Raw genomic sequence first — 53,669 nt, forward strand, 5'->3', positions numbered from 1 at the left:
CTGGCACGCGAAGCGGCCAGCGGTTTGTAAGCGTTTGTTAATATGGAAACATTTGACACGCATCTCAGCTACATTGCCTGAATGACACATCAACGGCGCACACCCACCGCTTTCCTGCTCACCGCTGCGCTGCATCTGGCGCTGTTGCTGGCTTTGCTGTCGCCGCAGCACCGGCCAGCCCCGCCGCAGCGGGACGGCGCCGCCATCCAGTGGCTGCTGCCTGCTCCGGCACTCACAGCGCGGCAGCAGCCCCGGCAGGCCAGCGCCGCGCCTGCGGTGCGCGCGCAGCGCCCGGCTCTCCCGCAGCAGACCGCAGCGCGCGAAACAAAACCGGACCCGGACCAGCCCGCCGCACCGGCGCCCGAGGCGGCTGCCGCGCCAGCCGCCACGACAGCCACGGCGCAGGCCGCACGGCAGGCGGACGACTTATTCGCGGCCAACGCGCCGCCCGCCGCTGCCGGCGTGGCGCAGTTGATGCTCAAATCAGGATATGGGGCGGGCGCGGTGGACCGCGACCTGCGCGGCGGCAAGGCGGCCCCGCTGGCTGCCGGCGGCGGCGCGCTGCAGGCGAAAATCGAGGAAGCCTTCAGCAAGGCGGTGGCGCGCAAATGGCACGATCCGGCCACGATACAGGAAATCTCCACGCCGTCCGACCGCGTGCGGGTCTACAAAATGACGACGGGCAGCGGCACGGTCTGCATCTCGATACCGGACCCCAGCATGGAGAAGACCTACAAATACACCATCACCAACTGCCCGCGCGAGGACCGGCGGGGCACGGTCAGCCCCGCCGTCGCCAAGCCGCAGCGTACTCAGCCGTAGTCGGCTTCCAGCTCGGAACCGGCGTAGTTTTCCAGTTCGGCGAACAGGGTCTTCATGGCCGTGCGGCCGGGGATGTGCTGCAGCACCGTGCAGCTGGCGCGGTACACCGAGATGCGGTCCAGCAGCACCGGGTGGTGCTGCACCGGCACCTTGGCCACCAGCGCAGCCCAGCCCGCCTCGAAGTCCGGCTTGGCTTTGCGCACCGCCTTCACGAAGCGCTCGAACTCCTTCTGGCCGGTGCGCGCGACGATGCGGCCGCCGCCCTCCACCGCGAAGATGATGGCCAGCGCGATCACACCCTCGGCGTTCAAGTCGGTGTCCGTCACCGGGCCGGCGTCGTGGTGGCGGCGCAGCCAGCCCGCCAGGCGCACGATGGCCTGCACTTCCTTGCGCTGCTTGAGCAGCACATGGTAGCGCTCATGGCCGTTCCAGTTCTGGTTCGGATCGGCCAGGCACAGGTCCACGAACAGGTCGCGCAGGCGGCGCTGCGTGTAGACCGGGTCCTGGTCGTATTCGCCCACCAGCGAGTCCTCCGGCATGGCGGCCAGTTCCTTGACGTGGCGGAAGCCGGCCTGGAAGGCCGCCTCGGCGCCGTTGTCGACCAAGAAATCCAGCGCCGCTTCGTCGCTGTCCACGCCCAGCACCAGTTCCAGCCCCAGCGACACCCCGCCCACCGCCAGCTGCAGCGCGCGGGCGATGCCGTCGGCGGTGCGGTCGTTGGTGAACTTTTCAGCCACCATGGCGGTGATGCCGGTCAGCTCGTCGGCCAGGATCACGGCCGCGTCCGGGCGGTCGTCGCCCGGCAGCAGCTGGATGGCGCGCACCAGGCGCGGCAGGCTTTCCTTGACTAATGCCGGCAGCATCAGGAGAAGATCCCCGTGCCCATGGAGCGGCGGGTGCTGGCCGCTTTCGGCGCGCTGCGGGTGCTCGGCACTTGCTTGCGCAGGCGGTACAGCAGTTCCTTGGTGCTGCGCTGCAGGAACTTCGGTTCCTCGTCCGGGTCGTCGCTGAACTCGGCGTCGGCCAGGTCGGCGCTGTGGCGGAAGTCCGGGAACAGCTCGAACAGCGCGCGGTCCCAGCCGTCTTCGCTGGCTTGCGCCAGCGCCACGGCCAGCGGCACGATGTCGTTGTCGGCCGAGGTCAGGCCGCTCACGTAGGGGCCTTTCGAGATGATCTCGCCGGCCACTTCCAGGATCTCCTTGGGCGCCATCGAGAACAGCACGGCGAAGGCGGTGCAGCCGTGGTCGGTGGCCGACGCGGCTTGCAGCAGTTCCTGGCGGCGCGCCTCGTCCTCGGTGGAGAACACCACGCCGTGGATGTGGGCGAACAGCTGCTCGGCCAGGCGTTCCGGGTCGTCCTCGATCAGGTCGTCCGGGAAGGTGGCGGCGAAGAAGGCCAGGCTGTCGGCCCAGGCCTTGGGCGGCACCAGCAGCGTCGCCAGCGACATCTTGCCGCCGTCAAAGCCGGCCAGGTGCAGCGCGGTCACTTGCGGCGGGATGCTGCTCAGCACTTCGGCCACCGCGTAGTCGCCGAACTGGTCGGCCGCTTCGGCGAAGGCCTGCTCGGCATGGCCCAGCGAGCCGGCCAGCACCAGCTCGGTTACTTGCTTGCTCAGGGCGGGAAGATTTGCATCGGACATTAGCGGTCTCCTTCCTGGTCGAACATCTGCGCGAAATCGTCGGTCGCTTCGCCGGCTTCATCGTAGCCGTCTTCGTCGTCGCCGTCATCGTTGGCGGCCAGCTGGTCGAGCGAGGTGTCTTCCTCGTCCCACAGGCGCGGGTGCTTGTGCAGGCAGGCCGTGATAATGGCCTGGCGGCCGATTTCCGGGAAATTCTGCTCGATCGCGGCCAGCATCTTCGCCGGTTCGCCTTCCGGGCACTCGGCCAGCGCGAACACGCGCGCCGGGTCGCCGTCGTCGTATTCCTGGGCTTCGGCCAGCACCGCCTTGGGGTTGGCGAACTTGATCACATCCACCAGCGCGAAAGCCATCATGTTCACGTCTTCGATGCCGCCGCCGCTGGCGTATTCCGACATCAGCGCGTCAACCATCATTTTGTAGTTCTTGCGGTCCGGCGGGTCGCCCAGGATGCCTTCGATCTGGCCTTCCAGTTCGCGCGACTGGTAGGCGAATTCGTGGTGTACTTTTCTCATTGTTTACTCTTTTCCAATTACTCTGCGGGCAGGGTCACGCCGTGCAGGCCGAACACGGAACGCCACAGCTGGTAGGCTTCGGCTTCCGGGTCGATGATGATGCGGTGGTTGACGCTCTGGTTGTATTCTTCGCGTTTGACCGGGTCCGACAGGATCTCGTAGGCCTTGGTGATGGCCTTGAAGCGCACTTCCGCACCGGGGGCGGAGTTGCGGTCCGGGTGGTAGCGCATGGCCAGCGACCGGTAAACCTTCTTGATTTCCTCGTCAGAGGCATTAGGCGCCACACCCAGCACGTTGTATAAATTTTCCATTTGGGAAACTCCGTAAGGGTTGTATGCCAAGCTGTAAAGACGAATTATCCTATAGAAAAGCGTTCGCCGTCCCGCTGCGCCGCTGGTGTACGGTAAAATGCCTGGGATCTGTCCCCTTTTCCCTGCCGCTTACATGAGCAACGACAAAAAAAATACCGCCCCTGCCGCACCGGCGCTGCCGTCCAATTTTCTGCGCGCCATCATCGAGTCCGACCTCGCCTCCGGCGCGCACGCGCGTGAAGGCCTGCCCAGCGTGATCACCCGCTTCCCGCCGGAGCCGAACGGCTACCTGCACGTGGGCCACGCCAAGTCGATCTGCCTGAACTTCGGCCTGGCGCGCGACTACAATGGCCGCTGCCACCTGCGTTTCGACGACACCAATCCTGAGAAAGAAGAACAGGAATACGTCGACACCATCAAGGACAGCGTGCAGTGGCTCGGGTTCAGCTGGGACTGGCAAGGCCCGTCCGGCGTGGAGCACCATCTGCACCACGCGTCCGACTACTTCGACCAGCTCTACACCATGGCCGAATACCTGATCGAGCAGGGCTACGCCTACGTGGACAGCCAGAGCGCCGACGACATGGCGGCCAACCGCGGCAACTTCAGCACGCCGGGCAAGAACTCGCCCTTCCGCGACCGTCCGCGCGCCGAGTCGCTGCAGATGTTCCGCGACATGAAGGCCGGCAAATACGCGAACGGCGAGCACATCCTGCGCGCCAAGATCAGCGAAGACGCGATGTCCTCGCCGAACATGAATATGCGCGATCCGGCCATCTACCGCATCCGCCATGAACACCACGTGCGCACCGGCGACGCCTGGTGCATCTACCCGATGTACGACTACACGCACCCGATTTCGGACGCGCTGGAAAACATCACGCACTCGGTCTGCACGCTGGAGTTCCAGGACCACCGTCCCTTCTACGACTGGCTGCTGGCCACGCTGTCGGCCGGCGGCTTCTTCAAGATGCCGGTGCCGAAACAGTACGAATTCTCGCGCCTGAACCTGACCTATGTGATCACCTCCAAGCGCAAGCTGCGCCAGCTGGTGGACGAAAAAGTGGTGACCGGCTGGGACGATCCGCGCATGCCCACCATCGTCGGCCTGCGCCGCCGCGGCTACACGCCGGAAGCCATCCAGCTGTTCTGCGAGCGCATCGGCGTGACCAAGTCGGACGGCTGGATCGACATGAGCACGCTGGAAGGCTGCCTGCGCGAAGACCTGGACCCGAAAGCGCCGCGCGCCACCGCCGTGCTGCGCCCGCTCAAGCTCATCGTTGAAAACTATCCTGAAGGCCAGAGCGAAGAGTGCACCTCGCCGGTCCACCCGCACCATCCGGAAATGGGCTTGCGCACCTTCCCGTTCACGCGCGAGCTGTGGATCGAAGAGGAAGACTTTATGGAAGCGCCGAGCAAGGGCTACTTCCGCTACTACCCGCCGGTCGGCGACCAGCCCGGCTCGCGCGTGCGCCTGCGCCACGGCTTCGTGACCGAGTGCACCGGCTACGACAAGGACGAGAACGGCAAAGTAACCGCCGTGCGCGTGAAATACTTTGAAGACAGCAAATCCGGCACCCCGGGTTCGGACACCTACAAGGTCAAGGGCAATATCCATTGGGTTTCCGCCGCCACCGCGCTGGAGGCCGAAGTGCGCCTGTACGACCGCCTGTTCACCGACCCGCAGCCGGACGCCGGCGGCAAGGACTTCCTGGCCGCGCTGAACCCGAACGCGCTGGAAACCGTCACCGCCTACCTGGAACCGGGCATGCGCGACGCCGCCGCCGACCAGCGCTTCCAGTTCGAACGCCACGGCTACTTTGTCGCGGACAGAGTCGACAGCCTGCCCGGCAAACCGGTGTTCAACCGCATTGTGACGCTGAAAGACAGCTGGTCTGCAAAATAGATACCAACTGCATACCTGTTTAGATTAAACCGCCTTCGGGCGGTTTTTTTTTGTGCGTTGCGCAACAGCGCGGCCCAATTGCAAGAAAAGATACTTGACGGAATCAATTAGCAATCTATATATTAAATTAACTTTTTACAAAGCAACATCGGGAACATGCGCGCCTTCATCGCAAGAAAAAAATTGTTCTCCCCCAGCCAGCCATTGTGGTGGACAGGGCTGCTGCTGTCCCTGGGCGTGGGCGCGGTGCTGCACGGCTTCACGTCCAACTCGCTGCAAGCCGAAGCGAGCGAGCGCTTCCGCACGCAGGCGCGCAGCAGCCAATTTAACATTGCCACCGCCATCAAAGCCTATACCGACGTGCTGCGCGGCACGGCCAGCTACTTCCAGGCGGTCGACAGCATTACACGCGACAATTTCCACCGCTACGTGCAGGGCCTGGACCTGGGCCACAACTTCCCCGCCATCGTCAGCATCAATTTCGCCCAGCATGTGCCGGCCAGCCAGCGCGCCGCGTTCGAGCAGTATGTGCGCCGCACCTCGCGTCCCGGCCTGGACGGCTACCCGGAGCTGGCGCTCAAGCCCACCACCAGCCAGGCCGACGCGGCCATCCTGTCGCTGATCGAGCCCATCGCCGGCCTGGAGGCCAAGTTCGGCGTCGATATCGCGGCGCGGCCCGCCGTGGCCGAGTCGCTGGCGCAGTCGCGCGATACCGGCATGCTGAGCGCGTCGGGCCTGCCCATCGGTTTCGACAGCCTGCCCAACCGCCAGGCGCTGGCCATGCGGCTGCCGGTGTACCGCCCCGACCTGCCGATCAACACGGTCGCGGAGCGGCGCGCCGCCTACCTCGGTTCGGTGGGCATAGGCTTCAGCGTGCACCGGCTGGTGTCCGAGGCGCTGGCGGAGATCCCGGTGCGCAACGCGCGCCTGACGCTGCGCGACGTCAGCGAAGGCAGTCCCACCGCCGCCACGCTGCTGTACGACAGCGCCGACGCAGGCGCCGCCGGCAGCGGCAGCGAACGCATGATCACCTGCGTACTGCCGATCGACTTCAACGGCCGCCAATGGGAGGCCACCTTCACTGCGCCCATGAGTTCGCTGTACTCGCGGGTGGACGCCCTGCTGCCGTGGCTGGCGCTGCTGACCGGTTTCGCCGGCACCATGCTGATGTACGCGCTGTTCCACACGCTGTCCTCGTCGCGCCTGCGCGCCATCCGCATGGCCAAGGACATGACGCGCGAGCTGCGCGAAAGCCAGGCCAAGCTGCAGCTGTCGCACCACAAGCTGCGCCGCCTGGCCGCGCACGCCGAGCAGATCAAGGAGGAGGAGCGCAAGCGCATCGCGCGCGAGATCCATGACGACCTGGGCCAGAACCTGCTGGCGCTGCGCATCGAGGCGGACGTGCTGACCACCCGCACCAGCCACCGCCATTCGCGCCTGCACGAGCGCGCGCGCTGCACGCTGGCGCAGATCGACCACACCATCAAGAGCGTGCGCCAGATCATCAACGACCTGCGGCCCAATGTGCTGGACCTGGGCCTGAGCGCCGCCGTCGAGTGGCAGATCGACCAGTTCCGACAGCGCAGCGGCATCGTGTGCGAGCTGATCGAACACGGTGCCGACATAGACCACGGCATCGACGACAAATGCGCGATCGCCTATTTCCGCATCTTGCAAGAGTCCCTCAGCAACATCCTGCAGCACGCCAACGCCAGCATGGTCAGGGTGGAGCTGCGGCGCCAGGACGGCGTGCTCAGCATGAGCATCAGCGACAACGGCGTAGGGCTGCACGACCGCAGCCGCAACAAGTTCGGCTCCTTCGGCCTGGTCGGCATCGAAGAGCGCGTCAGCATCCTCGGCGGCAGTTGCAGCATAGGCGGCAGTCCCAACGCCGGCACCACCATCCTCATTACCGTCCCCGTCCCCCACATCACGTCCCCTTACCCGCACCGCCTCGGCGCCGTCTGAGCTGCGTCTAGGACAATTCTGTTGCGATTAGGAATTTACTGACGATAGCTTGCGATTTATCAAGAATGGGCCGGGGCAACTGGTCAAAAATCGTTCCTGCAGCACCCCATCCATCACGTTGAAAGGAACGAGCACATGAATGCGAACGACGACCTCAAGGCTATCGCGGCACTGGATCTGGAACCGATCAAGGTCAAACTGATGCACCAGGAATCCGGCGAAGGCTGGACGCTGGAACGTGCCAATGCCATCGAATTCGAATACCGGCGCTTCCTGATCCTGATGAAAAAATTCCCACAGGAACAAACCGCACCGCTGGTGGACGTCGACACCTTCTGGCACTACCACATCCTCGATACCATGAAATACGCGGCCGACTGCGAAGCGGTGTTCGGCTACTTCCTGCACCACTTCCCCTATATCGGCCTGCGCGGCGAAGACGACGTGGAAGCCCACCACCGCGTGGGCGAGCGCATGAAGGAACTGTACGAAGCCACCTTCGGCGAGGCCTATGTGCACGGCGCGGCCAACCAGGCGGCGTTTTCGGGCGTGGCAAGCCAGGCCGCCTTCTCCGGCGCCGCCGCCAAGACGGCATTCTCGGGCGTGGCCACCAAGACCGCGTTCTCGGGCGTAGCCACCAAGGCAGCCTTCTCCGGCGTGGCCGCGAATACCGCATTTTCCGGCGCGGCCGCCAAGGCCGGGTTCTACAAGGAACGTCCGCGCCTGCCCGCCAGCGCCTGATTTACTAGTAAATTGATAGTGTCGCGGGGACAGCACAGTCCCCGCGCACGATAGAAAAACATCACTTGCATTCAGCAATAGCTTGCCTATACTAGGATTCGTTGATCTGCATCAACACTCGTTCCCAGCTCCGAACGATCCTGCACCGGCCGCTTCGGCCCAAACCACCGCGTGCCCCCCCCTACCCATTCGTCACTCAGTAAAGGATGTCACTCATGATTTCTGCTGAACGCTTCCAAGCCATTGCCGACCTCGATCTGGAACCGATCAAAGTCAAACTGATGCATGAAGAATCCGGCGAGGGCTGGTCGCTGCAAAAAGCCAACGCCGTCGAATTCGAATACCGCCGCTTCCTGTACCTGATGAAGACCTTCCCGCAGGAACAGACCGCGCCGCTGATGGACGTGGACACCTTCTGGCACTACCACATCCTGGACACGATGAAATACGCGACGGACTGCCAGGCCGTGTTCGGCTACTTCCTGCACCACTTCCCCTACATCGGCCTGCGCGGCGAAGACGACGTGGAAGCCCACCACCGGGTGGGCGAGCGCATGAAGGAACTGTACGAAGCCACCTTCGGCGAGGATTACGTGCGCGCCGAAACCGCCTACTCCGGTGCGACTGCGGTAGCCTACTCGGGCGCAACCCAGCAAGCCAAAACCGCCTACTCCGGCGCCACGGCGGTGGCCTATTCGGGCGCCACGGCGCAGCCAGCGAAGACCGCCTACTCCGGCGCGACGGTCGCCTACTCCGGCGCCACCACCCAGCAGGCCAAGACAGCCTACTCGGGCGCCACGGTCGCCTATTCCGGCGCAACCACCCAGCAGGCCAAGACCGCCTACTCGGGCGCCACCGTCGCCTATTCCGGCGCCACGGTAGCCTACTCCGGCGCGGTCCAGAAGCAAGCCCAGCCGGCCGCATCGTCCAGCGAAATGTACTCGGTGCGCCCGCGCATCACGCCGGCAGCGTAATTCCGGCGCAGTAATGAAAATGGCCCCCGCCTGTTGCCAGGCGGGGGCCATTGCATTTTTGCGTGCCGCTTATCAGGCAGCCATCATCTCGCGCAGTTCACGAATGCTGAAATCGCTGATTTCATGCATGCGGATCAGGATGGTGGCGCCGATAGGCAGCGTGTTGTGGCGGATTTTGCTGATTACGGGCGGGGCCACTTCCAGGGCGCGCGACAGCGCCGCATCGTTCTTGAGCTGCAATTTTTCAATAATTGCGTCGAGGACCCGGTTCGGGTTGTAAGTTGCCGAAGCAGTAATTTCTTTAAGAGACGTCATCGGATTCGTTCAGGTTCGGGTCGTCTTCTTGGAAAAAAAACGACACATTGACAAAATATTTACCGGAAAAGTACGGGATGGACACTAGCCTACATAGGTCACTTGCTATGTTTTATAGCATCTAGGCCGTATGATACACGCTTTTATTGCCCAAAGGCCAATCCAGCACGAAAAAAGTGAGAATTAGAGAGAATCTTTCCCTGCTTACTGTGCTAGAAAATGTTAAACGTACTTTTCGGGGCAGACATAGTCAATGAGCAACCCTGTACCCGGCGGCCAGGAACAGCCACTCCACGGTCAGCAAGGCGCTGAGCTGGGCGATATTTCCGGGGAGCACAAAGGTGAACTGCGGGGAAGGAAAAACCGGACAGAGCGTGAGGCTGGCGCCGCCATCGAGATCATTGCCGTATTGCCAACACCACCCCAGCTGCCTGCGGATTTCGTCCGGCGCCGGCGGCGGCCGCTGGGCCTGGCAACGCTGCATCATATAAGCGCGGACTTGTTCTTTGCTGGGGTGCGGGACGGGCTGCATGGCGTCTCCTGCCAAACTCTTATCTATTTATTATCTGCCTATTTGCTTACAACTGCCTTTCAGTTGGCGCCAGCTGTTGTAAGCAGTCCACAACCCGTTCATAGCGCAAACGAACGCCCAGCTCGCTTTTCAGGCGCGCATTGCGCATGCGGCGCGACTCGGACATGAAGGACAGCAAGGCCGGCGTGACCACCGCCGCCAGCTCGGCGCGCGGCAGACGCGGCGGGCGCGGCAGGCGGAAGGCGTCCGCCACGGCGTCGAAATAGGCCGCCATTTTCATGTCGCTGTCGTCCACCGCGTGGTAGACCCGGTTCGGCGCGCCCCGGAACAGCGTGCGCGCGATGATGCGCGCCAGGTCGTCCGCGTGGATATGGTTGGTGTACACGTCGTCCTGCTCGGTCAGCGCCGGCGTGCCCAGCTCCAAGCGCTTGAGCGGCAGCCGGTCGGCCGCGTAAATGCCGGGCACGCGCAGGATGGACAAGGTGGCGCCGCTGCGCAGCGCCCAGCGCCGCAGCACCCGCTCCGCGTCCACCCGGCGCCGCGCGCGCGCATTGTGCGGCGCCACCGGACGGCTTTCGTCGAACCAGGCGCCGCCGCAATCGCCGTAAACACCGGTGGTGCTAATGTAAACCACGCGTCCGGCCTCGGGTAAAATGGCGGTCACATTGCGGCTGCGGCTGTCGCGCAGGCCCTCGGCGGGCGGCGGCGCCAGGTGCACGACGTAGTCCGCCAGCCCCTTCAGGCGGCGCAGGCTGGCCGGGTTATCCAGGTCGGCCACCACCGGCACGGCGCCGGCGGCGCGCAGCTCGGCGCGCCGCGACGGCTGGCTGGTGACGGCGAAGATGCGGAACTGCGCGCGCAGCAAGGGCAGCAGGCGCAGGCCGACGTCGCCGCAGCCCAGCACCAGCAAGCGCGGCCGGGCAATTTTTTTAGCGTTTGAGATTTTCATTTAAGGATTGTATGACTTTCCAGATTACTGTTCAGCCCAGCGGCCACCAATTCTCCTGCGACGAGGACGAAACCGTCCTGGCGGCGGCCATGCGCGCCGGCGTGGGGCTGCCGTATGGCTGCAAGAATGGCGCATGCAGCTCGTGCAAGGGCAAGGTCATCTCCGGCAGCGTGACGCACAAGGCGCACCAGGCGCGCGCGCTCACGCCGGAAGAGGAAGCGGCCGGCATGTCGCTGTTCTGCTGCGCCACGCCGCACGCCGATCTGGTGATCGAAGCGCGCGAAGTGGCGGGCAGCGGCGACTATCCGGTCAAGAAGATGCCGTCGCGCGTGTCCACCATAGAGAAAGTGGCGCCGGACGTGGTGGTGATCTCGCTGCAGCTGCCGGCCAATGAAACGCTGCAGTACCGCGCCGGCCAGTATATCGAGTTCCTGCTGCGCGACGGCAAGCGCCGCAGCTACAGCATGGCCACCGCGCCGGACAACGGCCCCATCACGCTGCACATCCGCCATATGCCGGGCGGCCTGTTCACCGACCAAGTGTTCTCCACCATGAAGGAGCGCGACATCCTGCGCTTCGAAGGCCCGCTGGGCACCTTCTTCGTGCGCGAGGACACGGACAAGCCCATGGTGCTGCTGGCCTCGGGCACCGGCTTCGCGCCGATCAAGGCCATCGTCGAGCACCTGGTGCAAACCGGCTCGCAGCGCGCCATGACCTTGTACTGGGGCGGCCGCCGCCCGCAGGACCTGTATATGGACGCGCTGTGCCGCGAGTGGGCCGCCAAGCTGCCCAACTTCAAGTACGTGCCGGTGGTGTCGAACGCCGAGGCGGAGGACAACTGGAGCGGCCGCACCGGCTTCGTGCACCAGGCCGTGATGGCCGACCTGCCCGACATGTCCGCCTACCAGGTCTATTCCTGCGGCGCGCCCATCATGGTGGAAACCGCCAAGGCCGACTTCGTGGCCAAGTGCGCGCTGCCGGAAGAGGAGTTCTACGCCGACGCCTTCACCACCGAGGCCGACCTGGCCGCGTTCTGACGCAGCGGGCCGGGCCGCCGGCAAGCGCAGTTGTCTGACATCAGGCACAATGACGGGCTACGCCAGCCTGTCATTGTTCCTATGTCCTCCTCCGCCAACGGTTTCTCCGTCCTCAAGCACCGCAATTTCGCTTTCTATCTCGCCGCGCGCGTGCTTGGCACGGTCGCCGTGCAGATGCAGCACGTGGCCATAGGCTGGCATGTGTATGCGCTGACCGGCAACCTGTACGACCTGGGCCTGATCGGCCTGGCGCAATTCGCGCCCTTCCTGCTGCTGATCCTGCCCGCCGGCCACGTGGCCGACCGCTACAACCGCCGCAACATCATTGCCTTCTGCCTGGGCGCGCAGCTGCTGTGCGGCCTGCTGCTGCTGGGCTTCACGCTGACCGGGCTGAGCATCGTCTGGCCGGTGTTCCTCATCCTCACGCTGTTCGGCAGCGCGCGCGCCTTCATGATGCCGGCCACCCAGGCCGTGCTGGTGAACATGGTGCCGGCCGAAGACTTCAGCAAGGCCGTCGCGCTCAGCTCGTCCACCTTCCACATCGCCGTCATCGTCGGCCCCTCGCTGGGCGGCCTGCTGTACTACTACGGCGCCACCACGGTGTTCCTGGCCGCGTCCGCGCTGCTGGTGGTCTCGGTGCTGCTGATGTGCATGACCAAGGCCGCGCCCCAGGTGGTGAGCAAGGCGCCGGCCAGCTGGCACAGCGTGCTCGAAGGCCTGCGCTTTGTGCTGTCGCGCCCGGTGGTGCTGGGGGCGATGTCGCTGGACCTGTTCGCGGTGCTGTTCGGCGGCGCCACTGCCCTGCTGCCGGCGCTGGCGGCGGACGTGCTGCACGTCGGCCCGAGCGGCCTGGGCCTGCTGCGCACCGCGCCCGGCGCCGGCGCCGCGCTGTGCTCGGTGGCGCTGGCCTTCTTCCCCATCACGCGCCGCGTCGGCCTGTGGATGTTCGGCGGCGTGGCCCTGTTCGGCGCCGCCACCGTGGTGCTGGGCTCGACCGCCAGCTTCGCGCTGGCGCTGCTGGCCCTGCTGCTCATGGGCGCGGGCGACATGATCAGCGTCTACGTGCGCCACCTGCTGGTGCAGTACGAAACCCCGGACGAGATCCGCGGCCGCGTCAGCGCCGTCAACTCGGTCTTCATCGGCGCGTCCAACGAGCTGGGCGAATTCGAATCCGGCGTGACGGCCGGCTGGCTGGGCCTGACCCGCGCGGTGGTGTTCGGCGGCGCCGCCACGCTGGCCGTCACCGGGCTGTGGAGCGTGCTGTTCCCGGTGCTGTCGCGCATGGACCGTTTCCCGCACGACGAACGCGAGGCGCAAGCCAAGGCGGCTTGATATGATGTCCGGATGAAAATATTCCCGGACCTGATACACCGCCGCCCCCACCTCGCCCTCGCCATTGCGCTGGGCGCGCTGAGCGCTCCCCTGCTGCCCGAGAGCTGGCGCCTGCTCACCCGCCTGCTGGCCTGCTGGGACGTGGCGGTGTGGGCCTACCTGGTCACCATGGGCTGGATGATGATGCGGGCCGACCACCGCAAGGTCAAGCGCGTGGCCGCCGCCGAGGACGAGCGTGGGCCGATGATACTGGCCGTGCTGTGCGTGGCCTCGCTGATGAGCCTGATGGCCATAGGCTCCGAGCTGGCCGAGCTGCACGGCCAGCAGCTGCGCGGCCATGTGCTCGAATATGCGCTGGTGGGGCTGACCCTGATCGGCTCCTGGTTCCTGGTCGGCACGCTGTTCTGCTTCCACTACGCCCACTTGTACTACCAGACCACGCCCAACGCCCGCCCGCTGGAGTTTCCCGGTCCGCAGCACGAGCCCGACTACTGGGACTTCCTGTACTTCTCCTTCACCATCGCGGTGGCCGCCCAGACCTCGGACGTCAGCATCCGCAGCGCGGGGCTACGCAAGCTGGCGCTGGGCCAGTCGGTGCTGAGCTTCTTCTTCAACCTCTTCATATTGGGGCTGTCCGTCAATATTGCAGCGGGGCTATTGAACAATTAAAAATAAAGTTGTGCCGGGCGGCAATCGACTGGCGGCCCCCGCCAAAAGGAGTAAGATGGCCTTGCGTACCCCTTACCGGGCATGCTTTGATGAACAAACGGGAGCAGTCTATGCAGATCAATGTCAACACCGATAAAACCATCGAACGTCATGCTTCCCTGGATGACCATGTACAAACCGTCGTCACCGCAGCCATCGGCCGCTTTGCCGAACACATCACCCGCGTCGAAGTCCACCTGAGCGACAACAACAGCCAGAAATCAGCGGACGGCGACAATCGTTGCCTAATGGAAGCGCGCGTTACCGGCTACCAGCCCATCGCCGTCAGCGACCACGCCGCCACGCTGCACCAGGCCATCAGCGGCTCCGCCGATAAACTCAAACGCGCCATCGACAGCGCGCTGGGCCGCCTGAACGACAAGCGCCACGTGCCGCTGTCGCAAAGCTCGCTCGCCGCCGCCGAAGCGGCCGACGAAGAAACCAGCGAATAATCTCCCGCCACAGGACGCCGGCCGGCAGCGGCGGCCCGGGCCCAGCGCCCGGGTTCAGCCGCCGGCCAGCCGGCGCAGGTAGCCCAGCCCTTGCAGCGCGCGGCTGCCGTACCACGACATCATCTCCCCATCCACCAGCTGCACCGGCTTGCCGATCTGGCGCTCCAGCGCGTCCACGTGTTCCTCCGTGAAACGGTAGGGCTCGGACGACAGCAGCACCTGGTCGATTTGCGCCAGCAGTTCCGGCGTCCAGTCGAAGCGCGGATAGCGCTCGCTGCCCAGCTGCGGCACGCGCCAGCCTATCTCGGCCAGCATGCGCGCGATATAGGTGTCGCTGGAAACACTCATCCACGGATCCTGCCAGATGCAGTACAGCACGGTTTGCGGCGGCATCGGGCTGGCCTGCCGCATGGCCTGCAAGGCGGCATACTCGGCCTCGAACGCGGCGCACCATGCCTCGGCCTTGTCCTGCGCGCAGAAAATGCCGCCCATCAGCCGCGCCAGCGCCAGGTTGTCGCGCGGCGCCAGCGGATGCGTCACCACCACGTGCGGCACGAACTCGGCCAGCGCGTCGGCCGTGGGCTTTTCGTTCTCGTCGATATTGACGATGACGTGGGTGGGCGCCAGCGTGCGGATCTTGTTCAGATTCACGTCCTTGGTGCCGCCCACCTTGGCAATTGTGCGCACGGTCCCGGCCGGGTGGATGCAAAATCCGGTACGGCCCACCAGTTGTCCGGCCAGCCCCAGATCGCACAGCAGCTCGGTAATGGACGGCACCAGGCAGACGATGCGGGCGTTGGGGTCGGCGGGATGTATCTGTCCCAGGGCGTCGGTAAAGTGCATTTTTTCACGGTGGCGGGTGGTTCGTCGCAGTATTGAAACACAGGCCGCCGCGCAGTGTTGGCGGACACGCCGTTGCGCTATGATTTGCCTCACAGTATCCAATATTCTTTCCCCGGACTCTATCTTGAAGCAGATCACCACCTTTGCCGCGTCGGCCTACCGGATCGACGACTTGCAGCTGTTCCGCGATTCGGACGCCGCGCTGGCCGCGCGTTCGCTGGCGCATTGCCCGGTGGTGCAGCTGCAGCAGGGCGAATCGGTGACCGACACCAGCCGCGCGCGGCTGTACATTGTGCTCAGCGGTGCGCTGTCCGTCACCGCCGACACCCGCACCGGCATGGCCGACGGCACCGTGAGCAAGGTGCTGCCGGGCGAAAGCGTGGGCGAGCAGTCGGTGCTGGACGAGGAAGCCAATCTGTCGCTGATGACGGCGCTCGAGACCAGCGAGCTGCTGGTGGTGGAAGCGGAAATCGTGTGGCGCCTGATCGACGAATCGAACGGCGTGGCGCGCAACCTGCTGCGACTGCTGTCCTTCCGCATCCGCGCGGCCAACGCGCAGCTGCGCCGGCGCCAGAAGCTGGGCGAGTTCTACCGCCAGATGTCGATGATAGACGGCCTGACCGGGCTGTACAACCGCGCCTGGCTGAACGATCTGCTGCCGGAGATGGTGGCCAGCGCGCACGGCGGCGGCAAGCCGCTGTCGCTCATCATGATAGACCTGGACCACTTCAAGAACTTCAACGACAGCCACGGCCACCTGGCGGGCGACCAGGCCTTGCGCGCGGCGGCGCAAGTGCTGAGCGGCGCGCTGCGCCCGTCCGACTGCGCGGTGCGCTACGGCGGAGAGGAAATGATGGTGCTGCTGCCGGACACCAATGACAAGGTGGCGGTGGTGGTGGCCGAGCGCCTGTGCGAGCGGATACGGCAGGCCGTGGTGTTCCGCGACATGCGCTTGCCGCTGCCGCACATCACCGCGTCGCTGGGCGTGGCCAGCCTGCTGCCGGGCCAGGACGACCACGGCCTGATCGCCACCGCCGACGCCGCGCTGTACCGCGCCAAGGACGGCGGCCGCAACCAGGTGGTGGTGCAGGAAACCCTGTTCAGCTAGCGGCTGCGGCCGGCGCGCGCTTGCTGTCGGCAAACTCCTTCAGCCCCTGCTGCACCAGTTCATAGGTCTTGTCGATATTGCTGGCCACGTCGCCGTTGAGCACCTGCAGGCCGTCGAGTATCCCGCGCGCCTCCTTGAAGCCGCGCTCCACGCCGCCGCCTATGGTGTCCATGAATTTCTGCAGCACGGCCTCGTCGTCCAGTCCCTTGTTCTGTTCCTTGAACGCATCAAAAAACGCCGTGCTGAGCGACACTATGCGTCCCGCCGTCCCTTCCGGCGAATTGTCCTGTCCGGTGGCGTTCTGTATCGCATCCGGGCCGAAATCCGGCGCCAGCGCCTCGTTAATGCCGGTCAGCGCCGATTTGTAGAGCAGCGCCAGCGGCTCGTTGCCCGAGCCTATCGCCACCGAAATCGAGGCCTGCACGATGGATGCGTTCAGCTGCTGCCTGGCCTGCACGCGCGGCGGCGGCGCAGTGTCGGCAGCGGCCCCGGCCTTGGCCGACGGCTCGGCCGTCACGCCCCCGGACTTCAATGTAGCGGGATTTACCATAATCGCTCTCCTAGTTTGCGCCATTCCCCTTTATCATATCGGCCAGAAAGCGGCGAACTGTAGCCGCATCCCCAACAAATACACGAATCCATGAGCCAGCAAACTTTCCTTTGGCACGACTATGAGACCTTCGGCGCGCAGCCGCGCCGTGACCGGCCAGCCCAGTTTGCCGCCATCCGCACCGACGCCGACCTGAACGAGATAGGCGAGCCTATCATGCTGTACTGCCAGCCGGCGCCCGACTTCCTGCCCGACCCGCAGTCCTGCCTGATCACCGGCATTACGCCGCAGCAATGCCTGGAATGGGGCGTGCCCGAGCACAAGTTCGCCGCCACCATCGAGCAGGCGTTTTCCCAGCCCGGCACCATAGGCGTGGGCTACAACACCATACGCTTCGATGACGAAGTGACACGCTTCCTGTTCTGGCGCAACCTGTTCGACCCGTATGCGCGCGAATGGCAGAACCAGTGCGGCCGCTGGGACCTGCTGGACGTGGTGCGCATGACCTATGCGCTGCGCCCGGAAGGCATCGAGTGGCCGCTGCGCGAGGACGGCAAGCCCAGCTTCCGCCTGGAACACCTGGCCGCCGCCAACGGCCTGCTGCACGAGTCCGCGCACGACGCGCTGTCCGACGTGCGCGCCACCATAGGCCTGGCGCGCCTGATCAAGCAGAAGCAGCCCAAGCTGTGGGACTTCTGCTTTGCGCTGCACAAGAAAGACCGCGTGGCCGACGAGATCGGCATGCATCTGCTGCCGCATCTGCGCCAGCCTTTCCTGCACGTGTCCGGCATGTTCCCGGCCGAGCGCGGCTGCATCGGCCTGGTGTGGCCGCTGGGCACGCATCCGACCAACAAGAACGAGATCATCGTCTGGGACTGCGCTTACGATCCAAGCGAGTTGTACGGCCTGGACGCGGACACGGTGCGCATGCGCATGTTTACGCGCAGCAGCGAGCTGCCGGAAGGCGTGACGCGCTTGCCGATCAAGAGCGTGCACCTGAACAAGTCGCCCATGCTGGTGTCCAACCTGAAGACCTTGTCGCCGGCGATGGCCGAGCGCTGGGGCATAGACGTGGAGCAGGCCAAGCGCCACGCGCAAACCGCGGCGGCAGGCCCGGACCTGGGCGCGCTGTGGGCGCAGGTCTACCACCGGCCCGGCGCGGCCGAAGCGATGGATGTGGATGAGGATTTGTACGGCGGTTTTGTCGGCAAGGAAGACCGCCGCCTGCTCGACGCCATGCGCAAGGAATCGCCGGCCAAGCTGGCCTTGATGACGCCGCCTTTCGACGACGCGCGCTTGGGCGAACTGGTGTTCCGCTACCGCGCGCGCAACTTCCCGCAGACCTTGAGCGAGCAGGAAGCCGAGCACTGGGAAGCGCACCGCGCCGCGCGCCTGTTCGACGGCGCGGCGGGGGCCAGGACGGTGGAGCAGCTGTTCGGCGAAATCGACCAGCTGTCCGAGACGGCGGACGAGCGCGGCGAAGAGATTCTCGGCGCGCTGTACGATTACGCCGAGATGGTGGCCCCGCAGCGGTATTGAGGGAGCTGGCGGCTCAGCCCGCGCGGTGCGCGTTGATCGCGTCGCGGGTTTCCAGCGCCACGCGGCGCGCGGCCATGGCGAAATCCTCGCCCGGCTGCTGCGCCGCGTACAGGATCGCGCGCGAGGAATTGATCATCATGCCCGCGCCATTGGCGGTGCGGCCCGACTTGACGGTCGCTTCCACGTCCCCGCCCTGCGCGCCGACACCCGGCACCAGCAGCGGCATGTCGCCGATAATCGCGCGCACTTGCGCCAGTTCTTCCGGGAAGGTGGCGCCGACCACCAGCGCGCACTGGCCGTTGCTGTTCCACTTTTCCGCCACCAGCCGCGCCACGTGCTGGTACAGCGGCTTGCCGTCCACGTTCAGGAACTGCAGGTCCGAACCGCCGGCGTTCGACGTGCGGCACAGGATGATGACGCCGCGGTCGGCCCATTCCATATACGGCTCCACCGAATCCGAACCCATGTAGGGGTTCACGGTGACGGCGTCCGCGCCGTAGCGGTCATACGCCTCGCGCGCGTACTGGCGCGCGGTGGCGCCGATGTCGCCGCGCTTGGCGTCCAGTATCAGCGGAATGTGCGGGTAGTTCTCGCGCGCATAGGCGCAGATGTCCTCCAGCTGGCGCTCGGCGCTCAGGGCCGCGAAATAGGCGATCTGCGGCTTGAAGGAGCACGCCAGGTCGGCCGTCGCGTCGATGATCTCTTTGCAGAAATTGAAAATGCCGTTCGGGTCTTGCTGGAACTGGGGCGGCAGCTTGGCCATATCCGGATCCAGGCCGACGCACAGCAGGGAGTCGTTGGCCGTCCATGCGGCATTCAGCTTGTTAATAAAATTCACGGCCACCCCTCTCATAAAATGCAAACCCACCATTATAACGCCGGCGTGGGTGAAGTAAAATTCGCTCCATCGCCCTCAACCCCTGGATCACACAATGAAACTCTCCCAAAAAGTAGCCATCGTCACCGGCGCAACCCAGGGCATCGGCCTCGCCTGCGCGCAGCGCCTGATCGCCGAAGGCGCCAAAGTCATGCTGGTGGACATCAAGCCGGAAGGCGCGCAAGCGGCTGAAACGCTGGGCGACCAGGCCCGCTTCTGCACCGCCGATGTGAGCCAGAAAGCCGACGTGGACGCCCTCGTCGCGGAAACCCTGGCGGCGTTCGGCCGCATCGACATCCTGATCAACAACGCCGGCGTGACCCACAAGGCCGATTTCCTCGACGTCACCGAGGACGATTTCGACCGCGTCATGCGCATCAACCTCAAATCCATGTTCCTGTGCAGCCAGGCCGTGGCGCGCGAGATGGTCAAGCAGAAGAGCGGCTGCATCATCAATATGTCCAGCGTCAATTCCGAATTGGCGATACCGGACCAGGTGCCTTACGTGGTGTCCAAGGGCGGCATCAACCAGCTGACCAAGGTGATGGCGCTGAACCTGGCGCAGCACGGCATCCGCGTGAACGGCATCGGCCCGGGCACCATCCTGACCGAGCTGGCCAAGAAAGCCGTGCTGGGCAGCCCGGAGGCGCGCCACACCATCCTGTCGCGCACGCCCATCGGCCGCTGCGGCGAACCGGAGGAAGTGGCGTCCATCGCCGCCTTCCTGGCCAGCGACGACGCTTCCTATATGACGGGCCAGACCCTGTTCGTGGACGGCGGCCGCATGGCGCTAAACTACACGGTGCCGGTCAAGGATTGAGTTATACGGAAAATTTATTACTGATATGAAAAATGAAAATTAGACATATATGCTGTAGCGCAGCATAATTACACCTGTCTCCACTATTCTCCTCCAAGATAATAGTTTGAAGCCCGCTTTAACCAGCGGGCTTTTTTTTTGCTTGTCCCTTGAGATATGTCACGATGGCGTCATATGAGGTATGTAAAGTTGCTTCATCTGCTGCACATGCAACCGATATGCGTGGCAAGCAGTAAGGTGCGCCTCGAGCGCACCACCCGAATTCTGTATGTGCGATCTCTGCTCTCTTGACCCGAATGGGTTTTTCAGCCCGCTTTAACCAGCGGGTATTTTTTTGCCCGCATGCTATCCTTGCGCTATGCGTTCCCTACTTCAGCAAGTCGTCCTCACGTCCTCCCACGCACAGTTGCGCTACCGCGCGGCGCTGGTGCTGTATCTGATGATACTGGTGCTCGGCTCGATTCCCGGCGCCCGTAGCGACATCGGCACGGTCGCGTCCGGCCTGGTGCTGCACTCCTGCGCCTACGCCGGCCTGACCTTTTTGCTATTTACCGGCAGCACGGGCAGCGCCGCTTTGCGGGCCGTCAAGTCGGTAGCCACCATCATGGCCATGGGCGCGCTCGATGAGCTGGTGCAGAGCTTCCTGCCCTACCGCCATGGCGCGATATCGGACTGGGCGGTGGACACGGCCTCCGCCCTGCTCACCGCCAGCGTGCTGTGGCTGCTGTGGAGCCGCCGCCCGGCCGCTGCCTAGGAAGTCTCGTCTTTTCCTTCCGGATATTGCTGGCCGAATTCCAGCTCCCGCTGCCGGCTTTTCACATCCATGCCGATCTTGCGCAGGATGGCCCGCGTCTGCCGCTTGCGGCTGGCGCATGCCAGGCTGCCGCTGGCTTTTTCCGCGTCCATGCGCATTTCCAGCAACTGCTCGGCTTTCGCCAGGCGCACCAGTCCATGCAATGCTTGCGCCAATACATAACTTTGGCGCCGGTCTGACTGCAGCCCGCAGGTAGCTGCCGTCAAATCTTCAATTACTTTGTCCGTCCTGCGTTTGAACATAGCCATTTCCTATGAGTTTCTGACACGCAATTATGGCCATGTATTTCAGGTAATCGTTTGATGCGCATCAAAGAGTGGTGTTTGTGCCGGAACAACTGGCCTCGGAGGCCATCCAAGCTATTCGAGCGGACGCTCGTATAACGGAGATCATCATGAACTTAAAACATACTTTACTGGCTTGCGCGCTGATGGCGCTGGCAGGCTGCGCTTCGGACAGCAAGTGGCCCGGGAATGGGAGCAGTAGCACCAGCAGCACGGGCAGCCCAAGCACCAGCAGCACCGGCAGCAGCGGCAGCTCAAGTACCAGCAGCCCGAGCAGCAGTGCCAGCAGCATGGGCAGCAGCGGGACCACGAGCGGCACCAGCAGCATGGCTAGCACTGCCGGGTCCGGCAGCAGCCCCGGCATGCAGAGCACCAGCAGCGGCAGCGGCGTGGTGCAGGCCATAGACCAGATCACGCGGCAGGACGCCATGTCCATGGGCTTGTCCAGCGCAGCGGCGGCGGCCGGCGGCACCATGGGCTCGCCCACCGACAAGATCTACCGCGTCACCGTGCGCATGGACGACGGCAGCACGCAAACCGTGCTGGCAGAGAGCATGCCGAGCTACAAGAACGGGGAACGCGTGCGCTACGCCAACGGCAGCGTCACGCGCGAATAGTGCGGCGGGAAAGCCCAGCCGGGCCGGCCTAGTAAATCTGTTCGACCTGATAGCCGCGCTGGCGCAGCAGCTCGGGCACGCCCTGCTCGCCCAGCAAATGCAGCAGGCCGACGCCAACGAAAGCAGTCCGGTCCGCCTTCATGATGTTTTCGATCGAGGCCGTCATCTCGGGATTGCGCTTGCCCAGCAGCGTGCGTTCCATGAAGGCGGCGGACACGCTGCCGCCGCTGACCATGGATTGCCAGGCCGCGTTGATGCCTGGCGCGTCCGCGCGGCTCCAGGCGTCGATCAGGCTGGAGGTCTTTTTCAGCGCCGCGCCGCTGGCCAGTTCGGCCAGGTTCTCGCGCAGATAGGTTTCCTGCTGCGCGTCGTCCATGCTGGCAAACAGGCCCAGCTGATAATCCGCGCTCTCCAGCTCGCGCAGCGGCTTGCTTTGCTGCGCGGCGGCCTTCAGCAGGAACTGCTCCACGCCCTGGCTGCGCACATAGCCGTTGCGCTCGATTTCCGCACCGACCAGCAAATTGGCCAGCAGCCACGGCCGGTACTGTTCCAGCTTGTCCAGCGACATGCCGGCGCGGCCCAGCGCCTGCTGCAGCAGCGCCAGCGTTTCGCCGGACAAATGCTTGCGGATGCTGTCGCCCTTGGGATAGCTGCCATGGGCCGCCAGCGCCTGCTGGAAGGGCTCGCTGGCGCGCACGTCCAGCTCCAGCACCAGCGCATTGGAATCGGCCAGCGCGCGCGTCACCTGCGGCTCCAGCGGGAAGAAAGCCTGCTTGCCGGCATGCACGGTGCCGAACAGATAGCTGGTGCGGCCGTCGTGCTGCACCTTGAACAAGGCGCCACGGCGCGGCGCTTCCTCCATCGACGCGGCGATGGCGCCGGCCGGCTGCGGGTGCGCGCTCATGTCCAGGGTGGCGCTCAGCGCGGGCTGGCAAACCGCCAACAGCAATGCGCAAACTGACAATAATTTACGTGACATGCAAAGTCCCCTGCCGGTGATCATTGACGATCCGGCATCGCAAATGGTGATATTGAAAAGATGAGATTCAGGTAACGGTCGGCGTGAAAGTAAGCCTTATTGCTGCTGATGGTAAGGCTTATTTTTCCGTAAGGGAATACCTAGTTTCACGTAGCCGCAAAATAAAACGCGGCGCGCCAACAAAGGCGCGCCGCGTCGATAACAAGGTGATATTAAAGCGGGACTATCGTGCCAGTTCGACCAGCACAGCCGTGTACATCTGCAGGTTCAGCATCAACTGTTTGGTGGTGATGAACTCGTGCTCGGAATGGCCGGTGTAAGGCGTGTCCGGCATGGCGGGACCGAAGGCCACCGCTTTGGGGAACAAGCGGGAATTGGTGCCGCCGCCTATCGATGTCGGTTTGGCATTCTGGATACCCGTGTAATGCGAGAACACGTCCAGCAGCACCGGCAGTTGCGGCGCGTCCGTCTGCACCCACGGCTCGCCGATCTGCATGGCGATGCTGGCCTGCTGCACGTGCGTGCGCTTCCATTCGTCAAACGCCTGCTGGAACTCGGCCTGCAGCTGCGCCGTGGCCTTGCCGCGTGGCCGGCGCAGATTGATGTTCAGCTCGATGCCGCCGTCTTTCTGCTTGAGCACGGTTGGCGCCACCGTCATCGGCCCCATGAAATCGTCGCGGTAGGCGGCCTTGCCAAATCGTTCGCCGTAGATGCCGGTGCCGACCAGGTCGTTCAGCATGGTCACCATGCCGGCGGCGGCGGTGGCTTTCCACGGCTGCACCTTGAGCGCGTCGGCCAGCATGCTGATGGCGTTGACGCCGTCTTCCGGCGTGGACGAGTGCGCGGACACGCCCAGCGCGGTGATCTTGAGCTCGCGGCCCTGCCAGGCGTACTGGTAGCGCATGCCCTTCTGCTTGGCGGCGCGCGCGCGGATCTGCTTCTCCAGCGCGGGCGTGGCGTTGGCGATCACGGCGCTGGCGTCTTCCGGAATCTGGCTGCCGAAGAAGCCGCCCGCGAATTCGCGCAGCAGCGGTCCCTTGCCGGCGGCCGCCGGGACAGGCAGCGCAGGCATGGTCACTTTCACCATGCCCCAGCCCTTCTCGGCCGTCACTGCGGGATATTCCGCGTCCAGCGTGATGTTCATTTGCGGCGGCACGTGGTCTTTCAGGAAAGCCTCCAGCGGCCCCCAGTCCGACTCCTCGGCCATGTAGACGTACAATTCCAAGCGCTTCTTGAGCGCCACTTTCTGGTCCTTGATCGCCTTCATCGCATACATGGCGGTGGCGATCGGGCCTTTGTCGTCCTCCGCGCCGCGCGCGATCAGGCGGCCCGGCTCGCTGGTGCTGTCCAGCTCGAACGGCGACTTGGCCCACTTGGCCGGGTTCACCGGCTGCACGTCGCCGTGCGTGATGATGCCGACCCGGTCCGTGCTCTCGCCCAGGCCGATCACCACCACATAGCCGTGGTCCTTGTAGTCCAGGCCCAGGCGCGCGGCCTCTTCCTTGAGCAGCTGCTTGAAGCCCAGGTGCGCGGGATTCTTGTCGGCCGTGAGGGCAGGATCGGCCACCGTGTTGTGGCTGACCATGGCGGCCAGCGCGGCGGTCATCTGCTGCGGATAAGTCTCCAGCGCGTAGCGGGCGGTGGCCGTGGCGGCGTCGCTCAGGGAGGCGGCCTGCGCGGCCGGATGGAACGCGGCCTGCACGAGCAGCGCCGTCATGGTAAGTTTCTTCAGCATTGTGTCCCGTCTTTGATGTTGGTGTTGATACCTTTAGAGTTTTGCAAGTGTAGCGGAAAGGCCATGCGCGCGTCAGGGCCTTCATTGAAACCCAGCCAGGCGTCGCCATATCCCAGCCATGATTCCATTTTCCATACTCGACCTTTCCCCCATCGCACTAGGCAGCGATGCGTCCACCTCACTGCGCAACACGCTGGATCTGGCGCAGCACGGCGAACGCTGGGGCTACAACCGCTACTGGCTGGCGGAACACCACGGCATGCCCGGCATTGCCAGCGCCGCCACCTCGGTGGTGATGGCGCACGTGGCCGGCGGCACCAAAACCATACGCGTGGGCGCGGGCGGCATCATGCTGCCCAACCACTCGCCGCTGGTGATCGCCGAGCAGTTCGGCACGCTGGAAGCGCTGCATCCGGGCCGCATCGACCTGGGCCTGGGCCGCGCGCCCGGCTCCGACCAGACCACCGCCCGCGCGCTGCGCCGCAACCTGGCGTCGGACTCGGACGAGTTCCCGCAGGACGTGCTGGAGCTGCAGGACTATATGTCGGACACGCCGCGCCAGCACGTGCTGGCCGTGCCCGGCAAGGGCGCCAAGGTGCCGCTGTGGATACTGGGTTCCAGCCTGTTCGGCGCGCAGCTGGCGGCGCACCTCGGCCTGCCGTATGCGTTCGCCTCGCACTTCGCGCCGCAGCAGATGATGCAGGCGGTGGCGCTGTACCGCGCCAACTTCAAGCCGTCCGCGCAGCTCGCCCAGCCTTACGTGATGCTGGGCTTCAATGTGTTCGCGGCCGACACCGACGAGGAGGCGCAGCTGCTCGCCACATCCATGCAGCAGGCCTTCGTCAACCTGCGCACCGGCCGCCCCTCGCAGCTGCCGCCGCCCATGGCCAACTACCGCGGCACGCTGGGCCAGCAGGAAAACGCCATGCTCGACTCGGTGCTGTCTTGCTCGGCGATCGGTTCGCCGGACACCGTCGCCAGCCAGCTGCAAGCCTTCATCAACAGCACCCGGCCGGACGAGCTGATGATCACCTCGCAAATCTTCGAGCACGCCAGGCGCCTGCATTCCTACGACATCACCGCCGCCATCCGGCAGCGGCTTGAGCCAGCGCAAACGCTCCGGCCTTAAGCATTGATGTAGCTCTCCTGCCTGCTTAACTGGAATTGGGCGAATTGCCCGGCCACGCAGCAGGAGAGCACCATGAAAACCACATCCGCCATCCCACTGGCAATTGCCCTGCGTCTCGCCGCGCTGGCAGCGGCGGCCGCCATTGCCGGCGTGTGCTTCGCCGTGACGGCCGCGCCGCCCGGCGAAGCGGGCGCACAGCAAGCGCAGCAGGCTGCGCCTGCGGCCGGCGCCGGCGAGCGTCCCACCAGCTACATGAAGGTGGACATCACCGAGGATTTCAACACCACGCTGGCCCGCATGCGCGCCGCGCGCGCCGGCCTGATGCAGCGCCAGCGCGAACTGCTGGCGCAGCGCTACGACCTGGCCAACCGTCCCAGCGGCGCCACCATGTTCCGTGGCAAGCCGGTGCAGGGCGGCGTGCGCGTCAAGCTGCCTGCGGGCGCCAGCTGGCAGCGGCTGGCCGAGCTTGATCCGGCCGAGATCCGCGCGCGCGAGCTGTTCCCGGCCGGCTTCCTGCCGCTGCCGCATCCCAACCACGCCGAAGGCGGCATGCTGTTCCCGCAGTTCCACATCGACGAGATCAAGCGCCAGGAGCAGCGCGACCTGGCCCGCTTCGACCTCGATTTCGACCTGCCCGACCACTTCCTGCCCGAGTTCCCCGCACCCATCTTCCTCACCACGCGCAGCGACCTGGGCGATGTTTCCGGCGGCAAGCTGCTCACCATCGACAACTTCCACGCCATGTTCAACGGCCTGCTCAATCCCAAGCAGCTGGAAGGCCTGCGCCTGCTGCTCACGCCCTTCCCGCAGCAGCAGTTCAACCAGACCGAGGACCGGCGCTCCGAGCGTCCCAGCCGGGGCGTGGCCTGCCTGGACTGCCATTCCAACGGCCACAGCAACGCCTCCACCCACCTGGTGGGCGACATCCGCCCGCAGATCTTCCGCCACCGCATCGACACGCCCACGCTGCGCGGCCTCAACGTGCAGCGCCTGTTCGGCTCGCAGCGCGCCCTGAAGACGGTGGAAGACTTCACCGAATTCGAGCAGCGCGCCGCCTATTTCGACGGCGATCCGGTCATCGCCACCAAGAAAGGCGTCAACCCGCTCGAGCGCGGCAGCCAGGTGCACTTCATGGCCGAGTTCCAGGCCCTGCTGGACTTCCCGCCCGCGCCCAAGCTGGGCATGGACGGCAAGCTCGATGCGCGCAAGGCCAGCGAAGCGGAATTGCGCGGCCAGGCGCTGTTCTTCGGCAAGGCCCAGTGCGCCACCTGCCACGCCGCGCCCTACTACACCGACAACCTGATGCACAATCTGAAAGCCGAGCGCTTCTACAAGCCGCGCATGATCAACGGCATGATGGCCACCGCCGACGGCCCCATCAAGACCTTCCCGCTGCGCGGCATCAAGGAGTCCCCGCCCTATCTGCACGACGGCCGCCTGCTGACGCTGGAAGACACGGTGGAGTTCTTCAACCTCATCCTGGAAACCAAGCTCAGCGACAAAGAAAAATCCGACCTGACCGCCTTCCTGCGCACCTTGTAGCATCGCAGATACTCCCGCCGCATATACCCCCTATAGCGGCGGGCGCCAGCAGGAATCGCCATTCCCCTCTACAATAACTGTCCCGCTGTGCCCGCCTATCATTGAGCAGGGCGCTGGCCCTTGCCGTTCGCCCCCAGGAGTTCCAGTTGACCACCAACCAAACCACAGCCATGCCCGGGATTTCCCCCGGCATGGTGCTGCTGCTGGCCACCGCCACCGGCCTCATCGTCGCCAACCTGTATTACGCGCAGCCGCTGGTCGGCCCCATCAGCCGCGCCACCGGCCTGTCGGCCGGCGCGGCCGGGCTGATCGTCACGCTGACGCAGATCGGCTACTGCCTCGGCATGATCTTCATCGTGCCGCTGGGCGACTTGATGGAGAACCGCCGCCTGATCGTCACCTGCCTGGGCGCCACGTCGCTGGCGCTGCTGACGGCGGCCAGCACCAGCAACGCCGCGCTGTTCCTGGCCGCCGCGCTGTGCATAGGCCTGGGCTCGGTGGCCGCGCAAGTGGTGGTGCCGTTCGCCTCCCACCTGGCGCCGCCGCATACGCGCGGCCAGACCGTGGGCAAGGTGGTGTCCGGCCTGCTGATGGGCATCATGCTGGCGCGCCCGGTGTCCAGCCTGGTCACGGACGCGTTCAACTGGCACGCCATTTTCGTGCTGTCGGCCATAGGCACGGCCTTGCTCGCGCTGCTGCTGCACCGCAAGCTGCCCCAGCGCCAGCCCGTCGCCACCATGCCTTACGGCGCCTTGCTCGGCTCGATGTGGCGCCTGCTGGCCACTACGCCCATCCTGCGCCGCCGCGCGGCCTACCAGGCTTGCATGTTCGGCGCATTCAGCCTGTTCTGGACCACCGTGCCGCTGGTGCTGTCCACCCCGTATTTCAATCTCACGCAGACCGGCATCGCCATCTTCGCGCTGGCCGGCGTGGCAGGCGCCATCGCCTCGCCCTTCGCCGGCCGCCGCGCCGACCAGGGCAAGAGCCGCTCCACCACAGGCATGGCGCTGGCCGCCGCGCTGATCGCCTTTGGCGCGCCGCTGCTGCTGCAGGGCGGCCGCGTGTTCGACCTGGGCTTGCTGGTGGCCGCCTCCATCGTGCTGGACGCGGGCGTGTCCGCCAGCCTGGTCACCGGCCAGCGCGCCATCTTCGCGCTCGGCGAAGACGTGCGCAGCCGCCTCAACGGCTTATACATGGCGGTGTTTTTCTGCGGCGGCGCCATCGGCTCCTCGCTGGGCGCCTGGATGTATGCGCACAACGGCTGGCACGGCGTGCTGCTGACCGGACTGGCCTTCCCGCTGATCGCCACGCTGGTCTACGCCACCGAATTCACGGGCAGGAAACAGGCCGCTCTCTCCTAAGCAAGAGCGGGGGCAGGCCTTATAGCAGACGTGCAAATAAGGCAAAGCTGGCAAAGTGTGAACATGCTTTGCCACCCCCACTTTTCACGGAGAAAACTATGTCCTACAACACCCTGCTGAACCCGCAAGACTGCGTCCTGGCGCTGATCGACCACCAGCCGCAAATGCTGTTCGGCACCATGTCGCACGAGCGCACCGCCCTGCTGCACAACGCACAGATCCTGGCCAAGACCGCCAAGCTGTTCGGTGTGCCGACCATCCTCACCACCATCGCCTCCGAGACCTTCAGCGGCCATCTGATTCCGGAAATCCAGTCCGTGTTCCCGGACCAGAAACCGATCGACCGCACCTCGATGAACTCGTGGGAAGACCAGGGCTTCAAGGACGCGATCAAGGCCACCGGCCGCAAGCGCATCATCATCGCCGGCCTGTGGACCGAAGTGTGCGTGACCTTCCCGACCCTGCAGATGCTGGCCGAAGGCTATGAAATCTTCGTGCCGACCGACGCCTGCGGCGACACCACCGTGGAAGCGCACGAGCGCGCCGTGCAGCGCATGGTGCAGGCCGGCGCCACGCCAACCAACTCGCTGCAATGGATGTGCGAACTGCAGCGCGACTGGGCGCGCGGCGAGACCTACGACGGCTGCATGGACATCTTCAAGGCGCACTCGGCCTACGGCATCGGCGTCCGCTACGCCAAGCAGATCCTGGGCGAGCACGCCAACGAAGGCGGCAAGTAACAAGGCTGGCGGGTTACACGGGACTAGCCCGCTAACCCGCCCTACGCGGTTGCAGCGTTATGCTTTTACACTGTTGCGCACCACCACCGTGCCGGCCATATAGTCATGGACGGCGCGGCGGCGCTTGTTGAACAGCATGGTGATGAACTCGCCCCAGATCCAGATCTGCAAGGCCGTGTTCACGGACGGGTACCACAGCGGCGCCTGCTCCACCAGCGCCGTGTTCATGCCCATGAAGCCGAGCGACAGATACAGCTCATCCCCCATCGCCAGCGCGGCCATCGCCAGCGCCACCGAGGCCAGCGCACTCAGCACAAACATCACCGAATAGCGCAGCATGGCCGCCTTGCCGGTCACCGCAGCGCCGTCCGCCATCGCCACGCGGATCTTCAGCATCAGCTTGCCCGGCGTGCCGCCGTAGCGCTTCAACAGGTAGACGTTAAACCACAAGCCGAACAGCAAACTGGGCACCAGCCACGCCGCATGGAAATAGCGCGACTTGGTGCTGAGGAACAGCACGATGCCGGTCAGCGGCAGCAAGCACAGCGCGTCCAGCCAGAACGCGCCAAAGCGGCGCCAGAAGCCCGCATACTGCAGCTCGCCGGATGCCGGCGCGGCCTCGTCTCCATTGAAGACGGTCTGCGGAGTTTGGTAGGGATTAGTGTTTTCCATGGGCACACAGGCCGAGCCTGTTGAGTTAAAGAAACACCATTATCTACTTGATATTTTATTTTGGCAACACTTGCTCCGGACTATACTTTCACAAACCAGCGCCGGCGCCACATGAACCAGGCCACGGCGAACATGACGGCGTTGAACAGCAGCGCATGCAGCAGCGAGGCCGCCTGCGGCTGCAGGGGCAGCGTCTTGATGGGCGCGTACAGCAGGGCGCCCAGCGAGCGCTGCGTGCCGTCCTCCTGCGCAAACTTGATGAAGCCCAGCATCTTGGCCACCAGGCCGGACAGGGCAAAAATGAACAGCGCGTTCATGCCGTAGATGATGAAAAACCTCGATCCGCTTTGCGCCTTCGCGCGCAGCCATTGCGACGGGCTGGCGTCCAGCAGCCAGTAGAACACCGAGAACATCAGCAGCGCCCAGCCGCTGATGAACAGGCAGTAGGACGTGGTCCACAAGCTCTTGTTGATCGGCATCAGCACCACGTCCAGCATGGCGCCCGCCAGCAGCAGCGCCAGGCCGGCCAGCATCATCCACACGGTCTGCTCGCCGCGTTCGCGGCCGGACATCAGCCAGCGCCCGGCCAGCACGCCGATCAGCTGGCTGCACAGCGCGGGGATGGTGGTGAACAGCCCTTCCGGGTCCCAGGTTTTCGATTGCACCCACATATGGCCGCTCAGGAACTGGCGGTCCAGCCAGGCGCCGAAGTCGCGGCCCGGCTCCAGCACGCCGGCCGCCACCACGCCGTTCACGTCCGGCACCGGCGCCAGCAGCATCACCGCGCTGTAGAACGCCAGCAGGCCGGCGATCCACCAGATGATCTGCCGCCAGTTGAAATAAACCACCAGCGGCGCAGCCAGCATGGTGCACAGCGCGATGCGCTGCAGCACGCCGGGGATGCGCACGCTGGCCAGGTCGAAGCGCGGGATATAGTTGAGCAGGAAGCCGATCAGGAAAATCAGCAGCGCGCGCTTAAACAGCTTGCGAAGCAAGGCGCCCTTGTCCGCGCCCGCGTCGGCCGCGCGGCCCAGCGAGAACGCCATCGAGATGCCGCCGATGAACAGGAAGAAGGGGAAGATCCAGTCGGTGAAGGTCCAGCCGTTCCAGTGCGCGTGCGCAAGCTGGGAGTACAGATTGCTCCAGTCGCCTGGATTGTTCACCAGCAGCATGCTGGCGATGGTGAAGCCGCGGAAAGCGTCAAGTGAGGTCAGGCGCGTTGATGTCATGTGCTGTCTGTGGTCGCAAAAGAAAAGCCGCCCGGAGGCGGCTGGCAGGCTTTACTTGGCGCGGGCTTTGCCGAAGGCGTCGCCGGCTTTCCACTCGGGCATCTTCGGCGCGTCCGCCACCATGCGGCCCAGGTTGAGCGCGAACTGGGCGTGCTGCGTCATGCCGGCCAGGTCCCAGCTCGGATCGTATTCGTCCGACACCTGGTGGTAGCGCTTGCTGTACGCGGCGGCCTTGGCTTTCGCGGCCTCCTTGTCGCCCAAGTAGTCGCTGCCAGAGGTGATGGAGAACGCCGGCACACCCACCTTGGCGAAGCTGAAGTGGTCGCTGCGGAAGTAGCCGCCCGACAGGTCCGGCCTGGCTTCGGCGATCACCATATTCATGGCCTTGGCGGTGGCTTCGGCCATCTTGCCCAGGTCGGTGCGCTCGCTGCCCTTGGCGCCGATGTCGCGCGTCACGCCGATGAAGTTCAGGCTGTCCAGATTCAGGTTGGCGGCGGTCTTGGCCAGCGGCCACAGGGGCGCGGTGGCGTAGGCTTCGCTGCCCAGCAGGCCCTGCTCTTCGGCGGCCACCCACAGGAACATCTGGCTGCGCTTGGCCGGATTGAGCGAGGCTTCCTTGGCCATGGCCAGCAGCGCGGCGCTGCCGGAGGCGTTGTCGACCGCGCCATTGAAAATTGTGTCACCGTCGGTGCCCTGCTTGCCCAGGTGGTCCCAGTGCGCGCTGTAGATCACCACTTCGTCCTTCAGCTTGGGATCGGTGCCCGGCACCACGCCGGCCACGTTGAACTGTTCGATGCGGCGCACGGCGGCCTTCATCTCGCCCGCCACTTTGGCTTTCAGCGGCACCGGCTGGAAGTCCTTGTTTTCGGCGGCGGCGCGCAGCACGTCCAGATCCTGGCCGGCGGCCTTGAACAGGGCGCGGGCGGTGTCGTCGGTCAGCCAGCCTTGCAGGCCGGTGCCAGCGGCGCCTTGCGCCAGCTGGAAGCGTTCCACATTGTCCCAGCTGTTCTGGATCACGCTCCAGCCATACGACGCGCTCGGCGTGGTGTGGATCAGTAGCACGCCGGCCGCGCCCTGGCGCGCCGCTTCCTCAAACTTGTAGGTCCAGCGGCCGTAGTAGGTCAGCGCCTTGCCGCCGAAGCGGTCGGGCTGGGCGGCGGTTGGCTGCGGGTCGTTCACCATCATGACCAGCACTTTGCCTTTCAGGTCCTGGCCCTTGAAATCGTTCCAGCCTTCTTCTGGCGCGGTGGTGCCGTAGCCGACGAAGACCAGTTCCGCGTCCAGGCTGTGCGCAGCCTGCGCGTCGCCCGGCGCCCACACCCAGTCCTTGCCGAAGGAAGCCGGCAGCGCGGCGCCGTTCGCCTCCAGGCGCAGCGAGCTGTCGGCCGGCAGCGACTTCACGCCCGCGATCTGCACCGCCTGGCGGAAGCTCTTGCCGGACACCGGCTTCAGCCCGGCGGCCAGCGCCTGCGTCTCCAGGTAAGCCACGGTCAGGTCGCCGCCGCGCTGGCCGGTGCCGCGCCCTTCCAGCAAGTCGCTGGACAGGAAAGCCAGGTGGGCGCGCAACGGCGCCTCCTGGACTTTGGGCTGCTTTTGCGGAGCGGCTTTGGGCGCTGCCGCGTGGACGGGGAAGGCGAGCACGAGGCTGGCGGCAAGAACGGACGAGAACAGTTTCTGCATAGTGTCTGGTAGGAAGTCGGTGTAGGCAGCCGCATTGCTGCGCCGAGCATTGTATGCGAACTTTCCTGCTTGTCCATTGCGCGCTGCAGCAAGCGGCGGTTGACGCGCACCGCGCCGGTCGGGGATACTTTTCACATGACGTCAGCACGCTCCCCCTACATCGGCCCCTACATCGGCCGTTTCGCGCCTTCTCCCACCGGCCCCCTGCACCTCGGTTCACTGGTGGCGGCCATGGCCAGCTATCTGGACGCCAAGGTCCACCAGGGCCGCTGGCTGGTGCGCATTGAAGACCTGGACCGCGACCGCAACGTGGCGGGCGTGGACCGGCACATCCTGGCGTCGCTGCAGCGCTGCGGCATGCAGTGGGACGGCGAGGTGACGTGGCAAACCCAGCGCACGGACTTGTACGAGACGGCGCTGGCGCAGCTAAACGAAGCGGGTGCGGTCTATCCCTGTTCCTGCTCGCGCAAGGAGATCCAGGATTCGCAGCTGCGCCAGGGCCAGGCCTCCCCGGCGCTGGTCTATCCTGGTACCTGCCGCAACGGCCTGGCGCCGGGCAAGGCGGCGCGCGCGCTGCGCTTGAAAACACCGCTGCGCACGGCGCCAGCGCAAGACCGCGTGATCTGCTTTAACGACCGCTGGCACGGCGAGGTATGCCAGGACCTGGCCGCCGAGGTGGGCGACTTCGTGATACGCCGCGCCGACGGCTTCTGGGCCTACCAGCTGGCGGTGGTGGTGGACGACGGCGCGCAGGGCGTCACCGACATCGTGCGCGGCGCGGACCTGCTTGACTCAACGCCGCGCCAGCTCTACCTGCAAGAGCTGCTCGGCCTGCCGCAGCCGCGCTATCTGCACGTGCCGGTGGTGGCGAACGCGGACGGCGAAAAGCTGTCCAAACAAACCGGTGCGCAGGCTTTCGACAATGGCGCGCCGGTGGCGCAGTTGCTGGCGTCCGCGCTGCTGCCCGCGGCGCGCTTCCTGGGCCTGGACGGGCTGGATGGGCAAGCGGACAGCGTGCAGGCATTCTGGCGCGCGGCGGTGCCCGCCTGGCAGCGTTTGCTGGCGGCGAAGGATCAGAGTTCCGGGCCGCGCAGCGCCACGTAGTGCGCCAGCACCACATCATGCTCGCCGCTTTCGGCCAGCTTGGCGGCCGCGTAGCTGCGCGTGGTTTCCAGCATGCGGTAGCGCGCCGCGCCGGTGTCGGCCACCGTGGCCAGCATGGACTTGCTCACCAGGCTGGATAAGGCGTCCATCGCCTCCTCCAGCCCTTCCCTGCCGTCCGCGCCTATGCTCAGCGCCTCCTCCAGCGAGAAGCGGCGCCGGAACACCGACAGCCGGTGCAGCATATTGCGCTCGCCTTCGCCCAGCAGCGCGTAGCTCCAGTCCAGCGTTGCCTCCAGCGTGCGGTGCCGCACCTTGGCCGTGCGCCGTCCGCCCTTGAGCAGATAGCAGCAGTCATCCAGCCGCGCCATCAAGCCGCGCATGCCCAGCAGCTCCACGCGCGCGGCGGCCAGTTCTATCGCCAGCGGGATGCCGTCCAGGCGGCGGCAGATATCCGCGATCTGCGGCGCTTCGGCGTCGCCCAGCGCCAGCCCGGCGGCGCTGGCCTGCACGCGCTCGGCGAACAGCTGCACCGATGGATAGACCATGGCCTGCGCCATCGTCAGCGGCGGCGTATCCGGCTCAGGTTCGGGCGGCAGCTCCAGCGCGGGCAGGCGGTGCACCCACTCGCCCTCCGCGCGCAGCGGCTCGCGGCTGGTGGCCAGCAGGCGCACGCCGGGCGCGCCGTGCAGGACCTGCTCGGCCAGCAGCGAAACGGCCTCCAGCAGATGCTCGCAGCTGTCCAGTATCAGCAGCAGGTGGTGGCCGTGCAGCGCGGCCACGATGGCGGCCATGCTCTTTGCCGCCGGATGCTCCATCACCAGCGCGGCGGCCAGCGCCTGCGGCACCTGGTCGGCGCGCGTCAGCGAGGCCAGGTCAACGAACACCGTGCCCTGCCGCCAGTGGGTCTGCATGCGCTCGGCCGCCGCCAGCGCCACCGTGGTCTTGCCCATGCCGCCGGTGCCGACGATGGTGACGAAGCGCCGCTCGGACAGCTGCCGCTGCAGCGCCGCCACCGTCTGCTCGCGGCCGAAGATGCGGGTGGCGCACGGCGGCAGGCCGTCGCTCTGCGGCAGATAGACCAGGTTGGCGGCGCTGCCGCCGGTGCCGCCGTCGGCCTGTGCGGCGGGCGGTTCGGCCGCGCGCCGCACCACCGGGGTGATGAAGCAATAGCCGCGCCCCACCACGTTCTCGATATGGCGCTCGCCCAGCATCTTGCGCAGCGCGGCCACGTGCACGCGCAGATTGCCTTCCTCGACCACGGTGTTGGGCCAGGCCCGCGCGATCAGCTGGTCCTTGGTGACGGTTTCGCCGGCGCGTTCAAGCAGCATGTGCAGGATGTCGATGGCGCGGCTGCCCAGCCGCAGCGGGCGGTCATCCTCATAGAGCATGCGGCGCGCCGGGAAAAAACGGAACGAATTGAAGGCCAACACCGGTTCGCCTGCTTCTGTGGCGTCGTAAAACATACTGTCCTCTTATGACGCGATACGGTTCGAGCTTGCAGTATGCCAGCTACGCGTGTCTCCGGCATGACGTGAATGCGCTCCAATGTGTCAATTGACACGTGGACTGAAAACCAGCGCCAGCGCGTGCGCCAGCTCCATCATGGAATACGGTTTGCGCAGCACCCCGCCCGCGCCGCCCTGCTGGGCCAGCGCCGCCCCCAGGTAGCCGCTGGCCAGCACCACGGGGATGCCGGCACGCACGCCGCGCAGCGCGCGTATCAGTTCCGAACCCGTCATGCCGGGCATGCGTTCGTCGGTGATGACGGCGTCGTAGCGCTCCGGCGCCTCCGCGAACGCCGCCAGGGCCTGCGCCGGCGAGGTGAACGCCGCGTGCTCATAGCCCAGGTCGTCCAGCATGGCGCCGGCCAGGCGGGCCAGCGCTTCCTCGTCGTCCACCACCAGCACGCGCTGGCCCTGGCCGCGCGGCGGCAGGTCGGGCGCCGCGCCCGCGCCGCCGGCCGCCACGTCGCCGCAGCGCGGCAGGAAAACGGTGAAAGTGCTGCCCTCGCCTTCGCTGCTGGCAACGCTCACCGCGCCGCCCAGCTCGGTCACGATGGCGTGCACCATCGACAGCCCCAGCCCGGTGCCCACGCCCGCGTCCTTGGTGGTGAAGAAGGGATCGAATATCCGTCCCAGGATGGCGGCGGGAATGCCGGCGCCGCTGTCGCTGACGGTCAGCACGATATAGTCCGCCGCAGCAACACTGCCTATGGTGGCCAGCAAAGGCGCGCTCACGCTGCGCGTTTCCAGCGCCACCCGCAGCCGGCCGCCGCCCGCCATGGCCTGCACGCCGTTGAGCATGAGGTTGCTCAGCACCTGGTGCACCTGGGTGCAGTCGCCCAGCATGGCGGCGCGGCCGGCCTGCAAGCGGGCGCTCACTTCCACTCCGGGCGGCAGCTTGGCCGCCAGCTGGTCCAGCGCCTCGCGCGCCACCGCCTCCACGTGCACCGCCTCGCGTTCGCCCATGCCGCCCCGGCTGAAGGCCAGGATGCGGTCCACCAGCGCCCGTCCGCGCTCGCCCGCCGCCACGATATGCCCCACGTCGCGCCGCAGGCGGCTGCCTTCGGCGGCGTCGCGCAGGGCCATTTCGCCGTAGCCGAGGATGGCGGCGAGGATGTTGTTGAAGTCGTGCGCGATGCCGCCCGCCAGCGTGCCCATCGCTTCCAGGCGCTGCGCCAGCCGCAGCTGCTCCTCCAGGCGGTGGCGCTCGGTCACGTCGCTGACGGCGCCGGTCCAGCGCACCGGGGTGCCGGCCGCGTCGCGCTGGCACATGCCGGTCAGGTGTATCCAGCGCAGCTCGCCGCGCGGCAGCATGCGGATCTCCAGGTCGAAGCGCGCGCTGCGGCCGGCGAAATGCTCGGCCGCCGCCCTTTCCCATTTTGGCTTGTCCTCCGGGTGGAAGGGGAAGCGCGCCAGGAAATCGGCGCGCCCGGCGAACACCGTGTCGGGCGCGAAGCCGTACAGCTCCAGCATGCGCGGCGAGCCGTAGAACTCGTCCTTGAGTATGTCCCAGTCCCAGTGGCCCTCGCCGGCGGCGCTCATGGCCAGGGCGTAGCGCTGCTCGGACGCGCGCAGCGCCATTTCGGTGCGGGTGCGGTCCGTCACGTCCGTGATGGCGGCGTTCCAGCGCACCAGGCGGCCCTGCTGGTCGCGCGAACACATGCCGGTCAGTTTCAGCCAGCGCACTTCGCCGTTCACCACGATGCGCAGCTCCAGCTGCAGCCGGATGGCGCTGCCGGCGAAATGCCCGGACAGCTGGTCTATCATGCGCTGCCTGTCCTCCGGGTGGCAGGGGAAGCGCGCCACGAAGTCGGCGCGGCCGCTGAACACCGTGTCCGGCGGCAGGCCGCACAGCTCAAGGTAGCGCGGCGAGGCGTAGAAGGTGTCGGTGGCCACCACCCAGTCGGTGTGGCCGTCGCCCGCCGCGTTCACGGCCAGCTCGTAGCGCTCCTCCGAACGGCGCAGCGCCGCCATCGACATGCTGCGCTCGATGACGATGCCGGCCAGATGCGAGAAGCGCGCGATCATGCTCTGCTGCAATACGCTGGGCGGCAGCGGCTGGTGCGAATACACGCCGAAGGTGCCGAGCACCTTGCCGCCGCTGGCGAAGATGGGCATGGACCAGCAGGCCCGCAGGCCGTATTCCAGCGGCAGGCGGCGGTATTTGTCCCACAGCGGGTCGCTGGCGATGTCGGCCACGAACACCGGTTCGCGGCGCCAGGCCGCCGTGCCGCAGGAGCCCTCGCCCGGCCCCACCAGCACCGAGCCCTCCAGCGCCAGCATGAAGCCGGGCGGCATATTGGGCGCCGAGCCGGGACGCAGCAGCATGCCGTCCTCGTCCATCACCAGCAGGGAACTGAGCGCGTCGCCGGCCACCGCGTCGAACAGGCGGCAGCAGGCGTCCAGGATGCCGCACAGCGGTTCGCCGCGCGCGATCATCTCCAGCAGCGACTTTTCGCCGGCCAGCAGGCGCTCGTTGCGCTCGGCGGCGGCGCGCGCGCGCTCCAGCGTCTGCACCGCCTCGACCAGGCTGGCCGGCACGCCATGCGCGGCCAGCACGTGCGCCAGGCTGGCGCCGGGCAGGGGGTCGGATGCGGCGCCGGCGGCGGGCGCGTTGGGAATCTGGCGGTCCATATTGGGGAGCGGAAAGCGGAGTTTAACTGTGTCACAGTTATGCGCCGCCGTCAAAGCGGCAGTATGGCGCGCGGAACGCCGAATGTTTCAATTGACATCAAAATCGGCTGTTACAATTCTGTTACAATCTCACCTCGGCGGTATGCCGGTTTTTCAGGGAAAGAACAATGTCAGGCGATGTGCATGTGCTGGTGGTGGATGATGACGAAGGCGTGCGCCAGATGATCGTCGACTACCTCGGCGACAACGACATTCGCGCCACCGCCCTGCCCGACGGGCGCGGCCTGGACCGCGTGATGACCGAAGACGTGGTCGACCTGCTGATCCTGGACCTGAAACTGCCCGGCGAGGACGGCATGCAGATTGCGCGCCGCCTGCGCGACGACTCCAACCTGCCCATCATCATGCTCACCGGCCGCAAGGACGAGGCGGACCGCGTGATGGGCCTGGAACTGGGCGCCGACGACTACCTGACCAAGCCCTTCTCGCCGCGCGAGCTGCTGGCCCGCATCCGCGCGCTGCTGCGCCGCTCGCGCGCGCAGGAATCGGTGGCCGACGCGCTGGCCCGGGTGCGCGCCTACCGTTTCGGCGGCTGGGTGCTGAACGTGCGCCTGCGCAAGCTGACCACGCCCGCCGGCGCGCCGGTGCCGCTGACCAACAACGAATTCAACCTGCTGGCCGCCTTCCTGGCCGCGCCGCAGCGCATCCTGTCACGCGAACAGCTGCTGGACATGTCGCGCATGCACAACGACGAAGTGTACGACCGCGCGGTCGACGTCCAGGTCGGCCGCCTGCGCAAGAAGCTGGAGCCGCAGCCGGGCAACGGCCCGGCCTTCATCCGCACCGAGCGCGGCGCCGGCTACCGCTTTACCGCCGAGGTGGAGGCGGTGCGCTAGCGGGGGGGCGCATCTGCGTGGAATCTGCCTGTATACTGCGGCCATGACCGAATCCAACCCGCCCCGCTTCACCCCGCAAGGCCTGATACGCACCCCGGAACAGACCGCCATCCAGCTGGCCCAGAACAAGGTGGTGCTGATCGACGCCAACGCCGGCGCGGCCAAGACCACCACCCTGGCCCTGCGCATAGGCGAAGCGCTGGCGCGCAAGCTGCCGCCCGAGCAGATCCTGGCCCTGGTGTTCACGCCCGAAGCGCGCGACGTGATGCGTCAGCGCCTGCTCGATATCGGCATCCCCTACGCCGCCGCCTCGCGCGTGGACGTGGCCACCTTCGAGGATTTCGCCGCGCGCATGCTCGCGCAAAGCGGCAGCGGCGCCGCCGAGCGCCTGCCGCAGGCGCGCCAGCTCAAGCCCTATGTGCTGCACGCGCTCGAACGCGTGAGCGAGCGCTACACGGGGCAGGTGGAATACCTCGACATCCGCACCCACAACATCGCGCTGTCGCAGTTCCTGGACTTCCAGCTCACGCTGAAAGCCACCATGGCGCTGGACGCGGACCTGGACTACATGGAGCTGGAGGAAGCGGCCGAGCTGCTGAAAGTGCCGCTGACCGACTACCTGGCCACGCGCGAATACGAAACCATGCGCCTGGGCGGCGACGACGGCGCGCAGTTCCGCGGACCGTTCGACGCCACCTACGACCTGGCCTGCCAGATCTCGCAATCCGCCGAATTCGCGCAGGTGCTGCCGTCCTACCGCGTGGTGGTGTGCGACGAGCTGCACGACCTGAACGAAGCCGCCTTCCGCATCCTGAACGCGCTGCTGGCGCGGCCGGACTGCTACTTCGTCGGCGCGGGCGACAAGGACCAGGTGATCTACAGCAAGCTGGGCGCCAGCCAGGAATTCCTGGCGCACCGCTTCGCCGCGCACTACCCGTCGCTGAAGCACTACCCGCTGACCTACACTTACCGCCACGGCCCGCACCTGGCCTATGCGATGAAGGAGTTCAAGAACAAGCCGGTGGAATCGAGCCTGCCGCTGCACACGGAGATCCGGCAGCTGCACTACGCCGGCGCCGACGACTGCGGCGAGCAGGTGGTGGCCTCCATCAAGGCCTGGAAGCGCGACGGCTACCCGCTGGAAGGCTGCGCCATCCTGCTGCGCGACCGGCACCAGTCCATCGCCGTGGAGAACGCGCTGCTGAAGGCGAAAATAGGCTACCGCACGCCCGCCATGGCGGGCTATCTGCAGCGCGACGAGATCCTGTTCCTGCGCGGCATGCTGGCCATCGCGCTGCGCGACCTGGAGGCGGTCAAGTCGCTGGAAGTGCGCGCCGCCATGGTGGAGGCGCTGGCCGTGTTCGGCGAAGTGCAGCTGGCGCCGGAGCGGCTCGAGATGGCCAAGCGCGAAGTGGCGCGCACGCCCTCGCTGCTGGGCGACTTCTACACGCTCTACATCAACGGCGGCGGCGATGGCTACGGCGACCCCGCCCGCAGCACCGGCGGCAGCGTCATGGCCGCCGCCATCCAGTACGCGGCCGGCCTGGACCCGGCCGTCAACGCGGCCGAGGCGCTGCGCGCCATCTGCGGCCAGATCAACCTGGAGCAGGCCGCCAAGCGCATCTTCGTGCGCCCCTACGAGGCCAGCGTGGTATCGAAATCGGTGGCGGGCTTCATCGCCTTCGCCGAGCACTCCGGCCAGACCCTGGGCGAGTTCTGGCTGACCCTGAACGCGGCCGAAGCCTTCGCCAGCCGCAAGCGCGAAAAAGACTATGTGACCCTGGACTGCGCCGGCAACGCCAAGGGCAAGGAATTCGAGCACGTGATCCTGCCCTTCCTGGAAGTGGGCGAATTCCCCAGCCCCATGTTCGCCGGCAGCGAAGAGGAAAACCTGTTCTACGTGGCCGCCACCCGCGCCAAGGCGCGCCTCACGCTGCTGTCCCCGTCCGAGGCGGCGCAGCGTAGCCCCTACCTGGCCCGCATGCGCCTGGCCGCCACCGCCGCGGCAGCCGAACAGGCGATCAACCGCAACAATGAGGCTGTTCAACAACAAATACCGGCCAGATATTATCTGAGCGCCACCATCCACGAGGCCCAGCAAGTGAAGGCGCTGGGCGCCAAGTTCGACTGGTCCCGCAAGGCGTGGTATGTGGAACCGGGGGTGGATCTGGCCCCGTTCAGCCGCTGGCTGCGCAGCTGATTCCGGACTGCTCATTCCTCAAGGTTATAGTTCCAGCAACAGAACTCATTATTCAGCCCGCTGCCGTTCATCAATACTGCCAATTGCATACCAATTTCAACAGGGAGAGCACGGCATGAATTTGAAGAAAAAACCGGTCGCGGCAGCCATTTCGATCGCACTGTGCGCCATGGCGGCGCCAACGTGGGCACAGCAGGCGGCACAGCCGGCCGAGGACGCCGGCGTGCAAAAAGTGGAAGTGTCCGGCATCCGTGCCTCGCTGGCCAAGTCGCTCAGCGTGAAAAAGGACGCCACCGCCAACGTGGAGGTGATCACCGCCGAAGACGTGGGCAAGATGCCGGACAAGAACCTGGCCGACTCCCTGCAGCGCCTGGCCGGCGTGGCCGTGCGTACCGACTACGACGAAGCCGAGAAAGTGTCCATGCGCGGCACCAACCCGGACATGTCGCTCATCCTGTTCAACGGCCACACCGTCTCCGGCGGCGACTGGTACGTGGCCGACCAGGGCTCCAGCAGCCGCAGCACCAGCCTGTCGCTGATGCCGTCCTCGGTGCTGAACCAGGCCATCGTCTACAAGACCTCGCAAGCCAACATCGTCGACGGCGGCATGGCCGGCACCATCAACGTCACCACCCGCAAGCCGCTGAACGAGAAAAGCAACTTCGGCGGCGTGATCCGCGCCGGCCTGACCTACGCCCAGCTGCCCGGCAAGACCTCGCCCGACATGAACGCCACCTTCAACTGGAAGAACGAGGACAACACCTTCGGCGTGATCACCCAGGTCTTCAAGGAAAAACGCTACGTCCGGCGCGACTCGGTGTCGCGCTTCGCCTACGGCGCCAGCAGCGGCTGGGACGTCATCAACACCAGCACCATGAAGGGCATTACCGATGCATCGCTGGCGGGCACCGGCCTGAAGGCGGCCGACCTGAACGGCGTGCGCATGCCCGGCTCGATGAGCTCGGAATTCGTCGAAGGCGTGCGTGACCGCGCGGGCGGCATGATGTCGCTACAGTTCCGTCCCAACAAGGACCTGGACATCACCGCCACCGGCTTCTACTCGGAAATGAAAGCCGAAAACAACGGCCGCCTGACCGCCGGCGCGATCTACAGCATGCTGCTCGGCAAGGGCGATCCGGTCGGCGGCGTGGCTGCCGCCAGCATCAACAACGGCCCCAACAACACGCCCATCTACGCGCAGATCCGCAACCCGGTCATCGTCAACGAAACCACCATGTACGGCCACCAGCTGCGCGTGCTGAAAAGCGCGGACATCGTCTTCCCCGACGGCAGCCCGCCCATGTATATCGGCAACTCGGAAGGCTTCTACCGCGAAGGCGCCAAAGCCACCAGCGGCTTCCTGGACCTGGACGCCAAATACCGCGTCAACAGCGACCTGACCGTCAAGAGCCTGTTCAGCACCACGCGCGGCATCGGCACCACCAAGGGCGACCAGGGCCTGACCTACGCCCGCTACGGCACCGGCATCTCCTACGGCCTGAACGGCCTGGAAGACGCGCCGAACTCGCACTACACCGGCGCCGGCAGCAACACCCCCACGCTGAACCCGGACGGCAGCGGCTACAAGCTGGTGGGCCGCACGATTTCCGGCATCCGTACCGAGGACAAGGAAAGCAGCGGCCAGCTCGACGCCGAGTACAAGCTCGACAAGGGCGTGTTCCAGTCCATCGAAGCCGGCGTGCGCTTCTCCGACCACAAGCGCAACAGCCGCCGCTGGAGCCCGGCCTTCCGCAACGCCATCATCGCCACCGCGGACCCGAGCGGCTCCATCCCCTACCCGGCCGACTTCGGCAGCGACATCGGCGGCGGCAGCTGGGACAACACCGGCTTCAGCTTCACGCCGGAAGCGCTCAAAGCCTATATGGCGGCCAACCTGAAGACCACCTCGGACGAATGGGAACGCCGCGTGTCGACTGAAATCGACATGCGCGAGCGCCAGACCGCAGCCTATGCGATGCAGAACCTGGAAGGCGAAGGCTGGTCCGGCAATATCGGCCTGCGCTGGGTCCGCACCCGCATCAACGCGCAGATTCCGACCCCGATTCCGAGCGGCGCCTGCCAGCGCACCGAACCGGGCAAGCCGGCCACCGTCTGCGCGCAGTATCCGGGCGCCATCACCACCGCCGGCGAAGCGCAGTCCTACTACGACGGCGCGGTGTTCAATCCGAACAGCGGCGTGCTGTATTTCAAGACCGCCACCGACCGCACGTACAACACCTTGCTGCCTAGCCTGAACCTGCGCTACGAGCTGGACAAGAACATGATCGCCCGCTTCGGCGCCAGCCGCACCATCGGCCGCCAGAACTACAACCTGCTCGGCAGCGGCTTCACCTCGCCGACCTGCGACGCGACCGGCTGCGTGGTGACCGGCCCGAACCCGGACCTGAAACCGCTGACCTCGGACAATCTGGACCTGTCCTGGGCCTGGTATTTCAAACCGCGCTCGCTGGTGTCGGTGAACGTGTTCCACTCCAAGATCGACGGCTACGTGAAAACCGGCGGCACCAATTCCGGCACCACCATCCAGCTGCCCGATCCGCGCACGCCGAGCGTGATCCAGACCTTCACGATCAACTCGTCCACGCAGCAGGGCGCCAAGATCAGCGGCATCGAACTGGCGTATGAGCAGCCGCTGTGGGGCAACTTCGGCTTCCAGAGCAACGTCAGCCGCGCCAAGACCAAGGTCGACGACGGCCGTCCGATGGTGGGCGCGTCCGAATGGGCCGGCAACCTGGGCGTGTACTACGAGAACGACGTGTTCAGCACCCGCCTGGTGGGCAACTACCGCGGCAAGTACGTGAACTCGAGCACGGCGCCTGCACCTAGCGCCAACAGCCAGGGCCTGTCCACCATCAACGGCGTGCTCATGCCGACCGCGCCTACCATGGCGGCCGGCGTGACCACGGTAGCCTTCTCGGCCAACTACACCTTCGCCAAGAACTGGCAAGTATCGTTCGACGCAACCAACCTGCTGAACCAGGTGCGCGCGCAGTACCGCTACAGTGAGGAAGAACAGCAAAAGGTCGACGTTTCCGGCCGCCAGTTCTATCTGAACCTGAAGTACAAGTTCTAAGCAGCACTGCGGATGAAAAGCCTGGGCCACAAGCCCAGGCTTTTTTTATTGGAAGACCGCTATTTGAAGGTAATGGCCTGGTTCAGCCGGGTGATCACCTCGTCCGGTACGCCCATGCCGCACATGATATGGCGCTCGCTGCCGCGCGGCATATCCCTCAGGCGCAGCACGCGCAGGTTCTTCGCATGCTCGCCGCCATGCGCCAGCAGATAGTGCGCCTCGTCGTCGGACGCGAACATGAAGTCGGCCAGGCCGGCGCTGATCGATTGCAGCATCTGCACCGGCGCGCCGGTGGAAATGGAGCGGGCCGGCTTGATGCGGCCCATCAGGCCGTCGATATGCACGCCGTAGGAATAGTTATCCTTCACCAGCACGCGCGTGCCTTGCCGGCGCAGCAGGCCATCCAGCGTGGCGTCATCGCCCACGCTGAAATCGGTGCGCGCCAGCAGCACCCAGTCCTTGTCGCGGTAGATCGGCTTGGTGAATTTGGCGTAGCGCTCGCGCTCCGGCGTGCGGAACCAGCCCAGCGCGCAGCTGCGCGCCTGCGGGTCCTTCACCATCGCCAGCTGGCGGTTGGTGGGCAGCCGGGTCCACGTCACCTCGATCCCGGCGGCCCGGAAGGCAGCGGCGGCGGGCGTGCCGGTCAGCCCGGCCGGCGCGCCGCCCTCGCCCGGCACCAGATAGGGCGGCCGGGTATTGTAAGTCGCAACGACAGCGCCTCCCGCACAGGCATCGGCCAGCGGCAAGGACAAGACAGCAAGCAGCAATGCACCGCGAGCGTTCATGGCGAAATTGGCAAGTGGGAGAAACGCTAGTCTACACCGCAACGGCTGAGCTGAGACAGCAGACGCTATAATCGCGGGTTTGCCGTTTGCGATAGACCACATGACCACCACCCACGACCTGCCCGACACGCGTCCCGCCGTTGTTCTGCTGCACAGCTCCATGAGTTCCAAAGGCCAGTGGGCCGAGCTGACGGCCCAGCACGAAGCCAGTTTCCGCTTTATCGCCGTGGACCTGCTGGGCTACGGCAAATCGCCCTTCCCCACCGGCGGCGAAGGCAATTTCTCGCTGGCGCACGAAGTGGACGCGGTGAACGCCGCCATCGCGGGCAAGCTGGCGCCCACGGAAGCGTTCCACCTGGTGGGCCACTCCTACGGCGGCGCCACCGCGCTGCGCATGGCGCGCCAGCTGCGCGCGCGCGTGCTGTCGCTGGCGGTATTCGAGCCGGTGGCCTTCCATTTGCTGTCCGAAGACGACGCGGCGCGGCTTGAAATTGAAAACGTGGTGGCCGACATCCACGGCGCCGCCGGCCCGCATGACGCGGCGCGCACCTTCATCGACTACTGGAACCGCGCCGGCGCCTTCGACGCGCTGCCGGAAGCGCAGCAACTGCGCTTTGCCGCGCAGATCGCCAAGGTCAAGCTGGACTTCCAGGCCCTGCTGAGCGAACCGGCCACGCTGGCCGACATGGCCGCGCTGGACATGCCCGCGCTGGTCCTGTCCGGCGAGCGCAGCCCGCAATCGACGCGCCGCGTAGCCGAATGCCTGGCCGCCGCGCTGCCCAACGGCGCCGCCGTCCAGACCAAAGGCGGCCACATGGCGCCCATCACCCACGCCGCCGCCGTCAATCCCCTGCTGGCCGCCTTCCTCGCCGGCGCCGAAATCACCAGCGCCTGAGCGCCTCACCGCCATGGCGAGATTGCCAGATTGCGTAGGGCGGGTTAGCGGCGCAGCCGCGTAACCCGCCACAGCCGCCTACGCCCGCATCCGCCCCGTCCTGAGCGCAAACGCCCAATCCGCCCGCCCATTACGCTCCGCCAGCGCCGCAGCCGCCTCCCAGTCATAAGGCACAGCCACCAGCTCCACCTGCCAGCCCAGCGCCGTGCGCTCCACCAGCGCATAGCGCGCGTGCGGCGTGAAGTTTTCCGCCACATGCTGGAACGGATACCCATCCTCATACGCCTGCAGCCCCACGCTGCCCGGATTCACAATCAGCCGCCCGTCATCCAGCCGCATGCAGTGCGGAACATGCGTATGCCCGCACAAGATCAGCGACGCCCGCGCATCGCCGGCCCGCTCCAGCACCTCCGCATACGTCGCCGGCCGCTGCCCCTGCTCCGTCACCGTCTCCATGAAATACACCAGGTCATTCCCCGGCGCCCCATGCACCAGCAGCACCTCATGCGCCAGCCGCAGCTCGGCCGGCAGCGATCCTATCCAGGCCCGCCCATCCTCATCCAGCTGCTGGTGCGCATACAGATCGGACGCCCCCATGCGCGCCGGATCATGCGTCAGCACCTGGCGCTCATGGTTGCCCGCGATGGTGGGCAGTCCCAGCGCCATCAGCCGCTTCGCCGTCTCGCGCGGCAGCAAGGGGCCGGACAGGATATCGCCCAGGTTCACCGTCAGATCCGCCCCGCGCCGCGCAATATCCGCCAGCACCGCCTCCAGCGCCCACAAATTCCCATGTATGTCTGAAATAGCCGCTATCCGCATATCGCCTCTCTGGTCTGTCCGCTCGCAAAAGTATAGCGCGGGCTACAATGGATGCCATGAACTACCTTGCCCACATCTTCCTGGCCCGCCAGAGCGGCGCGGCCATGATAGGCGCCATGCTGGGCGACTTCGCCAAGGCCGACGTGCGCGGCGTGTACACGCCGGAGATCGAGCGCGAAATCATGCTGCACCGCTATATCGACAGCTATACCGACAGCCACCCGGCGGTCAAGGCGGCGGTGCAGCTGTTCGAAGGCCCGCGCCGGCGCTTCGGCGGCATCGTGCTCGACGTGTTCTACGACCATCTGCTCACGCAGCGCTGGGACCAGTACAGCGACGTGCCCCGGCATGAGCTGATCGCCAGCTTCCACCAGGCGCTGCGCGCGCACATGGACATGCTGCCGGAGAAGCTGCAAGCCATCGCGCCGCGCATCATCGAGCAGCAATGGCTGGCGGGATATGAGGAACTGGCGGGCGTGGAGATGGCCGTCACGCGCATCTCCACGCGCCTGAGCCGCAACGGCCATCTGATGCGCGAAGGCCTGCAGGACCTGCGCCTGCACTACGCCGCCATCGCGGACGGCTTCGAGGCCTTCTTCCCCGACCTGGTGCGTTTTACCGATGAGCGGCGCGCCAGCCTGATTCAGGCCGCCAGCGAGGACACCACGTCGCGCAGGCTCGCCACTTCATAAGTGGGCACCGCGTCGCTGTCGTTGGCCACGCGGCCGGGATTGAACCAGCAGCTCGCAATGCCGTAGCGGTTCGCGCCGAGTATGTCCGCATCCAGGCGGTCGCCGACGATGACGGAATCGTCCTTGCTCGCCGCGCGCGCCATCTTTGCAGCGTATTCGAAGAAGCGCACGTCCGGCTTGGCGTAGCCGCAGGCCTCGGACGTGGAAACGAAGGAAATGTACTGGCTCAGGCCGGAACTGGCGATGCGGCGGTTCTGGATATGCTCCACGCCGTTCGTGATGATGCCCACCTCGCCCACTGCTGCCAGCGTTTCGCACAGCTCGGTTGCGCCGTCGATCAGCACCACCGTGTCCGGCAGCGACTCCAGGTACAGGCGGCTGGCCAGTTCGGGATCGAGGTCGAGGCCATGCGCCTGGAAGGTGCTGCGGAAGCGCTCCACCTTCAGGAAGTCCTTGCTGACTTCGCCGCGCTCGAAGCTTTTCCAGAGCGCCACATTGATCGCTTGGTACTGCGTGAACAGCGGCTCCATGCCATCGTTCAGGCCGAGCTCCTGCATGGTGCGGGTGAAGGAAAGTTTTTCGGAGGCCTTGAAGTCGAGCAGCGTGTCGTCCAGGTCAAAAAGGAACAGTCTATGCTTCATTGAGTTCGTCTATACGTGAATCAATGTTGCATCGTAGCATGGCTTGCTAGTGTTGGCCGCCCTTCTTCCGCAGCGGCGAGCAGGACGGATGCGCGGCCTGGCCGGGGTAATGCTCCGGCCCGGTGGCTTCGTCCACGTGCTGCTTGGCGTACTGGATGCACAGGCTGCGCGCGCCGGCTGGCGTCCAGGCGTTCAGATCGATTTCGTAATGCAGCGGCTCAGACTGGTCAAGCGCGCGTATGGTCAGCGTGCAGTGCCATCTCGCGCTGGGCTTGCCGGTTTCCGCTTTTGCTACTGCACAGTTAATTTCAAACCCACGGTAAATATGTGATCGCATGCAGAGCCTAAGTTCCCCGGAAATGATAGCCAGTGATAACGCATGCGCTCGCCGCAGGGGGCGGACGCGCACTGTTCCGATATCACTATAGCGGCAGCGACGCGCGGCGCACTGCACGTTTGCGCGGGGAAATCTAATGCGGCGGCCAGCGGCCGCTGACAGCCCGGCCGCAGTTCCGGTATCATTCGGCATGAACAAGATTTCTTTCCAACCGTTTGTCATTGGTGTCGCCGGCGGTAGCGGCAGTGGCAAGTCGACGGTGTCCCAGCAGGTGCTGGCGTCGTTTGGCGCTGACATGGTCTCGGTCGTGATGCAGGACGACTACTACTGCGACCAGACCCATCTCACCCCTGAAGTCCGCCGCCAGCAGAACTACGACCATCCGCAGGCCTTCGACTGGCCCTTGCTGGTGCAGCACGTGCAGGCCCTGCGCAACGGCGAAGCGATCGAGATGCCGGAATACGACTTCACGGCCGACAACCGCTCCAACCGGACCATACCCGTCAAGCCTGCCCCGGTCATCGTCATCGAAGGCCTGTTCGCCCTGTATGACGCGGACTTGCGCGACATGATGTCGCTGAAGCTCTTTGTCGATACCGCGTCGGATATCCGCTTTATCCGCCGCATGCAAAGGGACATTACCGAACGCGGCCGCTCGGTGGAGAGCGTGGTTGGGCAGTATCTGGAAACGGTGCGGCCGATGCACAAGCAGTTCATCGAGCCGACCAAGCGCCACGCCGACGTCATCATTCCGCACGGCGCAAATGGCCCGGCGGTCGACATGATTACCACCAAGGTGGCGAGCGTTATCGGGCGATTGAAGCGGCCCTGAGACGCATCAAGGATCAGCCGGCCCGTGACGGGTCGGCCACGCTTCCGGTATCATTCGGCATGAATACGATTTCTTTCCAACCGTTTATTATTGGCGTCGCAGGCGGTAGCGGCAGTGGCAAGTCCACTGTGTCCCAGAAAGTGTTGGCCGCGTTTGGCGCCGACATGGTCTCAGTCGTGATGCAAGACGATTACTATTGCGATCAAACCCATCTCAGCCCTGAAGTCCGCGCCCAGAAGAATTACGACCATCCCCAGGCGTTCGAATGGCCTTTGCTGGTGCAGCATGTCCAGGCCTTGCGCAATGGCGAGGCGATCGAAATGCCCGAATACGACTTCACGCTCCACAATCGCTCGGACCGGACCATTCCGGTCAAGCCAGCTCCGGTCATCGTGATCGAAGGCCTGTTTGCGCTGTATGACGAGGACTTGCGCGACATGATGTCGCTGAAGATTTTTGTCGACACGGCCTCCGATATCCGCTTCATCCGCCGCATGCAAAGGGATATCACCGAACGCGGCCGTTCGGTGGAGAGCGTCATCAGCCAGTATCTGGAGACGGTGCGCCCGATGCACAAGCAATTCATCGAGCCGACCAAGCGCAATGCCGATGTGATCATTCCGCACGGTGCGAACGGGCCTGCGGTTGATATGATTACCACCAAGGTGGCGAGTGTTATTGGGCAGTTGCAGCAGAAGTAATATGGGAGCGCGCGCCCTCAGCGCACGCCAAACAGATTGGCAGATTCCCATCTTGCATGATTTTCAACTGGGACATTTTGTCTCGATGTATGGAAATTGCTTTTGTGTAGTATTCCTCTGGCAAATCACTCCTGCTGAAGCAGCGTTTTGAGGTAATGCTCCTCACGATGGGTAGTGTCAAATAACAGCCAGGAATACTCAAAATGGATTGGATCCCGATAGTCTTAGTTGCGTTCAAGGTGCTCGTGCTCGGCATCGGCATGTTCTTCGCCATCAAGTGGCATTACGATCAAGGGACGAAGCAGAAGGACAAGGAGATGGAGAGGCGCGCGGTGCTGCGCGCGGGCGGCAAAGTGGTCGCGGTCTTCTTGCTGTTGCTCGTGGGCTTGGGGGTCGCTACCTTTGTCCTTGGCGATATGATCGGTTTGGATTTGTCGTTCCCATGATGGACGTCGGCACATAGCGGTCAGCATCGATGCAATAGGAATACGAACGCGCGCCCTCGGCGCACGGCACTTCGCCGCAGCGGGAAGCGATCAACGCTGAACCAGCCCCAAAAAAGCCGACAATTGTCGGCTTTTTCGTTATGCGACTTCAGACACTCGGGGGAATGCTTGGTGTGGGAACTTCGATTAGCCACAGGCCTGAAATGAGGATACGATCGCGCGCCCTCGGCGCGCGGCGCTTCCCGCGCAGCGGGAAGCAAATGGGCGATTCGGTCGCGTCCCGCGACCGCGCGGCGCCCTGCAGGGCGACCGCTTTCGAATCCCCCGCGCAAGCCGCGCAGGCGGCTTGCTTCTCTTCGCCAGAATAAAAAGAGAGGGGGATTCGCCCCCCCCGATAGGCTATGAACCCATGCATGGGGGTATCCAAAGGCACATAGCTCGCTTGCGCCACAGTGCTATATTGCCTTAGCACACCCTGTACTACCCCTCTCTATCCCTGATAGTATCCCTGGACGGTGTTCGGCCATCGCAATTAGGCTGCGAGGTCCGGAAATCATGGCGCAATCAATTTCAGGAGTGGCGTATGACCAAGGCCAGCTCGGTAAGCAAAGATACACCTGAGGCCGATGCCACTCGCGATGCCGGGTACCAACGCACCCTGAAATGGGTGAAGCTGGGACGCTATGTGGAAATCAGCGGCGACAGTGTGGATGCCGTTGCCGCGCGCCGAAAGCTTGGAAAGTGGCTGGATGGGCGTGAGTGTAAGTTGGTGGACGGTCGGCTATGGATAAACCTGGAGGCGGTCGAGAAATGGGTAGAGGACTGGCCGGGGCAGCAATGACCGTCGTCAGGAGATGGGAATCCGAAAGAAGATATGAGCGATATGTTTTTGACGAAGGACCAGATTGTCGCCTTGACCGGGCGCAAGACCAAGAGCAAGCAGATTGAGGCCTTGCGCAAGATGGCCCTGCCCTTTTGGATCAATGCCCGCGATGAGCCGGTCGTGCCGCGTTCCGCCATCGAAGGCAAGAAACAGCCAGAAAGTCCGCCCGAAAAGCCTCGCTGGGAGCCAAATGTTTTCAAACAAAAATAGCTCAGTTCCGTGTGGCCCAGGCGCGCCGGACGCTCTGCCGTCATCGCCACCCAGTGAGCAGCGGTATATGCCCAAACGAAGTGAACGATACTTAAGCGATGAGGACTTGATTATCCTGACGGGCAAGAAAAACAAGAGGCTGCAGGTCGCACAGTTGCGCGAGATGGAAATCCCGTTCGCCCTCAACGCGTGCAGGAAGCCGATCGTCCCTGTCAGCTATTTTCAAGGAGGCAGTCTTGCACGCGTGAAGGCTGAAGTCGCTGAGATCGAGCAACGAACCGCGCATTTTTTGCAGAGGACGCCTTAATGCCGCATCCAGGCCACACAACTGCTTGGCAGCCCTCGCCTGCTTCGGCGAGCCGACTGAGCATGCGGCCGAGCCCGGCTTCACCATCGTCACGGCCGACGCCCAGGGCGGCATGGTCGATATCCACGACCGGCGCCCGGTGGTGTTCACTGCGGCCGACGCGGCCACCTGGCTCGATCCGGAAATCTCCGGAGAACAGGCCGCCGAGCTGGCGCGCAGCATGGCGCTGGGCCCGGACAGGTTCGCCTGGTTCATGGTCGACCGGGCGGTGGGCAATGTGCGCAACCAGGGCGCGCAGCTCGCAGACCAAATCTAATCAGGGTACCTAAACAGGCTTCACCTTGATCTTAATAGATGTCGCGCCACCTACGCCGAATCCGAGGAAACTGCCTTTCGCGTCAAAGGAAACCGATAGCTCCATTTCCGTAATCTCGAAGCCATCGCCAACCGACGTGATCAAGTCGCTTATTGCTGATTGCATGGCGGCCTTTGCTTTAGATAGGCCGCTTTTCAAATCTTTGGGCGATATCACTCGATCATCCCTAACCTTGGACGGTACATGAATTCCGCTAGCCGAGATCGCATATCCGGGCTCTGGATCCGAACTCCTGTGGTGGGAAATTCTATCCGCTGGCTTTGCTGCTGCTTTTTTCGCGACTGGCTTGGCGGCCGCTTTCGCCGCAGGTCGTTTTGCAGCCGGCTTGACTCCTGGCTTCTTTAGGGCAGCTCTTGCTGGCATTGGATTCCGATCTTTTATTTTTCGGGAGGTTAGTCAACAATAGCGCCCAAAAATGATAATGTAAAGACATCATTCAGACGCACCCCGCCACCAGCGCCACCAGCTCAGCCTCGTACTTCCGCGCCCGTAGCCAGTCACGCGCCAGCGCCATGATCTTCCGCCCGTCGCTGGCGTCGGCCTGCAGTTTGTCAAACTCGTAGGCCGGGCGCTGCGGCCGCTCAGCCACGCACGGGACGTAGACCGGTACCTCCACGGTCTGCGTAGCGAGCGGCGGCGCGCTGGCGCACCCGGCAAGCACCAGGCATATCAGCAGCATCTTCATCGCACATCCTCCAGCAGCTTGTTCACGAACGGCATTGCGTCCGCGCAGGTCGTGACGCGCGCGCCGGCCAGCTGCTGCAGCGCCGAGTCCGTAGCGCTTGCCGTCAACGGCAGCCTGCCGCTGCACGGCCAGGCCGCGCGCCAGCACTTCGGTGGCACGGTTCTACTCGCGGATGGCGGCCTCGCGGAACGGGCTGCGGAAATGAAAAAGCCCGCGATCCTTTCGGGGCGGGCTTCGATTTTTGCTCCCACGGCTATCGGTGCGTGGTGAGCGGTACTCACTACGTACGCGCGTGCAGAACCATCAAAGGCTGGGTACTACGCGAATCCCCGCTATCGGTGCCGCTTGCGCGATCATCACGAGTGCGGTGAGTGTGTTACTGAATAATACAGCGATTTCGCAAAGTATACCAACGGGGTGAAATTAATAAAACCCGGTGATGTCGTTTTCGGTTAGTGGGTCGGAGGCGCCGTGCAGAAGCTTCCGAACCTTGACCAGCAACGCGTGAACACTAGGTGCGCCTTGTTTTTTGGCGAGTGTATTAGACAACTCCGCGGCAATATCTGCCGGTAGCCACAGCGCCAGTTCAAACGACAATTTATTCAGTAAGGTCTTATCCGGCGTCGGCTTGCGAAGCCATTCCGAGAGCAACTCTCCCAACGCAGCCGCGCGAAGCCGCATGTCCTGATCATGCTCAAACTTTGCTAACAACAGACTGTTTGCGTGTTCGAGTCGAGCAATATGTTCCGCAAACTGATGCTGCAACTCGGCCAGCTTACTGTTGTATTCGAACTCTATTGACTTTTCTATGCGCTTTTCAAGCCATGGTTTGATTAGAAAGGCCGCAACTAACAGCAGGCCGCCCGTACCAAATAGCTGCAAAAACAATGTCTCGATAAAAGTCATGTCTTAT

59 protein-coding genes (1 of these 59 running past the window's edge) are annotated in these 53,669 nt (G+C 65.0%); 33 read left to right on the forward strand and 26 right to left on the reverse strand.

The features are described 5' to 3' along the window. A protein-coding gene (locus AC07S4_RS06710; RefSeq protein WP_494985894.1) for a LysR substrate-binding domain-containing protein crosses the window boundary here: on the forward strand, positions 1 to 30 show its final stretch. Its footprint begins 867 nt before the window's first position; only the last 30 of its 897 coding nucleotides appear in the window; its start codon lies beyond the left edge, outside the window; the stop codon is at positions 28 to 30. 51 nt (positions 31 to 81) lie between these two features. After that, on the forward strand, positions 82 to 822 hold the full coding sequence (locus tag AC07S4_RS06715) for a hypothetical protein (protein ID WP_494985895.1): 741 nt from the start codon (positions 82 to 84) through the stop codon (positions 820 to 822). On the opposite strand, the gene AC07S4_RS06720 is transcribed toward AC07S4_RS06715, so the two are convergent. The 4 genes from AC07S4_RS06720 to AC07S4_RS06735 are packed head-to-tail and all read right to left on the reverse strand — an operon-like array spanning position 813 to position 3,284. Continuing rightward, positions 813 to 1,685 (reverse strand): hypothetical protein, encoded by an 873-nt coding sequence (locus AC07S4_RS06720; protein WP_494985896.1) that lies wholly within the window; start codon positions 1,683 to 1,685, stop codon positions 813 to 815. The two genes, AC07S4_RS06715 and AC07S4_RS06720, sit on opposite strands and share 10 nt — an antisense overlap. Further along, a complete protein-coding gene (locus AC07S4_RS06725) occupies positions 1,685 to 2,461 on the reverse strand; it encodes a hypothetical protein (RefSeq protein WP_161075568.1) in 777 nt (258 codons plus the stop codon). The genes AC07S4_RS06720 and AC07S4_RS06725 overlap by 1 nt, the downstream gene beginning before the upstream one ends. Next, entirely contained in the window at positions 2,461 to 2,973 is a 513-nt protein-coding gene (locus AC07S4_RS06730) for a hypothetical protein (protein WP_494985897.1), read from the reverse strand. Before AC07S4_RS06730 ends, AC07S4_RS06725 begins: the two co-directional genes overlap by 1 nt. 17 nt (positions 2,974 to 2,990) lie before the next feature. Continuing rightward, the gene (locus AC07S4_RS06735; RefSeq protein WP_494985898.1) at positions 2,991 to 3,284 is read right to left on the reverse strand and encodes a DnaJ domain-containing protein; all 294 of its coding nucleotides are present in this window, start codon (positions 3,282 to 3,284) and stop codon (positions 2,991 to 2,993) included. Between the two features lie 133 nt (positions 3,285 to 3,417). Between AC07S4_RS06735 and AC07S4_RS06740 the strand changes: the two genes are divergently transcribed. The 4 genes from AC07S4_RS06740 to AC07S4_RS06755 all read left to right on the forward strand — a co-directional run bounded on the left by AC07S4_RS06740 (position 3,418) and on the right by AC07S4_RS06755 (position 8,873). Next, complete coding sequence (locus AC07S4_RS06740; protein ID WP_494985899.1) at positions 3,418 to 5,190, forward strand: glutamine--tRNA ligase/YqeY domain fusion protein; 1,773 nt, start codon at positions 3,418 to 3,420, stop codon at positions 5,188 to 5,190. Between the two features lie 183 nt (positions 5,191 to 5,373). Beyond that, a complete protein-coding gene (locus tag AC07S4_RS06745) occupies positions 5,374 to 7,158 on the forward strand; it encodes a CHASE domain-containing protein (protein ID WP_494985900.1) in 1,785 nt (594 codons plus the stop codon). Between the two features lie 135 nt (positions 7,159 to 7,293). Beyond that, complete coding sequence (locus AC07S4_RS06750) at positions 7,294 to 7,899, forward strand: glycine-rich domain-containing protein (protein WP_494985901.1); 606 nt, start codon at positions 7,294 to 7,296, stop codon at positions 7,897 to 7,899. 215 nt (positions 7,900 to 8,114) lie between these two features. Then, positions 8,115 to 8,873, forward strand: coding sequence for a glycine-rich domain-containing protein (locus AC07S4_RS06755; protein ID WP_494985902.1), 759 nt, complete (start codon positions 8,115 to 8,117; stop codon positions 8,871 to 8,873). A 72-nt stretch (positions 8,874 to 8,945) separates the two neighbouring features. Here AC07S4_RS06755 and AC07S4_RS06760 read toward each other — a convergent pair whose 3' ends face one another. The 3 genes from AC07S4_RS06760 to AC07S4_RS06770 all read right to left on the reverse strand — a co-directional run bounded on the left by AC07S4_RS06760 (position 8,946) and on the right by AC07S4_RS06770 (position 10,669). Beyond that, positions 8,946 to 9,188: a hypothetical protein gene (locus tag AC07S4_RS06760; protein WP_056403290.1), complete on the reverse strand. Its 243-nt coding sequence runs from the start codon at positions 9,186 to 9,188 to the stop codon at positions 8,946 to 8,948. Between the two features lie 250 nt (positions 9,189 to 9,438). After that, the gene (locus AC07S4_RS06765) at positions 9,439 to 9,720 is read right to left on the reverse strand and encodes a hypothetical protein (RefSeq protein WP_494985903.1); all 282 of its coding nucleotides are present in this window, start codon (positions 9,718 to 9,720) and stop codon (positions 9,439 to 9,441) included. Between the two features lie 46 nt (positions 9,721 to 9,766). Then, complete coding sequence (locus AC07S4_RS06770; RefSeq protein WP_494985904.1) at positions 9,767 to 10,669, reverse strand: SDR family oxidoreductase; 903 nt, start codon at positions 10,667 to 10,669, stop codon at positions 9,767 to 9,769. A gap of 11 nt (positions 10,670 to 10,680) precedes the next feature. Here AC07S4_RS06770 and AC07S4_RS06775 point away from each other — a divergent pair, with 11 nt between their 5' ends. The 4 genes from AC07S4_RS06775 to AC07S4_RS06790 all read left to right on the forward strand — a co-directional run bounded on the left by AC07S4_RS06775 (position 10,681) and on the right by AC07S4_RS06790 (position 14,198). Next, positions 10,681 to 11,706 carry a CDP-6-deoxy-delta-3,4-glucoseen reductase gene (locus AC07S4_RS06775; protein ID WP_494985905.1) on the forward strand — a complete coding sequence of 342 codons (1,026 nt, stop codon included), beginning with the start codon at positions 10,681 to 10,683 and terminating at the stop codon, positions 11,704 to 11,706. 81 nt (positions 11,707 to 11,787) lie between these two features. Beyond that, complete coding sequence (locus tag AC07S4_RS06780; RefSeq protein WP_494985906.1) at positions 11,788 to 13,038, forward strand: MFS transporter; 1,251 nt, start codon at positions 11,788 to 11,790, stop codon at positions 13,036 to 13,038. A 12-nt stretch (positions 13,039 to 13,050) separates the two neighbouring features. Further along, a complete protein-coding gene (locus AC07S4_RS06785) occupies positions 13,051 to 13,707 on the forward strand; it encodes a DUF1345 domain-containing protein (protein ID WP_494985907.1) in 657 nt (218 codons plus the stop codon). 110 nt (positions 13,708 to 13,817) lie between these two features. Beyond that, positions 13,818 to 14,198 carry an HPF/RaiA family ribosome-associated protein gene (locus tag AC07S4_RS06790; protein ID WP_494985908.1) on the forward strand — a complete coding sequence of 127 codons (381 nt, stop codon included), beginning with the start codon at positions 13,818 to 13,820 and terminating at the stop codon, positions 14,196 to 14,198. A gap of 54 nt (positions 14,199 to 14,252) precedes the next feature. Here AC07S4_RS06790 and AC07S4_RS06795 read toward each other — a convergent pair whose 3' ends face one another. After that, the gene (locus tag AC07S4_RS06795; protein WP_494985909.1) at positions 14,253 to 15,041 is read right to left on the reverse strand and encodes a helical backbone metal receptor; all 789 of its coding nucleotides are present in this window, start codon (positions 15,039 to 15,041) and stop codon (positions 14,253 to 14,255) included. A 124-nt stretch (positions 15,042 to 15,165) separates the two neighbouring features. Between AC07S4_RS06795 and AC07S4_RS06800 the strand changes: the two genes are divergently transcribed. Continuing rightward, positions 15,166 to 16,149 (forward strand): GGDEF domain-containing protein, encoded by a 984-nt coding sequence (locus tag AC07S4_RS06800; RefSeq protein ID WP_494985910.1) that lies wholly within the window; start codon positions 15,166 to 15,168, stop codon positions 16,147 to 16,149. Here the strand turns inward: AC07S4_RS06800 and AC07S4_RS06805 are convergent. Next, a complete protein-coding gene (locus AC07S4_RS06805; protein WP_494985911.1) occupies positions 16,142 to 16,699 on the reverse strand; it encodes a DUF5610 domain-containing protein in 558 nt (185 codons plus the stop codon). The two genes, AC07S4_RS06800 and AC07S4_RS06805, sit on opposite strands and share 8 nt — an antisense overlap. Positions 16,700 to 16,789: 90 nt before the next feature. Between AC07S4_RS06805 and sbcB the strand changes: the two genes are divergently transcribed. Further along, a complete protein-coding gene (gene sbcB, locus AC07S4_RS06810) occupies positions 16,790 to 18,238 on the forward strand; it encodes an exodeoxyribonuclease I (protein ID WP_494985912.1) in 1,449 nt (482 codons plus the stop codon). 13 nt (positions 18,239 to 18,251) lie between these two features. On the opposite strand, the gene pyrF is transcribed toward sbcB, so the two are convergent. Beyond that, the gene (gene pyrF, locus AC07S4_RS06815) at positions 18,252 to 19,076 is read right to left on the reverse strand and encodes an orotidine-5'-phosphate decarboxylase (protein ID WP_161073236.1); all 825 of its coding nucleotides are present in this window, start codon (positions 19,074 to 19,076) and stop codon (positions 18,252 to 18,254) included. Between the two features lie 94 nt (positions 19,077 to 19,170). Between pyrF and AC07S4_RS06820 the strand changes: the two genes are divergently transcribed. Then, positions 19,171 to 19,935, forward strand: a complete 765-nt coding sequence (locus tag AC07S4_RS06820) for an SDR family NAD(P)-dependent oxidoreductase (RefSeq protein ID WP_494985913.1) — start codon at positions 19,171 to 19,173, stop codon at positions 19,933 to 19,935. A 358-nt stretch (positions 19,936 to 20,293) separates the two neighbouring features. After that, complete coding sequence (locus tag AC07S4_RS06825) at positions 20,294 to 20,689, forward strand: VanZ family protein (RefSeq protein ID WP_494985914.1); 396 nt, start codon at positions 20,294 to 20,296, stop codon at positions 20,687 to 20,689. On the opposite strand, the gene AC07S4_RS06830 is transcribed toward AC07S4_RS06825, so the two are convergent. Continuing rightward, on the reverse strand, positions 20,686 to 20,904 hold the full coding sequence (locus tag AC07S4_RS06830) for a hypothetical protein (protein ID WP_494985915.1): 219 nt from the start codon (positions 20,902 to 20,904) through the stop codon (positions 20,686 to 20,688). The two genes, AC07S4_RS06825 and AC07S4_RS06830, sit on opposite strands and share 4 nt — an antisense overlap. A gap of 154 nt (positions 20,905 to 21,058) precedes the next feature. Continuing rightward, complete coding sequence (locus tag AC07S4_RS06835) at positions 21,059 to 21,361, reverse strand: hypothetical protein (RefSeq protein WP_494985916.1); 303 nt, start codon at positions 21,359 to 21,361, stop codon at positions 21,059 to 21,061. Here AC07S4_RS06835 and AC07S4_RS06840 point away from each other — a divergent pair. After that, complete coding sequence (locus AC07S4_RS06840) at positions 21,360 to 21,650, forward strand: hypothetical protein (protein ID WP_494985917.1); 291 nt, start codon at positions 21,360 to 21,362, stop codon at positions 21,648 to 21,650. The genes AC07S4_RS06835 and AC07S4_RS06840 overlap by 2 nt on opposite strands. 28 nt (positions 21,651 to 21,678) lie before the next feature. Here AC07S4_RS06840 and AC07S4_RS06845 read toward each other — a convergent pair whose 3' ends face one another. Next, positions 21,679 to 22,629, reverse strand: a complete 951-nt coding sequence (locus tag AC07S4_RS06845; RefSeq protein WP_494985918.1) for a TraB/GumN family protein — start codon at positions 22,627 to 22,629, stop codon at positions 21,679 to 21,681. 223 nt (positions 22,630 to 22,852) lie between these two features. Then, entirely contained in the window at positions 22,853 to 24,364 is a 1,512-nt protein-coding gene (locus tag AC07S4_RS06850) for a dipeptidase (protein ID WP_494985919.1), read from the reverse strand. Positions 24,365 to 24,482: 118 nt separating this feature from the next. Here AC07S4_RS06850 and AC07S4_RS06855 point away from each other — a divergent pair, with 118 nt between their 5' ends. The 4 genes from AC07S4_RS06855 (at position 24,483) to AC07S4_RS06870 (ending at position 29,136) form a co-directional block, all read left to right on the forward strand. Then, positions 24,483 to 25,493: an LLM class flavin-dependent oxidoreductase gene (locus AC07S4_RS06855; protein ID WP_494985920.1), complete on the forward strand. Its 1,011-nt coding sequence runs from the start codon at positions 24,483 to 24,485 to the stop codon at positions 25,491 to 25,493. Positions 25,494 to 25,565: 72 nt separating this feature from the next. Next, on the forward strand, positions 25,566 to 27,035 hold the full coding sequence (locus tag AC07S4_RS06860) for a hypothetical protein (protein ID WP_494985921.1): 1,470 nt from the start codon (positions 25,566 to 25,568) through the stop codon (positions 27,033 to 27,035). A 191-nt stretch (positions 27,036 to 27,226) separates the two neighbouring features. Continuing rightward, complete coding sequence (locus AC07S4_RS06865; RefSeq protein ID WP_494986445.1) at positions 27,227 to 28,396, forward strand: MFS transporter; 1,170 nt, start codon at positions 27,227 to 27,229, stop codon at positions 28,394 to 28,396. Between the two features lie 98 nt (positions 28,397 to 28,494). Next, positions 28,495 to 29,136 (forward strand): hydrolase, encoded by a 642-nt coding sequence (locus AC07S4_RS06870; RefSeq protein ID WP_494985922.1) that lies wholly within the window; start codon positions 28,495 to 28,497, stop codon positions 29,134 to 29,136. 57 nt (positions 29,137 to 29,193) lie between these two features. On the opposite strand, the gene AC07S4_RS06875 is transcribed toward AC07S4_RS06870, so the two are convergent. From AC07S4_RS06875 to AC07S4_RS06885, 3 genes are all read right to left on the reverse strand, one after another. Further along, entirely contained in the window at positions 29,194 to 29,808 is a 615-nt protein-coding gene (locus AC07S4_RS06875; RefSeq protein ID WP_494985923.1) for an RDD family protein, read from the reverse strand. Positions 29,809 to 29,888: 80 nt separating this feature from the next. Further along, positions 29,889 to 31,037 carry an acyltransferase family protein gene (locus AC07S4_RS06880; protein WP_494985924.1) on the reverse strand — a complete coding sequence of 383 codons (1,149 nt, stop codon included), beginning with the start codon at positions 31,035 to 31,037 and terminating at the stop codon, positions 29,889 to 29,891. A gap of 51 nt (positions 31,038 to 31,088) precedes the next feature. Next, positions 31,089 to 32,717, reverse strand: a complete 1,629-nt coding sequence (locus AC07S4_RS06885; RefSeq protein ID WP_494985925.1) for a M28 family peptidase — start codon at positions 32,715 to 32,717, stop codon at positions 31,089 to 31,091. A gap of 135 nt (positions 32,718 to 32,852) precedes the next feature. Between AC07S4_RS06885 and gluQRS the strand changes: the two genes are divergently transcribed. After that, entirely contained in the window at positions 32,853 to 33,821 is a 969-nt protein-coding gene (gene gluQRS, locus AC07S4_RS06890) for a tRNA glutamyl-Q(34) synthetase GluQRS (RefSeq protein ID WP_494985926.1), read from the forward strand. Here the strand turns inward: gluQRS and AC07S4_RS06895 are convergent. Continuing rightward, on the reverse strand, positions 33,791 to 35,209 hold the full coding sequence (locus AC07S4_RS06895) for an ATP-binding protein (protein WP_494985927.1): 1,419 nt from the start codon (positions 35,207 to 35,209) through the stop codon (positions 33,791 to 33,793). The genes gluQRS and AC07S4_RS06895 overlap by 31 nt on opposite strands. A gap of 162 nt (positions 35,210 to 35,371) precedes the next feature. Then, complete coding sequence (locus AC07S4_RS06900) at positions 35,372 to 37,957, reverse strand: ATP-binding protein (RefSeq protein ID WP_494985928.1); 2,586 nt, start codon at positions 37,955 to 37,957, stop codon at positions 35,372 to 35,374. 167 nt (positions 37,958 to 38,124) lie between these two features. Here AC07S4_RS06900 and AC07S4_RS06905 point away from each other — a divergent pair, with 167 nt between their 5' ends. The 3 genes from AC07S4_RS06905 to AC07S4_RS06915 all read left to right on the forward strand — a co-directional run bounded on the left by AC07S4_RS06905 (position 38,125) and on the right by AC07S4_RS06915 (position 44,147). Further along, complete coding sequence (locus AC07S4_RS06905) at positions 38,125 to 38,853, forward strand: response regulator (protein WP_494985929.1); 729 nt, start codon at positions 38,125 to 38,127, stop codon at positions 38,851 to 38,853. A gap of 43 nt (positions 38,854 to 38,896) precedes the next feature. Beyond that, on the forward strand, positions 38,897 to 41,053 hold the full coding sequence (locus tag AC07S4_RS06910; RefSeq protein ID WP_494985930.1) for an ATP-dependent helicase: 2,157 nt from the start codon (positions 38,897 to 38,899) through the stop codon (positions 41,051 to 41,053). A 115-nt stretch (positions 41,054 to 41,168) separates the two neighbouring features. Next, positions 41,169 to 44,147, forward strand: coding sequence for a TonB-dependent receptor (locus AC07S4_RS06915; protein WP_494985931.1), 2,979 nt, complete (start codon positions 41,169 to 41,171; stop codon positions 44,145 to 44,147). 59 nt (positions 44,148 to 44,206) lie between these two features. On the opposite strand, the gene AC07S4_RS06920 is transcribed toward AC07S4_RS06915, so the two are convergent. Further along, positions 44,207 to 44,932 carry a substrate-binding periplasmic protein gene (locus tag AC07S4_RS06920; RefSeq protein WP_494985932.1) on the reverse strand — a complete coding sequence of 242 codons (726 nt, stop codon included), beginning with the start codon at positions 44,930 to 44,932 and terminating at the stop codon, positions 44,207 to 44,209. A gap of 100 nt (positions 44,933 to 45,032) precedes the next feature. Between AC07S4_RS06920 and AC07S4_RS06925 the strand changes: the two genes are divergently transcribed. Then, positions 45,033 to 45,827: an alpha/beta fold hydrolase gene (locus tag AC07S4_RS06925; protein WP_494985933.1), complete on the forward strand. Its 795-nt coding sequence runs from the start codon at positions 45,033 to 45,035 to the stop codon at positions 45,825 to 45,827. Positions 45,828 to 45,905: 78 nt separating this feature from the next. Here AC07S4_RS06925 and AC07S4_RS06930 read toward each other — a convergent pair whose 3' ends face one another. Beyond that, positions 45,906 to 46,646 carry a metallophosphoesterase family protein gene (locus AC07S4_RS06930; protein ID WP_494985934.1) on the reverse strand — a complete coding sequence of 247 codons (741 nt, stop codon included), beginning with the start codon at positions 46,644 to 46,646 and terminating at the stop codon, positions 45,906 to 45,908. A 56-nt stretch (positions 46,647 to 46,702) separates the two neighbouring features. On the opposite strand from AC07S4_RS06930, the gene AC07S4_RS06935 reads away from it, so the two are divergent. After that, positions 46,703 to 47,338, forward strand: coding sequence for an acyl carrier protein phosphodiesterase (locus AC07S4_RS06935; RefSeq protein ID WP_494985935.1), 636 nt, complete (start codon positions 46,703 to 46,705; stop codon positions 47,336 to 47,338). On the opposite strand, the gene AC07S4_RS06940 is transcribed toward AC07S4_RS06935, so the two are convergent. Continuing rightward, positions 47,290 to 47,979, reverse strand: a complete 690-nt coding sequence (locus AC07S4_RS06940; RefSeq protein WP_494985936.1) for a YjjG family noncanonical pyrimidine nucleotidase — start codon at positions 47,977 to 47,979, stop codon at positions 47,290 to 47,292. The genes AC07S4_RS06935 and AC07S4_RS06940 overlap by 49 nt on opposite strands. 46 nt (positions 47,980 to 48,025) lie before the next feature. Next, positions 48,026 to 48,316 (reverse strand): hypothetical protein, encoded by a 291-nt coding sequence (locus tag AC07S4_RS06945; protein ID WP_494985937.1) that lies wholly within the window; start codon positions 48,314 to 48,316, stop codon positions 48,026 to 48,028. Positions 48,317 to 48,506: 190 nt separating this feature from the next. Between AC07S4_RS06945 and udk (AC07S4_RS06950) the strand changes: the two genes are divergently transcribed. From udk (AC07S4_RS06950) to AC07S4_RS06980, 7 genes are all read left to right on the forward strand, one after another. Then, on the forward strand, positions 48,507 to 49,148 hold the full coding sequence (gene udk / locus AC07S4_RS06950) for a uridine kinase (RefSeq protein ID WP_494985938.1): 642 nt from the start codon (positions 48,507 to 48,509) through the stop codon (positions 49,146 to 49,148). A gap of 59 nt (positions 49,149 to 49,207) precedes the next feature. Next, positions 49,208 to 49,849 carry a uridine kinase gene (udk, locus tag AC07S4_RS06955; protein ID WP_494985939.1) on the forward strand — a complete coding sequence of 214 codons (642 nt, stop codon included), beginning with the start codon at positions 49,208 to 49,210 and terminating at the stop codon, positions 49,847 to 49,849. A 203-nt stretch (positions 49,850 to 50,052) separates the two neighbouring features. Next, complete coding sequence (locus tag AC07S4_RS06960; protein WP_494985940.1) at positions 50,053 to 50,295, forward strand: hypothetical protein; 243 nt, start codon at positions 50,053 to 50,055, stop codon at positions 50,293 to 50,295. A gap of 583 nt (positions 50,296 to 50,878) precedes the next feature. Next, positions 50,879 to 51,136, forward strand: coding sequence for an excisionase family protein (gene xisR / locus AC07S4_RS06965; RefSeq protein ID WP_494985941.1), 258 nt, complete (start codon positions 50,879 to 50,881; stop codon positions 51,134 to 51,136). Between the two features lie 33 nt (positions 51,137 to 51,169). Beyond that, a complete protein-coding gene (locus AC07S4_RS06970) occupies positions 51,170 to 51,388 on the forward strand; it encodes a DUF4224 domain-containing protein (RefSeq protein ID WP_494985942.1) in 219 nt (72 codons plus the stop codon). Positions 51,389 to 51,455: 67 nt separating this feature from the next. Then, positions 51,456 to 51,695, forward strand: a complete 240-nt coding sequence (locus AC07S4_RS06975) for a DUF4224 domain-containing protein (protein WP_494985943.1) — start codon at positions 51,456 to 51,458, stop codon at positions 51,693 to 51,695. A gap of 25 nt (positions 51,696 to 51,720) precedes the next feature. Beyond that, on the forward strand, positions 51,721 to 52,011 hold the full coding sequence (locus AC07S4_RS06980; RefSeq protein WP_494985944.1) for an SOS response-associated peptidase family protein: 291 nt from the start codon (positions 51,721 to 51,723) through the stop codon (positions 52,009 to 52,011). A 9-nt stretch (positions 52,012 to 52,020) separates the two neighbouring features. Here the strand turns inward: AC07S4_RS06980 and AC07S4_RS06985 are convergent, their stop codons facing one another. Both AC07S4_RS06985 and AC07S4_RS06990 read right to left on the reverse strand, forming a co-directional pair. After that, entirely contained in the window at positions 52,021 to 52,434 is a 414-nt protein-coding gene (locus AC07S4_RS06985; protein ID WP_494985945.1) for a hypothetical protein, read from the reverse strand. Positions 52,435 to 52,507: 73 nt separating this feature from the next. Next, positions 52,508 to 52,756: a hypothetical protein gene (locus tag AC07S4_RS06990; protein WP_494985946.1), complete on the reverse strand. Its 249-nt coding sequence runs from the start codon at positions 52,754 to 52,756 to the stop codon at positions 52,508 to 52,510. Between the two features lie 18 nt (positions 52,757 to 52,774). Between AC07S4_RS06990 and AC07S4_RS06995 the strand changes: the two genes are divergently transcribed. Then, the gene (locus tag AC07S4_RS06995; RefSeq protein WP_494985947.1) at positions 52,775 to 53,026 is read left to right on the forward strand and encodes a hypothetical protein; all 252 of its coding nucleotides are present in this window, start codon (positions 52,775 to 52,777) and stop codon (positions 53,024 to 53,026) included. Positions 53,027 to 53,179: 153 nt separating this feature from the next. Here the strand turns inward: AC07S4_RS06995 and AC07S4_RS07000 are convergent, their stop codons facing one another. Beyond that, positions 53,180 to 53,662, reverse strand: coding sequence for a hypothetical protein (locus tag AC07S4_RS07000; protein ID WP_494985948.1), 483 nt, complete (start codon positions 53,660 to 53,662; stop codon positions 53,180 to 53,182). Between the last annotated feature and the right edge of the window lie 7 nt (positions 53,663 to 53,669).

The sequence above is a fragment of the Pseudoduganella sp. GW821-FHT05F09 genome (genome assembly GCF_059419605.1).

Excerpts from the sequence above, each read along its gene's own strand:
- AC07S4_RS06715 (WP_494985895.1), top strand. The coding sequence starts at position 82 with ATGACACATCAACGGCGCACACCCACCGCTTTCCTGCTCACCGCTGCG.
- AC07S4_RS06720 (WP_494985896.1), bottom strand. The coding sequence starts at position 1,685 with ATGCTGCCGGCATTAGTCAAGGAAAGCCTGCCGCGCCTGGTGCGCGCC.
- AC07S4_RS06725 (WP_161075568.1), bottom strand. The coding sequence starts at position 2,461 with ATGTCCGATGCAAATCTTCCCGCCCTGAGCAAGCAAGTAACCGAGCTG.
- AC07S4_RS06730 (WP_494985897.1), bottom strand. The coding sequence starts at position 2,973 with ATGAGAAAAGTACACCACGAATTCGCCTACCAGTCGCGCGAACTGGAA.
- AC07S4_RS06735 (WP_494985898.1), bottom strand. The coding sequence starts at position 3,284 with ATGGAAAATTTATACAACGTGCTGGGTGTGGCGCCTAATGCCTCTGAC.
- AC07S4_RS06740 (WP_494985899.1), top strand. The coding sequence starts at position 3,418 with ATGAGCAACGACAAAAAAAATACCGCCCCTGCCGCACCGGCGCTGCCG.
- AC07S4_RS06750 (WP_494985901.1), top strand. The coding sequence starts at position 7,294 with ATGAATGCGAACGACGACCTCAAGGCTATCGCGGCACTGGATCTGGAA.
- AC07S4_RS06755 (WP_494985902.1), top strand. The coding sequence starts at position 8,115 with ATGATTTCTGCTGAACGCTTCCAAGCCATTGCCGACCTCGATCTGGAA.
- AC07S4_RS06760 (WP_056403290.1), bottom strand. The coding sequence starts at position 9,188 with ATGACGTCTCTTAAAGAAATTACTGCTTCGGCAACTTACAACCCGAAC.
- AC07S4_RS06765 (WP_494985903.1), bottom strand. The coding sequence starts at position 9,720 with ATGCAGCCCGTCCCGCACCCCAGCAAAGAACAAGTCCGCGCTTATATG.
- AC07S4_RS06770 (WP_494985904.1), bottom strand. The coding sequence starts at position 10,669 with ATGAAAATCTCAAACGCTAAAAAAATTGCCCGGCCGCGCTTGCTGGTG.
- AC07S4_RS06775 (WP_494985905.1), top strand. The coding sequence starts at position 10,681 with ATGACTTTCCAGATTACTGTTCAGCCCAGCGGCCACCAATTCTCCTGC.
- AC07S4_RS06780 (WP_494985906.1), top strand. The coding sequence starts at position 11,788 with ATGTCCTCCTCCGCCAACGGTTTCTCCGTCCTCAAGCACCGCAATTTC.
- AC07S4_RS06785 (WP_494985907.1), top strand. The coding sequence starts at position 13,051 with ATGAAAATATTCCCGGACCTGATACACCGCCGCCCCCACCTCGCCCTC.
- AC07S4_RS06790 (WP_494985908.1), top strand. The coding sequence starts at position 13,818 with ATGCAGATCAATGTCAACACCGATAAAACCATCGAACGTCATGCTTCC.
- AC07S4_RS06795 (WP_494985909.1), bottom strand. The coding sequence starts at position 15,041 with ATGCACTTTACCGACGCCCTGGGACAGATACATCCCGCCGACCCCAAC.
- AC07S4_RS06805 (WP_494985911.1), bottom strand. The coding sequence starts at position 16,699 with ATGGTAAATCCCGCTACATTGAAGTCCGGGGGCGTGACGGCCGAGCCG.
- sbcB (WP_494985912.1), top strand. The coding sequence starts at position 16,790 with ATGAGCCAGCAAACTTTCCTTTGGCACGACTATGAGACCTTCGGCGCG.
- AC07S4_RS06820 (WP_494985913.1), top strand. The coding sequence starts at position 19,171 with ATGAAACTCTCCCAAAAAGTAGCCATCGTCACCGGCGCAACCCAGGGC.
- AC07S4_RS06825 (WP_494985914.1), top strand. The coding sequence starts at position 20,294 with ATGCGTTCCCTACTTCAGCAAGTCGTCCTCACGTCCTCCCACGCACAG.
- AC07S4_RS06840 (WP_494985917.1), top strand. The coding sequence starts at position 21,360 with ATGGCTAGCACTGCCGGGTCCGGCAGCAGCCCCGGCATGCAGAGCACC.
- AC07S4_RS06835 (WP_494985916.1), bottom strand. The coding sequence starts at position 21,361 with ATGCTGCTGGTGCCGCTCGTGGTCCCGCTGCTGCCCATGCTGCTGGCA.
- AC07S4_RS06845 (WP_494985918.1), bottom strand. The coding sequence starts at position 22,629 with ATGTCACGTAAATTATTGTCAGTTTGCGCATTGCTGTTGGCGGTTTGC.
- AC07S4_RS06850 (WP_494985919.1), bottom strand. The coding sequence starts at position 24,364 with ATGCTGAAGAAACTTACCATGACGGCGCTGCTCGTGCAGGCCGCGTTC.
- AC07S4_RS06855 (WP_494985920.1), top strand. The coding sequence starts at position 24,483 with ATGATTCCATTTTCCATACTCGACCTTTCCCCCATCGCACTAGGCAGC.
- AC07S4_RS06860 (WP_494985921.1), top strand. The coding sequence starts at position 25,566 with ATGAAAACCACATCCGCCATCCCACTGGCAATTGCCCTGCGTCTCGCC.
- AC07S4_RS06865 (WP_494986445.1), top strand. The coding sequence starts at position 27,227 with ATGGTGCTGCTGCTGGCCACCGCCACCGGCCTCATCGTCGCCAACCTG.
- AC07S4_RS06870 (WP_494985922.1), top strand. The coding sequence starts at position 28,495 with ATGTCCTACAACACCCTGCTGAACCCGCAAGACTGCGTCCTGGCGCTG.
- AC07S4_RS06875 (WP_494985923.1), bottom strand. The coding sequence starts at position 29,808 with ATGGAAAACACTAATCCCTACCAAACTCCGCAGACCGTCTTCAATGGA.
- AC07S4_RS06880 (WP_494985924.1), bottom strand. The coding sequence starts at position 31,037 with ATGACATCAACGCGCCTGACCTCACTTGACGCTTTCCGCGGCTTCACC.
- AC07S4_RS06885 (WP_494985925.1), bottom strand. The coding sequence starts at position 32,717 with ATGCAGAAACTGTTCTCGTCCGTTCTTGCCGCCAGCCTCGTGCTCGCC.
- gluQRS (WP_494985926.1), top strand. The coding sequence starts at position 32,853 with ATGACGTCAGCACGCTCCCCCTACATCGGCCCCTACATCGGCCGTTTC.
- AC07S4_RS06895 (WP_494985927.1), bottom strand. The coding sequence starts at position 35,209 with ATGCTCTATGAGGATGACCGCCCGCTGCGGCTGGGCAGCCGCGCCATC.
- AC07S4_RS06900 (WP_494985928.1), bottom strand. The coding sequence starts at position 37,957 with ATGGACCGCCAGATTCCCAACGCGCCCGCCGCCGGCGCCGCATCCGAC.
- AC07S4_RS06905 (WP_494985929.1), top strand. The coding sequence starts at position 38,125 with ATGTCAGGCGATGTGCATGTGCTGGTGGTGGATGATGACGAAGGCGTG.
- AC07S4_RS06910 (WP_494985930.1), top strand. The coding sequence starts at position 38,897 with ATGACCGAATCCAACCCGCCCCGCTTCACCCCGCAAGGCCTGATACGC.
- AC07S4_RS06915 (WP_494985931.1), top strand. The coding sequence starts at position 41,169 with ATGAATTTGAAGAAAAAACCGGTCGCGGCAGCCATTTCGATCGCACTG.
- AC07S4_RS06920 (WP_494985932.1), bottom strand. The coding sequence starts at position 44,932 with ATGAACGCTCGCGGTGCATTGCTGCTTGCTGTCTTGTCCTTGCCGCTG.
- AC07S4_RS06925 (WP_494985933.1), top strand. The coding sequence starts at position 45,033 with ATGACCACCACCCACGACCTGCCCGACACGCGTCCCGCCGTTGTTCTG.
- AC07S4_RS06930 (WP_494985934.1), bottom strand. The coding sequence starts at position 46,646 with ATGCGGATAGCGGCTATTTCAGACATACATGGGAATTTGTGGGCGCTG.
- AC07S4_RS06935 (WP_494985935.1), top strand. The coding sequence starts at position 46,703 with ATGAACTACCTTGCCCACATCTTCCTGGCCCGCCAGAGCGGCGCGGCC.
- AC07S4_RS06940 (WP_494985936.1), bottom strand. The coding sequence starts at position 47,979 with ATGAAGCATAGACTGTTCCTTTTTGACCTGGACGACACGCTGCTCGAC.
- AC07S4_RS06945 (WP_494985937.1), bottom strand. The coding sequence starts at position 48,316 with ATGCGATCACATATTTACCGTGGGTTTGAAATTAACTGTGCAGTAGCA.
- udk (WP_494985938.1), top strand. The coding sequence starts at position 48,507 with ATGAACAAGATTTCTTTCCAACCGTTTGTCATTGGTGTCGCCGGCGGT.
- udk (WP_494985939.1), top strand. The coding sequence starts at position 49,208 with ATGAATACGATTTCTTTCCAACCGTTTATTATTGGCGTCGCAGGCGGT.
- AC07S4_RS06960 (WP_494985940.1), top strand. The coding sequence starts at position 50,053 with ATGGATTGGATCCCGATAGTCTTAGTTGCGTTCAAGGTGCTCGTGCTC.
- xisR (WP_494985941.1), top strand. The coding sequence starts at position 50,879 with ATGACCAAGGCCAGCTCGGTAAGCAAAGATACACCTGAGGCCGATGCC.
- AC07S4_RS06970 (WP_494985942.1), top strand. The coding sequence starts at position 51,170 with ATGAGCGATATGTTTTTGACGAAGGACCAGATTGTCGCCTTGACCGGG.
- AC07S4_RS06975 (WP_494985943.1), top strand. The coding sequence starts at position 51,456 with ATGCCCAAACGAAGTGAACGATACTTAAGCGATGAGGACTTGATTATC.
- AC07S4_RS06985 (WP_494985945.1), bottom strand. The coding sequence starts at position 52,434 with ATGCCAGCAAGAGCTGCCCTAAAGAAGCCAGGAGTCAAGCCGGCTGCA.
- AC07S4_RS06990 (WP_494985946.1), bottom strand. The coding sequence starts at position 52,756 with ATGAAGATGCTGCTGATATGCCTGGTGCTTGCCGGGTGCGCCAGCGCG.
- AC07S4_RS07000 (WP_494985948.1), bottom strand. The coding sequence starts at position 53,662 with ATGACTTTTATCGAGACATTGTTTTTGCAGCTATTTGGTACGGGCGGC.